Origin of the sequence: Cryobacterium sp. W22_MBD10_FK3 (genome assembly GCF_052113745.1) — a bacterium.
Classification (GTDB): domain Bacteria; phylum Actinomycetota; class Actinomycetes; order Actinomycetales; family Microbacteriaceae; genus Cryobacterium.
The window spans coordinates 1-57,346 of the sequence record NZ_JBGQOH010000016.1 but is presented as its reverse complement, the minus strand read 5'-3'; the positions used below and the strand labels follow the sequence as shown (position 1 = coordinate 57,346).

General features: G+C 68.4%; 49 protein-coding genes and 1 tRNA gene (1 of these 50 cut by a window edge). 31 read left to right on the top strand and 19 right to left on the bottom strand.

What is annotated here, in order from left to right:
* The 4 genes from ACEN2M_RS14140 to ACEN2M_RS14125 all read left to right on the top strand — a co-directional run.
* Positions 1-1,610 carry the 3' portion of an ExeM/NucH family extracellular endonuclease gene (locus ACEN2M_RS14140; RefSeq protein ID WP_441648777.1) on the top strand. It extends 1,435 nt beyond the left edge of the window, so only the last 1,610 of its 3,045 coding nucleotides appear in the window; its start codon lies off the left edge, out of view; its stop codon occupies positions 1,608-1,610.
* A gap of 270 nt (positions 1,611-1,880) precedes the next feature.
* Positions 1,881-4,364, top strand: a complete 2,484-nt coding sequence (locus ACEN2M_RS14135) for a bifunctional metallophosphatase/5'-nucleotidase (protein ID WP_441648776.1) — start codon at positions 1,881-1,883, stop codon at positions 4,362-4,364.
* Positions 4,365-4,417: 53 nt separating this feature from the next.
* Complete coding sequence (locus ACEN2M_RS14130; protein ID WP_441648775.1) at positions 4,418-5,059, top strand: hypothetical protein; 642 nt, start codon at positions 4,418-4,420, stop codon at positions 5,057-5,059.
* 72 nt (positions 5,060-5,131) lie between these two features.
* A complete protein-coding gene (locus ACEN2M_RS14125; RefSeq protein WP_441648774.1) occupies positions 5,132-5,551 on the top strand; it encodes an SseB family protein in 420 nt (139 codons plus the stop codon).
* A gap of 10 nt (positions 5,552-5,561) precedes the next feature.
* Here the strand turns inward: ACEN2M_RS14125 and radA are convergent, their stop codons facing one another.
* Together radA and ACEN2M_RS14115 are read right to left on the bottom strand one after the other, a co-directional pair.
* Positions 5,562-6,926, bottom strand: coding sequence for a DNA repair protein RadA (radA, locus tag ACEN2M_RS14120; protein ID WP_441648773.1), 1,365 nt, complete (start codon positions 6,924-6,926; stop codon positions 5,562-5,564).
* 32 nt (positions 6,927-6,958) lie between these two features.
* The gene (locus tag ACEN2M_RS14115; RefSeq protein WP_441648772.1) at positions 6,959-7,741 is read right to left on the bottom strand and encodes an SGNH/GDSL hydrolase family protein; all 783 of its coding nucleotides are present in this window, start codon (positions 7,739-7,741) and stop codon (positions 6,959-6,961) included.
* A gap of 76 nt (positions 7,742-7,817) precedes the next feature.
* Here ACEN2M_RS14115 and ACEN2M_RS14110 point away from each other — a divergent pair.
* Positions 7,818-7,907 (top strand) — tRNA-Ser (locus ACEN2M_RS14110).
* Between the two features lie 93 nt (positions 7,908-8,000).
* On the opposite strand, the gene ACEN2M_RS14105 is transcribed toward ACEN2M_RS14110, so the two are convergent.
* Positions 8,001-8,549, bottom strand: coding sequence for a TetR/AcrR family transcriptional regulator (locus tag ACEN2M_RS14105; protein ID WP_441648771.1), 549 nt, complete (start codon positions 8,547-8,549; stop codon positions 8,001-8,003).
* 83 nt (positions 8,550-8,632) lie between these two features.
* On the opposite strand from ACEN2M_RS14105, the gene ACEN2M_RS14100 reads away from it, so the two are divergent.
* Positions 8,633-9,556 carry a ketopantoate reductase family protein gene (locus tag ACEN2M_RS14100; protein ID WP_441648770.1) on the top strand — a complete coding sequence of 308 codons (924 nt, stop codon included), beginning with the start codon at positions 8,633-8,635 and terminating at the stop codon, positions 9,554-9,556.
* Positions 9,557-9,753: 197 nt separating this feature from the next.
* Positions 9,754-10,206, top strand: coding sequence for an SRPBCC domain-containing protein (locus tag ACEN2M_RS14095; RefSeq protein WP_441648769.1), 453 nt, complete (start codon positions 9,754-9,756; stop codon positions 10,204-10,206).
* A gap of 56 nt (positions 10,207-10,262) precedes the next feature.
* Here the strand turns inward: ACEN2M_RS14095 and ACEN2M_RS14090 are convergent, their stop codons facing one another.
* The gene (locus ACEN2M_RS14090; RefSeq protein WP_441648768.1) at positions 10,263-10,649 is read right to left on the bottom strand and encodes a VOC family protein; all 387 of its coding nucleotides are present in this window, start codon (positions 10,647-10,649) and stop codon (positions 10,263-10,265) included.
* A gap of 135 nt (positions 10,650-10,784) precedes the next feature.
* Between ACEN2M_RS14090 and ACEN2M_RS14085 the strand changes: the two genes are divergently transcribed.
* On the top strand, positions 10,785-12,428 hold the full coding sequence (locus ACEN2M_RS14085) for a DUF222 domain-containing protein (protein WP_441648767.1): 1,644 nt from the start codon (positions 10,785-10,787) through the stop codon (positions 12,426-12,428).
* A gap of 99 nt (positions 12,429-12,527) precedes the next feature.
* On the opposite strand, the gene ACEN2M_RS14080 is transcribed toward ACEN2M_RS14085, so the two are convergent.
* The 7 genes from ACEN2M_RS14080 to ACEN2M_RS14050 all read right to left on the bottom strand — a co-directional run bounded on the left by ACEN2M_RS14080 (position 12,528) and on the right by ACEN2M_RS14050 (position 18,716).
* Entirely contained in the window at positions 12,528-13,763 is a 1,236-nt protein-coding gene (locus ACEN2M_RS14080) for an NAD(P)/FAD-dependent oxidoreductase (RefSeq protein WP_441648766.1), read from the bottom strand.
* A gap of 325 nt (positions 13,764-14,088) precedes the next feature.
* On the bottom strand, positions 14,089-14,298 hold the full coding sequence (locus tag ACEN2M_RS14075; RefSeq protein ID WP_441648765.1) for an RNA polymerase sigma factor: 210 nt from the start codon (positions 14,296-14,298) through the stop codon (positions 14,089-14,091).
* Positions 14,299-14,553: 255 nt separating this feature from the next.
* Positions 14,554-14,865 (bottom strand): AzlD domain-containing protein, encoded by a 312-nt coding sequence (locus ACEN2M_RS14070; protein ID WP_441648764.1) that lies wholly within the window; start codon positions 14,863-14,865, stop codon positions 14,554-14,556.
* Positions 14,862-15,656: an AzlC family ABC transporter permease gene (locus ACEN2M_RS14065; RefSeq protein WP_441648799.1), complete on the bottom strand. Its 795-nt coding sequence runs from the start codon at positions 15,654-15,656 to the stop codon at positions 14,862-14,864. Before ACEN2M_RS14065 ends, ACEN2M_RS14070 begins: the two co-directional genes overlap by 4 nt.
* A gap of 42 nt (positions 15,657-15,698) precedes the next feature.
* Positions 15,699-16,484 carry a glucosamine-6-phosphate deaminase gene (locus tag ACEN2M_RS14060; RefSeq protein ID WP_441648763.1) on the bottom strand — a complete coding sequence of 262 codons (786 nt, stop codon included), beginning with the start codon at positions 16,482-16,484 and terminating at the stop codon, positions 15,699-15,701.
* A gap of 110 nt (positions 16,485-16,594) precedes the next feature.
* Entirely contained in the window at positions 16,595-17,836 is a 1,242-nt protein-coding gene (locus ACEN2M_RS14055) for a PTS transporter subunit EIIC (RefSeq protein WP_441648762.1), read from the bottom strand.
* A 133-nt stretch (positions 17,837-17,969) separates the two neighbouring features.
* A complete protein-coding gene (locus tag ACEN2M_RS14050) occupies positions 17,970-18,716 on the bottom strand; it encodes a GntR family transcriptional regulator (protein WP_441648761.1) in 747 nt (248 codons plus the stop codon).
* Positions 18,717-18,958: 242 nt separating this feature from the next.
* On the opposite strand from ACEN2M_RS14050, the gene ACEN2M_RS14045 reads away from it, so the two are divergent.
* The 6 genes from ACEN2M_RS14045 (at position 18,959) to ACEN2M_RS14020 (ending at position 24,977) form a co-directional block, all read left to right on the top strand.
* Positions 18,959-19,192, top strand: a complete 234-nt coding sequence (locus tag ACEN2M_RS14045; protein WP_441648760.1) for a glucose PTS transporter subunit EIIB — start codon at positions 18,959-18,961, stop codon at positions 19,190-19,192.
* The gene (locus ACEN2M_RS14040; RefSeq protein WP_441648759.1) at positions 19,189-19,662 is read left to right on the top strand and encodes a PTS sugar transporter subunit IIA; all 474 of its coding nucleotides are present in this window, start codon (positions 19,189-19,191) and stop codon (positions 19,660-19,662) included. The genes ACEN2M_RS14045 and ACEN2M_RS14040 overlap by 4 nt, the downstream gene beginning before the upstream one ends.
* A gap of 27 nt (positions 19,663-19,689) precedes the next feature.
* A complete protein-coding gene (nagA, locus tag ACEN2M_RS14035) occupies positions 19,690-20,895 on the top strand; it encodes an N-acetylglucosamine-6-phosphate deacetylase (RefSeq protein ID WP_441648758.1) in 1,206 nt (401 codons plus the stop codon).
* Positions 20,896-20,904: 9 nt separating this feature from the next.
* Positions 20,905-21,474, top strand: a complete 570-nt coding sequence (locus ACEN2M_RS14030; RefSeq protein ID WP_441648757.1) for a pyridoxine/pyridoxamine 5'-phosphate oxidase — start codon at positions 20,905-20,907, stop codon at positions 21,472-21,474.
* Between the two features lie 93 nt (positions 21,475-21,567).
* Positions 21,568-22,416, top strand: coding sequence for an ABC transporter ATP-binding protein (locus tag ACEN2M_RS14025; protein WP_441648756.1), 849 nt, complete (start codon positions 21,568-21,570; stop codon positions 22,414-22,416).
* Positions 22,413-24,977: an ABC transporter permease gene (locus ACEN2M_RS14020; protein WP_441648755.1), complete on the top strand. Its 2,565-nt coding sequence runs from the start codon at positions 22,413-22,415 to the stop codon at positions 24,975-24,977. Before ACEN2M_RS14025 ends, ACEN2M_RS14020 begins: the two co-directional genes overlap by 4 nt.
* A 61-nt stretch (positions 24,978-25,038) precedes the next feature.
* On the opposite strand, the gene ACEN2M_RS14015 is transcribed toward ACEN2M_RS14020, so the two are convergent.
* Complete coding sequence (locus ACEN2M_RS14015; protein WP_441648754.1) at positions 25,039-25,434, bottom strand: ChaB family protein; 396 nt, start codon at positions 25,432-25,434, stop codon at positions 25,039-25,041.
* 120 nt (positions 25,435-25,554) lie between these two features.
* On the opposite strand from ACEN2M_RS14015, the gene murJ reads away from it, so the two are divergent.
* Positions 25,555-27,141, top strand: a complete 1,587-nt coding sequence (gene murJ, locus ACEN2M_RS14010) for a murein biosynthesis integral membrane protein MurJ (RefSeq protein ID WP_441648753.1) — start codon at positions 25,555-25,557, stop codon at positions 27,139-27,141.
* 100 nt (positions 27,142-27,241) lie between these two features.
* Here the strand turns inward: murJ and ACEN2M_RS14005 are convergent, their stop codons facing one another.
* On the bottom strand, positions 27,242-27,865 hold the full coding sequence (locus ACEN2M_RS14005; protein ID WP_441648752.1) for a superoxide dismutase: 624 nt from the start codon (positions 27,863-27,865) through the stop codon (positions 27,242-27,244).
* A gap of 48 nt (positions 27,866-27,913) precedes the next feature.
* Here ACEN2M_RS14005 and soxR point away from each other — a divergent pair, with 48 nt between their 5' ends.
* Together soxR and ACEN2M_RS13995 are read left to right on the top strand one after the other, a co-directional pair.
* On the top strand, positions 27,914-28,390 hold the full coding sequence (gene soxR, locus ACEN2M_RS14000; RefSeq protein WP_441648751.1) for a redox-sensitive transcriptional activator SoxR: 477 nt from the start codon (positions 27,914-27,916) through the stop codon (positions 28,388-28,390).
* Between the two features lie 48 nt (positions 28,391-28,438).
* A complete protein-coding gene (locus tag ACEN2M_RS13995) occupies positions 28,439-28,561 on the top strand; it encodes a ribosomal protein bL36 (protein ID WP_088457279.1) in 123 nt (40 codons plus the stop codon).
* A 128-nt stretch (positions 28,562-28,689) separates the two neighbouring features.
* Here the strand turns inward: ACEN2M_RS13995 and ACEN2M_RS13990 are convergent, their stop codons facing one another.
* Positions 28,690-29,478, bottom strand: a complete 789-nt coding sequence (locus tag ACEN2M_RS13990; protein WP_441648750.1) for an IclR family transcriptional regulator — start codon at positions 29,476-29,478, stop codon at positions 28,690-28,692.
* A gap of 290 nt (positions 29,479-29,768) precedes the next feature.
* On the opposite strand from ACEN2M_RS13990, the gene ACEN2M_RS13985 reads away from it, so the two are divergent.
* From ACEN2M_RS13985 to ACEN2M_RS13955, 7 genes are all read left to right on the top strand, one after another.
* Positions 29,769-32,159, top strand: coding sequence for a tagaturonate reductase (locus ACEN2M_RS13985; protein ID WP_441648749.1), 2,391 nt, complete (start codon positions 29,769-29,771; stop codon positions 32,157-32,159).
* Between the two features lie 40 nt (positions 32,160-32,199).
* A complete protein-coding gene (gene uxaC, locus ACEN2M_RS13980; protein WP_441648748.1) occupies positions 32,200-33,585 on the top strand; it encodes a glucuronate isomerase in 1,386 nt (461 codons plus the stop codon).
* Positions 33,586-33,654: 69 nt separating this feature from the next.
* A complete protein-coding gene (locus tag ACEN2M_RS13975; protein ID WP_441648747.1) occupies positions 33,655-35,106 on the top strand; it encodes a glycoside-pentoside-hexuronide (GPH):cation symporter in 1,452 nt (483 codons plus the stop codon).
* 45 nt (positions 35,107-35,151) lie between these two features.
* The gene (locus ACEN2M_RS13970) at positions 35,152-36,696 is read left to right on the top strand and encodes a UxaA family hydrolase (protein WP_441648746.1); all 1,545 of its coding nucleotides are present in this window, start codon (positions 35,152-35,154) and stop codon (positions 36,694-36,696) included.
* Positions 36,672-37,682 (top strand): sugar kinase, encoded by a 1,011-nt coding sequence (locus ACEN2M_RS13965; RefSeq protein ID WP_441648745.1) that lies wholly within the window; start codon positions 36,672-36,674, stop codon positions 37,680-37,682. Before ACEN2M_RS13970 ends, ACEN2M_RS13965 begins: the two co-directional genes overlap by 25 nt.
* A gap of 13 nt (positions 37,683-37,695) precedes the next feature.
* Positions 37,696-38,337, top strand: coding sequence for a bifunctional 4-hydroxy-2-oxoglutarate aldolase/2-dehydro-3-deoxy-phosphogluconate aldolase (locus tag ACEN2M_RS13960; RefSeq protein ID WP_441648744.1), 642 nt, complete (start codon positions 37,696-37,698; stop codon positions 38,335-38,337).
* Positions 38,338-38,445: 108 nt separating this feature from the next.
* On the top strand, positions 38,446-40,737 hold the full coding sequence (locus tag ACEN2M_RS13955; protein WP_441648743.1) for a putative bifunctional diguanylate cyclase/phosphodiesterase: 2,292 nt from the start codon (positions 38,446-38,448) through the stop codon (positions 40,735-40,737).
* Positions 40,738-40,757: 20 nt separating this feature from the next.
* Here the strand turns inward: ACEN2M_RS13955 and ACEN2M_RS13950 are convergent, their stop codons facing one another.
* On the bottom strand, positions 40,758-41,171 hold the full coding sequence (locus tag ACEN2M_RS13950; RefSeq protein WP_441648742.1) for a PLD nuclease N-terminal domain-containing protein: 414 nt from the start codon (positions 41,169-41,171) through the stop codon (positions 40,758-40,760).
* Between the two features lie 311 nt (positions 41,172-41,482).
* Here ACEN2M_RS13950 and ACEN2M_RS13945 point away from each other — a divergent pair, with 311 nt between their 5' ends.
* Complete coding sequence (locus ACEN2M_RS13945; protein ID WP_441648741.1) at positions 41,483-43,036, top strand: tetratricopeptide repeat-containing diguanylate cyclase; 1,554 nt, start codon at positions 41,483-41,485, stop codon at positions 43,034-43,036.
* A 66-nt stretch (positions 43,037-43,102) separates the two neighbouring features.
* On the opposite strand, the gene araA is transcribed toward ACEN2M_RS13945, so the two are convergent.
* Genes araA through araB form a run of 3 tightly spaced genes read right to left on the bottom strand, consistent with a single transcriptional unit; the run spans position 43,103 to position 47,042 of the window.
* Positions 43,103-44,623, bottom strand: coding sequence for an L-arabinose isomerase (gene araA, locus ACEN2M_RS13940; RefSeq protein ID WP_441648740.1), 1,521 nt, complete (start codon positions 44,621-44,623; stop codon positions 43,103-43,105).
* A 2-nt stretch (positions 44,624-44,625) separates the two neighbouring features.
* Positions 44,626-45,333, bottom strand: coding sequence for an L-ribulose-5-phosphate 4-epimerase (locus ACEN2M_RS13935; protein ID WP_441648739.1), 708 nt, complete (start codon positions 45,331-45,333; stop codon positions 44,626-44,628).
* Between the two features lie 2 nt (positions 45,334-45,335).
* Positions 45,336-47,042: a ribulokinase gene (araB, locus tag ACEN2M_RS13930; protein WP_441648738.1), complete on the bottom strand. Its 1,707-nt coding sequence runs from the start codon at positions 47,040-47,042 to the stop codon at positions 45,336-45,338.
* A 311-nt stretch (positions 47,043-47,353) separates the two neighbouring features.
* Between araB and ACEN2M_RS13925 the strand changes: the two genes are divergently transcribed.
* A complete protein-coding gene (locus ACEN2M_RS13925; RefSeq protein ID WP_441648737.1) occupies positions 47,354-48,385 on the top strand; it encodes a LacI family DNA-binding transcriptional regulator in 1,032 nt (343 codons plus the stop codon).
* Between the two features lie 11 nt (positions 48,386-48,396).
* On the opposite strand, the gene ACEN2M_RS13920 is transcribed toward ACEN2M_RS13925, so the two are convergent.
* The gene (locus ACEN2M_RS13920; protein WP_441648736.1) at positions 48,397-50,319 is read right to left on the bottom strand and encodes a glycoside hydrolase family 127 protein; all 1,923 of its coding nucleotides are present in this window, start codon (positions 50,317-50,319) and stop codon (positions 48,397-48,399) included.
* Positions 50,320-50,410: 91 nt separating this feature from the next.
* Between ACEN2M_RS13920 and ACEN2M_RS13915 the strand changes: the two genes are divergently transcribed.
* From ACEN2M_RS13915 to ACEN2M_RS13895, 5 genes are all read left to right on the top strand, one after another.
* Entirely contained in the window at positions 50,411-51,385 is a 975-nt protein-coding gene (locus ACEN2M_RS13915) for an ABC transporter ATP-binding protein (protein ID WP_441648798.1), read from the top strand.
* Positions 51,382-52,227 carry an ABC transporter permease subunit gene (locus ACEN2M_RS13910; RefSeq protein WP_441648735.1) on the top strand — a complete coding sequence of 282 codons (846 nt, stop codon included), beginning with the start codon at positions 51,382-51,384 and terminating at the stop codon, positions 52,225-52,227. Before ACEN2M_RS13915 ends, ACEN2M_RS13910 begins: the two co-directional genes overlap by 4 nt.
* 82 nt (positions 52,228-52,309) lie before the next feature.
* On the top strand, positions 52,310-54,064 hold the full coding sequence (locus ACEN2M_RS13905; protein ID WP_441648734.1) for a pyruvate dehydrogenase: 1,755 nt from the start codon (positions 52,310-52,312) through the stop codon (positions 54,062-54,064).
* A 201-nt stretch (positions 54,065-54,265) separates the two neighbouring features.
* Positions 54,266-55,528 (top strand): AI-2E family transporter, encoded by a 1,263-nt coding sequence (locus ACEN2M_RS13900; RefSeq protein ID WP_441648733.1) that lies wholly within the window; start codon positions 54,266-54,268, stop codon positions 55,526-55,528.
* Between the two features lie 90 nt (positions 55,529-55,618).
* The gene (locus ACEN2M_RS13895; RefSeq protein WP_441648732.1) at positions 55,619-57,091 is read left to right on the top strand and encodes a dihydrolipoyl dehydrogenase family protein; all 1,473 of its coding nucleotides are present in this window, start codon (positions 55,619-55,621) and stop codon (positions 57,089-57,091) included.
* Positions 57,092-57,346: the final 255 nt, after the last annotated feature.

Genomic DNA, 57,346 nt, shown 5'->3' with positions numbered 1-57,346 from the left:
TGCAGCCGACAACCGCCCTGGTGCCCGCCAACGCCGCCACCGTGCAGCCGGCCACCTTCGCGAACACCCGCACGGCGGCACCCGAAGACGTGGGTGGTGACATCCGGCTGGGCACGTTCAACGTGTTGAACTACTTCTCCACCACCGGAGACACCCTCACCGGCTGCCAGTACTACACGGACCGTGCCGGCGCCAAAACCACCGTGAGCGGTGGCTGCGACGCCCGCGGCGCCGCCGACCAGGCGAACTTCAAGCGTCAGCAGGCCAAGATCGTTGCGGCCATCAACGCCCTCGACGCCCAGGTCATCTCCCTCGAAGAGATCGAGAACTCGGCAGTGTTCGGCGTCGACCGCGACACCGCGCTGGCCACCCTGGTTGCCGCCTTGAACGCCGACCTCGGCCAGGATGCCTGGGCTTTCGTGCCGTCCCCGACCGTGCTGCCGGCCAACGAAGACGTCATCCGCACCGCCTTCATCTACCAGAAGGCGGCCGTGGAAACCGTGGGCGGCTCGACGATCCTCACCGGCTCTGCCGCATTCAGCAACGCCCGTCAGCCGCTCGCCCAGGCGTTCCAGCTGGTCGGCGACTCCGGCAGCACGTTCCTCACCATCGTCAACCACTTCAAGTCGAAGGGGTCGGGCACCGGCGTGGACGCCGACATGGGCGACGGCCAGGGCGCATCGAACGCTTCCCGGGTCAACCAGGCCACCGCGCTGGTCGCCTTCGCCGACAGCATGTCGGAGCAGACGGGCATCGACCGGGTGTTCCTCACCGGTGACTTCAACGCCTACGACCAGGAAGACCCGATCAAGGTGATCACCGACGCCGGCTACCTGAACCAGGAAGCCAAGAGCGGCGAGTACACCTACGCGTTCGGCGGGTCGGTCGGTTCCCTCGACCACGTGTTCGCCTCTGCCGCGGCGGACGCCGTCGTGACCGATGTGGATGTCTGGAACATCAACTCGGTCGAGTCAGTGGCCCTGGAATACAGCCGGTACAACAACAACGTCACCGACTTCTACGTCGCAGACCCGTACCGCTCCTCCGACCACGACCCGGCGATCCTGGGCCTGAACCTGGCCACGCCCACGACGGAGCCGACCCCGGTGCCGACGACACCGCCGACCGCACCGACGACCCCGCCCACCGCACCGACGGGCCAGGCTCCGGCCGCCGCCCCGACGTCGGCCCCGGAGAGCGCCCTCACCGAGGCTCTCCGCGACCGGATCAGCACTGACGCGGCGCGCTACACGGCGGGGTCGGCGATCACCGTCACGGCCGGCGCCACGCACGCCGGCGAGTTCGTGTCGGTCTGGGTGCGCTCCACCCCGGTCAACCTCGGCGGTTGGCTGCAGGCCAACGCCGCGGGCGCTGTGACCACGACACTGCCGAAGGACCTGGCCGTTGGCACGCACCGGATCATCCTGCAGGACGCCGCAGGCGCCGTGATCGGCTGGACCGAGATCACCATCGTCGCCTCCGCCGGCGCGGCGGCGAACCTCGCCAACACCGGTGTCGAGACGACGTCGCTGCTGGCCGGGGCGGGCCTGTTGTTGCTGCTCGGCGGGCTTCTCGCCCGCCGCCGCCGGTCCAACGCGACGGCAGCCTGACCCGCAGCCGGGCGCCGAGACCTGCGGCGCCCGGCCCGCGGTGGCGGACACCCCTTCGGGGATGTCCGCTCCCGAACGCTCAGATGTTGGCCTCAGCGGCACATTTCTGCTCATCCGAGCATGTTTCCCCGCCGTAACCCGCTGGACATCCAGCGTCAATAGGCTGCCCCCACAGCACAGATTGTCAGGTGCCGTCGCGCTCGCGCGCGGCACCACGCACCCTTCATCCGCATCCCCGTCACCGCACCGTACGACTTTTCGAGGAGAACAATGTCGCTCAATCCGTCCCGCCCGCTCCGGCTGGCCTTCGCCGCAGTGATGGGGGTGTGCCTGGTGGGCGCTCCCGTCGTCGCCGTCCCGGCCCTCGCGGCCCCGGCTGCCGTGCAGCTCAACCTGCTGAACATCAACGATTTCCACGGGCGGATCGACGCGAACACCGTGAAGTTCGCTGGAACCGTGGAAACCCTGCGCGCCCAGCACCCGGACAGCACGCTGTTCCTCTCCGACGGGGACAACATCGGCGCCTCGCTGTACGCGTCGGCCTCGCAGCAGGACAAGCCCACCCTCGACGTGCTCAACGCCCTCGGGCTGTCCGCGTCAGCGGTCGGTAACCACGAGTTCGACCAGGGACTGTCCGACCTCACCGGGCGGGTCGCCGAGCAGGCCAAGTTCGACTACCTCGGTGCCAACGTCTACAAGGCCGGCACCGAGACTCCTGCCCTGAAGGAGTACAGCCTGCAGGTCGTGCAGGGCGTGACCGTGGCCGTCATCGGCACCGTGACCGAGGAGACCCCCACCCTGGTCTCGCCCAACGGAATCTCCACCCTGAGCTTCGGTGACCCCGTGGACGCCGTGAACCGGGTTGCCGGCCAGCTCACCGACGGGAACCCCGAAAACGGTGAGGCCGACGTCATCATCGCCGAATACCACGAGGGTGCCGGCGCCGGCACCGTGGAGAACGCCACCCTCGAGCAGGAGCTGGCCCTCACCGACAGCGCCTTCGCCAAGATCGTCACCAAGACCTCTGCTTCTGTGGACGCCATCTTCACCGGCCACACCCACAAGCTGTACGCCTGGAACGCCCAGGTGCCGGGCGCTGCGACGGGCGTGACCCGCCCGGTTCTGCAGACCGGCAACTACGGTGAGAACATCGGCCAGGTCGTGCTCAGCTACGACACCACCACCAAGGCCACCACGACGGTCACGAACCAGAACGTCAAGCGCAGCGCCACCGCAGACGCCGACCTGGTCGCTGCGTTCCCGCGGGTCGCCGAGGTGAAGACCATCACGGACGCCGCCCTCGCCCAGGCTGCCCTCACCGGCAACGTCAAGGTCGGTTCCATCACCGCACCCATCACCCGCGCCTCCATCGGTGGGGCAACTCCCGTGGTCGAGGACCGGGCCGCCCCGTCGACGATGGGCACGTTGGTCGCCAACGCGCTCCGCGAATCCCTTTCCGACCCGGCCAAGGGCGGCGCTGACATCGGCATCGTCAACCCCGGCGGCATGCGCGCCGAGCTCCTGACCAGCCCGGACTCCGACGTGAGCGTCGCAGAGGCCAACGCCGTGCTGCCGTTCGTGAACAACCTGTGGACGACCACCCTCACCGGAGCGCAGTTCAAGATCGCCCTGGAACAGCAGTGGCAGCGCGACAGCAAGGGCGCAGTGCCCAGCCGCCCGTACCTGCAGCTGGGAATCTCCGACAACGTGAACTACACGTTCGACGCGACCCGTGCTGAGAGTGACCGGATCACCGGCATCTGGATCGACGGCGAGCCCATCGACCCGGCCGCCAATTACACCATCGGCTCGTTCAACTTCCTCCTCACCGGCGGCGACAACTTCCGCATCTTCACCGAAGGCACCGGCACGCGCGACTCCGGTCTCGTCGACCGGGACGCCTGGATCTCCTACATCGAGGGCAACAGCCCGCTGTCGCCGTCGTTCGCGGCCCGTCAGGCGGCCGTGACCGGCGTTCCGACCGCCGCCGTCAAGCCCGGCGACACCGTGAGCTTCGCCGTGTCGCAGCTCAACCTCACCTCCACCGGGGCGCCGAAGAACACTCAGCTCGCCGTCACCTGGGGTGACAGCACAGCAGCCTTCGCTGCGGCATCCGTCGACGCCACCGGCGCCGCGGCAGTCACCGTCACGGTGCCCGCCGATGCCAAGGCCAGCAGCGAGATCACGCTGACCGCCAAGGAATCCGGCACCGTCGTGCGTGTTCCGCTGACGGTCACGGTCCCCGCGACGGTTCCGACCCCGGTTCCGACTCCGGAGCCGACCACGCCGCCGGTCGAATCCGGACCGTCCGTTCCGAGCGAGGCTCCCACGGCAGCGGCAGAGTCCGCGCTCACGGCCGACCTGAAGAACAAGATCACGGTCACCGACTCCACTGTCGCCCCCGGCGACAAGATCACCGTGCGGGTCGGCACCACGTTCGCCGGTGAGTACGTCTCCATCTGGGTGCGCTCCACCCCGGTGAACCTCGGCGGCTGGCAGCAGGTCAGCGCCGCGGGCACCGCCACCGCCGTGCTCCCGACCAACCTCACCGCCGGCACGCACCGCATCATCGTGCAGGACGCCGCCGGCGCTGTGATCGGCTGGACCGAGATCACCGTCAGCGCCGCCGCGACCACCGCGACCGGCCTAGCCGACACCGGCGTTGACACCACCCCGTGGCTGGTCGGCGGCACGCTGATGCTGCTGCTCGGTGCGGTCCTGATGCGTCGTCGCCGGGTTTCGATGGAATCGTAACCGACACGCTAGGCATTACCGGCGGCGCCGGTAGACCTCGCTAGCCTGGGACCATGTCGACGAACAAGCACCCCGTCGGCCCCCAGGCCAGCACCGTCTACCGGCGCCGCCGTTTGGTGGTCGGCCTCGGTGTGCTCGCCGTTCTCCTGATCATCATCCTGATCGTCGTGCGACCCGGCGGCGGCGACCCGGCATCGACGGCAACCCCGGCGCCCACGGCCTCAGCGGCCAACCCGGCAGCCCCGGCCGCACCCGCCGACCCGGCCGCCACGGAAGTCGCCGCGGGATCGGCCTGCGACCCGGCGAACGTGCAGGTCGAGGCCATCACCGACCGGGGCTCCTACGACCCGGGCGACGAACCCGAGCTGTCGCTGAGCGTGACCAACACCGGCACCACCGCTTGCGATCTCAACGCCGGAACGTCCACCCAGGTCTTCACGATCACCAGCGGCGCCGACGTCTACTGGACCTCCACCGACTGCCAGACCGAGCCGGCCGACGCCGCGGTCACCCTGCAGCCCGGTGAACCGGTGACCACCAAGACGCCGCTCACGTGGGACCGCAGTCGTTCCAGCCCGGAGACCTGCGAGATCACGGAACGAGAGCCCGTTCCCGCCGAGGGTGCGTCGTACTACCTCTCGGTGAGTGTCGACGGCGTCGAGTCGGCCGCCCCCGCGCAGTTCCTGCTCAACTAGCCCAACTGCCGTTCGCTCAAGGCTGAGGTCTCGAGTGGGTGCCCGCGGACGCCGGATGATTGAATGGAACACGTGACAGACGCGACTCAGGAACTCCGTTCAGATGCCCTCGCCACCGCCCTGGCCAAGCAGGACGTGGCCGCGGTGGCGTACGCGCTCCGCAACGACGTGGTGATAGTGCCCCAACTCGTGGTCGACGGCACCGCCGCGCAGGTGCGGGTCTTCGGCCGGGAGGGCTCCGACAAACGCACCCTGCTGCTGTTCTCGTCCGGCGAGAACTACGCCCGCATGATTCCCGACGAGGTCAACCCTCAGGTGATGATTTGCGACGGCCAGTGGCTCAGCGACTTTCTCACCGTGCACAAGAACACCCTCGAGATGGTCTTCTTCGATGTCGCCGGCCCGGCCGTGATGCAGGCGGCGCCGGCCGACCTGCTGCGCGCCCTGGGCCCGATCAGCGAGTCCGCGGCCGGCGACGAACCGACTCCGTAGGCCGCGTTCTTTACCTGAAGGCGTCGTCCAGTTCGGCGTCGCGCCGGGAGATCCCCGTTCCCAGGGCCCGGGTCACGGCCGTGTGCACGGTGCCGCTGGACGCGTCGATGGGCGTGGTGAACCCCATCCGGGCGGCCTCGGCGGCGCGCTGCTTCGCTGCGGACACCGGACGGATCTCCCCGGCCAGGCTGATCTCCCCGAACGCCACGACGTTGTGGGCGATCGGCTCGTCCATGAGCGCCGACGCGACAGCGATGGCGATGGCGAGGTCCGCCGCGGGCTCGACCAGCCGCACACCGCCCACCGTCGACACGTAGACATCCTTCTTCGACAGCTGGTACCCCACCCGCTTCTCCAGCACCGCGAGCAGCATCGCCACCCTGGAGCCGTCCACGCCGTTGGTCACCCGGCGGGGGTTGGGCATCGCGGTGTCGATCACCAGGGCCTGCACCTCCACCGGCAGGGCGCGGCGCCCCTCCATCGACACCGTCACGCAGGTGCCGGACACTGCAGTGGTGCCGCGGCTGAGGAAAAGCCCGCTGGGGTCCGCCACCTCGCTGATGCCGTCACCGGTCATTTCGAAACATCCCACTTCGTCGGTGGAGCCGAATCGGTTCTTCAGGGCACGAACGAACCGCAGGGCGGTGTGCCGGTCGCCCTCGAACTGGCAGACCACATCCACCAGGTGCTCGAGCAGCCGGGGGCCCGCGATGGTGCCGTCCTTGGTGACGTGCCCCACCAGCAGCACGGGCAGGTTGCGGTCTTTGGCGAGCCGGATGAGCGTGGATGCCACCTCGCGCACCTGGCCGGGCTGGCCGGCCTGGCCGTCGTTGAGCGAGCTGGACACGGTCTGCACCGAGTCGATGATCACCAGGTCGGGTTTGACCGCGTCGATCTGACCGAGGATGGTGGCCAGGTCGGTTTCGGCGGCGATATACAGCTCGGGCTGCAGCGCCCCCGTACGTTCGGCGCGCAGGCGCACCTGCGCCACCGACTCCTCGGCGCTCACGTAGAGCACCCGCGACTTGGCCACGGCCGCCTTGGACGCCACCTCGAGCAGCAGGGTGGACTTGCCCACCCCCGGCTCGCCGCTGAGCAGGATGACCGAGCCGGGCACGATGCCGCCGCCCAGGACCCGGTCGAACTCGTTGATGCCCGTCGGCCAGTGCGCCACCGCGGTGGTGTCCACGTGGGTGATCGGCCGGGCGATGCCGGGCCCGCTCACGAACGTGGGAGCGACCGACCGGCTGATACCCGTCTTCTCGGCGGTTTCGACGACGGTGCCCCACTGCTGACACTCACCGCAGCGGCCCGCCCATTTCAGCGTGGTCCAGCCACACTCGGTACAGCGAAAGTTGGAGACGGGTTTAGCCATGCTGCGAGCCTAGCTGCGACCGCCGACACCGCTCATTCGACCAGGGCGTCCTGGGGCAGCCGGTGCGCCACGACGGCGCTGAGCTCGGGCAGGAACGCCTCGGCCCAGATGCGGTAGCCACGGTCGTTGGGATGGAACATATCGTTGGCGACCTGGCTGAACACGCTGCGCCAACCTTCCCGCTTGGTGGTCGCGTGCAGCGGCACCACGGTGAGGCCGTGCTCGGCGGCCACGTCGCGCACGATCTGGTTGGCCACGGCCACCTTGCGTTCGTTGTGCGGCAGATGGAAGCAGGGCAGGTCAGCCACGAGGGCGTGCGGCGGCAGCGCCGCGAACACGGTGCGGATGCCGGATTCGAACCGGGCCGGATCCCACTGGGCGATGTCGTTGGCGCCGATGGCCACAGTGACGAAGTCGGGCTGCAGCTTGGCGAAGCGCGGCAGCTGGTCGCGCACGGCCAGGTCCACGGTGGCGCCGGAGACGCTGAGGTTGATCACCCGCAGGGTCTGGCCGGTCGCCAGCCGGATGTGGTCGGCCAGGATGCCGACGTAGCCACGGTTGGGCGCGCTGGCACCGATGCCCTGCGCGGCGCTGTCGCCGATGGCGACGTAGAGCAGGTCGCCCTTCTCCTTGGCATGCGTGCGCCACCACAGCGAATTGATCGGCAGAGTCTCGTTGAGCTCCGCGGCGTTGGCGGCCAACGTTCGACGGAAGCGCCGGTAGGCGACCGCGCCGGCGGCGCCGATCCCGGCGGTGGTGGCCACGAAGCCGGCGGTGAGGGCAAGAGTGCGGGCAGTGGAGCTGTCGTTTGTCACGTCGAGAGCGTACATCCGGCCTCTGACAGTTTCCCGGATTCGCGCCGGACCCCCTCTCTCAACTACAATCGCTCTCGGTACCGTGTCCGAGCGGCCGAAGGTGCAACTCTCGAAAAGTTGTGTGGGGGAGACTCCACCGTGGGTTCAAATCCCACCGGTACCGCCACAGATACACCCCCTGCTTCCCTCTTTTCCGAGGGAATCAGGGGGTTTTCTTGTCTGCGTTGAGACCTCCGCGCACGGGTGTCGGCCGGAGAAGTCAGAGTGTCCTGAGCCCCGCGAGCAGTAGCTCCATCGCTTCCCGCGATTCTGATGCCCAGAGTGGGCGGTCGTGGGCGGAACTGATGCCGTGCAGCACGACCATCACCGCTCCCACGACCACGTCGCTACGGATGGCCCCCTCGACGGCAGCACGGGTCAGAAGCTCGGCGACGGTCCGCTCGAGTTGAATTCCGCCCTCGGCAAGCACTGCCGGGTCCGGGACTGCTCTGAGCGTGCGCGCCAGGCCCGTGTGGGCCAGCACGTACTCGACGAACCCGCGCAGAAAGGTATCGAGGTTCTCGCCGGCGCTCCGCGTCGGGTCGTGGGCCTGGTCGCAGAGTGAGGCCACTTCGCCCTGATAGACGGCGGCAGCCAATGCCTCTCGTGTGGGGAAATGTCGGTAGAGCGTCCCCACCCCCACGCCGGCGCGCGCCGCGAAATCATCAAAGCGCAGCTGCTCGTCTCGAGCAAACACGTCCCGCGCGGCGGCCACGATCGCGTCCCGGTTGCGGCGGGCATCGGCTCGCAGTGCTCGTTCTCCAGCCACGTGGGACCCTTCCTTGACAAACGGAGGTTATCTCCATATTCTCATATGTGGAGACAGGCTCCATCTTATCGAACGGGCAGGTCATGCGCATTCTGATGTTTGGTCGCGGAGTGATCGCCACGATCTACGGAGGCGTGCTGCACGCCGCCGGTCACGAGGTGGAGTTCTACGTGCGCCCGGGTCGCGCTGCAGAGTACGGGGACGAGGTGCGGCTGGATTGGGTTGACGGGCGCCGCAAGCCGTTCGGCCGTCGGGTGCGTGAGTCGTTCCGGACTCCGTTGCGGGAATCCATTGAACCTGGCGACGGTTTCGACCTCATTGTGCTCAGCGTCGGGCACCACCGTCTTGCGGAGGCGGCCGCGTTTCTCGCTCCCCGACTGGGCGCTGCGACGGTGCTGGTATTCGGCAACGTCTGGGAAGAGCCGCTCGCCGCAATCTCGCCGCTTCCGGCCGATCGGGTGGTGTTCGGGTTCCCGCAGGCGGGCGGCGGTTTTCTTGAGGACGGCGTGCTGTGGGGCGCGCTGCTGCCTTCCGTCGTCATCGGCACTACTGATGTCTCGCCCAGCGTTCGCGAGCAGGAGGTGATGTCCGTCTTCCGGGAGGTAGGTCTCGCCGTGCGGCAGGAGACGGACATGCGAGGGTGGCTGTGGATCCACTTCATCGCAGACGCGGGCATGTTCACACAGGCGATGCGGAGCGGATCGCTCGCGAACATGATCGGAGACCGACGAGCGCTGCGCGAGGCATTCCTGACGGCTCGCGAGCTGCTTCCCGTTCTCGAGGCTCGAGGCGTCGATCTCCGCCGCCACGGCGGCGCACTCCTGCCGTTTCGGCGGCCCCTTCTCGTGGCCGTTGCGCTCGCATGGGCGTCGCGGCTGATCCCGATCGCTCGGCGAAGTCTCGCCGCGCACACCGATCCGTACACCCCGGAAGAACGCGCCGTGACCGACGACACGCTGCGCGAAGCGCGACGGCTCGGTATTCCTACCCCGCGTCTCGAGCGGTGAGCCCGATTCACGCCTGACGGTCGAAGCAGAACAACTCCGCCGATTGCGCCGCATCCGTTTGGCGGGTTCACACCTCTCGCCCGTGAACTGGTTCGCAATCATGGGTACGCTCATTGAGGCGCGTTTGCAGAACCAGTTCACGTGCCGCTCGGCGGTCAATCTCCCGTCGCGCTCAGCTCGAACGTGAAGGAAACACCGTGTCTGACCACGCAAGAATCAAGGGCCACACCGTGACCCGCACCGTGCACGTCGAGGCCTCGCGCGCGAGCGTTTGGGAGGCGCTGAGCGACCCCGAGGTCATGGTCAAGTGGTTCGGAGACGTTGTGCGGTTCACCGCGCTCGAGCCAGGTGCCACCGGTAGCATCGAGTGGGATGACTACGGCAGCTTCCCGATCGAAATCACCGAGGTCGTGCCCGGCGACTCGTTCGGCTTCCGTTGGTCGGGAATCCCCGCCGAAAAGCTCGACGAGTACTCGACGCACGTGCGCTTCTCCCTCGCCGATGCGGGAACCGGGACGGATGTCACGGTGATCGAGTCGGGTTTCGAGACCCTCCCCGGCGGCACCCTCTACCGTCGCGACCGTCTTGAGCAGAACCGAGAGGGCTGGGACGTCGAACTCGACGAGCTCGTGACCCTGCTCGAAGGCTGATCCTCGGGCAGGAGCGAGCAGCCCTGGCTCGAGGCAGGTCGCGGTGTGGTGCACGGTCAGTCGCCCTGGATCACGAGAACCATGATGCCTTGCGGGTCACGGAGGTAGGCGACGCGTTCACCCCAGGGTGTGTCAGTGGGGGCCACGACGACGGCGCCCCCGGCGCCCGGCGCGGCGGCCACGGCCTCCTCGAGGTCGGCCACATAGATGCAGAGGTCGACGCCGTGGCCGGATGCCGGCAGCGGGATTTCTCCGTACATCGCCGGACCGGTGCCCAGCCCCAGCGCGACTGAGGAATCACCGACCCGGAGCGTGACATAGACGGGATCCCCGGTGTTGGGAAACACGTATTCGGTGGTGGCCTGGAAGACAGCTTCGTAGAAGCGCTGAACAGGCCCGATCGCGTCGACATTGATGATGGGGAACAGCTCGCGACGAGTCATAGAGCCGAAGATAACCGGGGGCGCGCTCGAAGACGAGCCGAGCCGCTCGGTCAGGGGCGCGTGCGGGTTCAGAAAAGTTATCCACACAGTGACATTTGCTCACACAAAGCTTCGATATCGGGTTACTCTCACTGCATGTCAACCCTCGCAGATACTTCCGGGCCCGCCGTTTCGCCTACGGGCGACGGGCCTGCTGTGTCCCTGACCGCCGCGGTGCAGGCTGTGGAGGGGCTGGGGGCCTGTAGCACCGACTACGACGCCTTGACGGATGCCGAGCTGCTCGCCGGCCAACGCGATCTCGCCAGGCTCCGTGGCCTCGTGGAGACCCGGTCGGTATGGATGGCGAAGGCGCTCGCACACCGGTCCCGGCCGGAGTTGGGCCAGAAGGGCCTGGCCGCGCGGCAGGGATTCACGTCTCCGGACGAGCTGATCCAGAACATGACCGGGTCGACTCGCAGAGATGCTCTCAAGCTCGTCGACGTGGGCCAGATGCTCGCCGACGCCGAGGCCGCCGAGGCTTCGAAGGCCGACGCGGAAGCTGACGCCGCACTGCGGCTGCTCGAGGAGGGCGACGATCAGAACGACTCCGACACTTCACGGGGCCCGATCGACGAGCCCGGCCGCGTCGACGAGCCCGTGGAGCTGCCCTGGTATTGGCCGATCTCCCAAGCCGTGACTACCGGGACGCTGTCTGTGGATGCGGCCCATGCGATCCGCACCGGCCTGGGCGATGTCGACTCCGTCGTCACCGGCACGGTGCTCGCCGAGGCGGTGAACACCCTCCTCGATGAGGCCCGCACCATGAACGTGGACCGGCTCCTCAAGCGCTCCCGGCGGATGCGCGACGGCCTCGATGAGGCCGGCATCGCCACGCGAGAAAAGAAGGCCTGGGACGACCGCTACCTGCGGATCTGGACAACCGGCACCGGCCAGGTGCACCTGCACGGGTTGTTCCCGCCGGAGCAGGGCGAGTTCATCCTGTCAACCTACGACAGCCTCACCGGCCCTCGCCGCGGCGGAGTGCGCTTCGTCGACCCGGACCGGGCCGCGTGGGCCAAGGCCGTGCAGGACGACCCGCGCAGCACCGAGCAAATTGCCGCCGACACGTTCATCGACCTGCTCAAAGCCGGCACCGAGGTGAACCCGAGCCGGATGCTCGGTGGCCGCACCCCCGCCGTCCGAGTGTTGATTTCCGCGCCCGCGCCCGGTGCCGGCGCCGCTTCTGCCGCACCGGAACCCGCGCCGACCGACATTCTGGTGCCGATCCCGGACGGCACTGGACACGGTTTCATCGAGGGCAGCCCGGCCCCGGTGTGCCGCGAGACCGTCGACCGGTTGATCTGCACATCCGGCACCGTCGAGGTAACCTTCGACGATGGCGGCCAGCCGCTGAATCTGGGCCGGGAAGAACGGGTGTTCACCCAGGCGCAGCGTGTTGTCCTGGCCGCACGCGACGGAGGTTGCCGGTGGGGAGATTGCGATAAGCCACCATCCCGCACCGAGGCGCACCACCTGGAAGAGTGGGTGCGCGACCGCGGGGCGACCGATATCCGAATGGGTCTTCTGCTCTGCAACGCGCACCATCGGTTGCTGCACAACCAGGGCTGGCAAATCTTCGAGAACCGCGGCCGCTACTGGCTGCGGCCACCGGCGTCCGTCGACCCCGGCCAAACCCTCATCGAGCTGCGCGGCAAGAGTGCCGTGGCCGAAGAACGGCAGCCAGCACGTGGCGAGGGAGCCGAGCGTGCGGGAGTCGCTCGAGCTCGCCGCGCTGACTGAGTCCCGCAGCCGTGCCACCGCTGACGACGTTGCCACCCTCTCCACGGTAGGGGCCAATTCTCGGGGTGCGCCGGCGCACCGCTCCGCGCCGGCTCTGACCTAGGCCCTGCCCTTCAGGATCAGGTGCCAGTACACCCACGGCAGGATGTGCCGGTCGAAGACCCAAGCCAGCCGGCGTTCGCGGGCCAGGCCCGGCCAGAACGGAATCGTCGGCTTCGGCTGATAGTGCTCGTCGAACTCGGCGAAGACCACGGTGGACCGCGAGACGGTGAACGGACACACCGAGTAGCCGTCGTACCTCGTGGCTACAGGTTTGCCCGCCAACACCTGGCTCAGGTTCGTGGCCAGCACGAGGGTCTGCTTGCGCAGGGCGCCGCCCGACTTCGAGTTGCGGGTGGCCGCGGCGTCACCCAGCGCCCACACGTTCGGGAACCGGGGATGACGCAGAGTCTCTGGGTCGACCTCGACGAAGCCGCCCGGGTCGCCGGTGGCCGGCAGTAACGTCTGCTTCACCCAGTCTGGAGCCGATTGCGGCGGGACGGCATGCAGGACGTCATAGGTCAGGCTTTCCCGGTGGCCATCAGGCCTGCCGATGACCGCGGTGCGGGCGGCGGCATCCACCGCGACGAGTTCGGAGCCGCTCCTGAGCTCGACGCCGTATTCCGCGATCTTCCGGTCGAGTTCCTGATCGATCAGCGACATTCCGAAAATGGTCGGGTCGGGCACCACCAGGACCACCCTGATGTCGTCGAGGACCCCGATCGCCCGCCAGTAGTCGCAGGCGAGGTACATCGGCTTCTGTGCGGCGCCGGCACAGCTGGCCGGTCCGGCTGGTTGGGTGAAGATGACGGTTCCACGCTTCAGGTCACGCAGCAGCCGCGATGCCTTGGTCGCCAGCCCGAACTCATAGTTGGATGCTCCCGACGGCGATGCCATCGCTTCGGGCAGGCCGGGCACCCGGTCCCAGTCCTTCTGGATTCCCGGGCACACTACGAGGTGCTCGTAGCCGAGTTCCCGCCCGGACGCCAGCAGCACACTATCGGAATCCGGCCGAACGTCCACGACGCGGTCCCTGATCCAGGCGACGCCGCGGGGCATCACCGACGCCTGCGGCCGGATTGCCAGTCGGGAACGCGCCGTGCCGCCGGCCACGTGCGAAAACAGCGGCTGATACTGGTGCTGTTTGCGAGGTTCCACCACCGCAACGTCGTTGACGCCCTGTCGGCGGAGCCTGCCCGCCACCGACAGCCCAGCGTTGCCGCCTCCGATGACCAGCACCCGGTGCCAGGTCGTTGCTGCCTTATTGGGCGTCAGGTCATCCGTCTCCCGCTGCATACGGTGACCATAGACGCGCTGAGTCGTGACCGCCAGTCAGAGGCTCCAGGCAGAGCGTGGCGTCAGGGACGCCCGCGGGCCGCATCGCCCGGTCGAGCAGCGTAGCCATCACGGTGCGGTGCTCGTCCGCATCGACGACAACGGCCCGAGGACCGCCTCGCTCCTTGTGGATCGCTTCACCGGCCCGGCCGGCGGAGGCGTGCGTGGCGCAGCGGTTGCCCCGCCGCCCCGATGGGCGCCCCTGTCCGCTGGCCGAGTCCGTCGAGACTTGGTGAAGGCTGAGCGAGCAGTGCGAAAATGCCGCAGGAGGTCGACTCGGCCTGTCTCAGGCGGCGACGCGCAGGGCCTCGCGCAGGTGGGTGAGGCCCTCGCTGAGCCGGCTGTCCGCGATGGCGGGGGTGACGCCGAGCAGGTCGGCGACCTGCTTGTTGCTGAAGCCGGCGTAGTAGGCGAGGTGAATGGCCTGTTGGTGTTCGGGCGCCAGCGTGTCGATGGCTTCCGTGGCGTTGTCGAGGTTGAGTGTAGGAGTGAACATGCGAGGTGAACTTTTCGTTATGACGTGTGAAGGCGGCGCGCAGCATTGCGTGCGCCGTATTTCGAACAGCGTGGGTGGTCGACCGTAAATCCCGATCGAGGTGTGCAAACGGGTACTAGCCGTTCGAACGGTGTGCGGCTCCGGCCATGGATTGGGGCAGCGGAGGGGTCGGATCGTGATAAAGATCGACGCGCAACTGCCAACACTAGCACATCCGTTCGGGTGCGCGACCAGGGGAGTCGGTGCACCCGCAGCCTAGGGCAGGCCGAGCAGCCGCAACCCGGCGGCCGCCGCAGCGCCCACGATGACCACGACAAGGAACGGCGCCTTCAGCCACAGGGCCACGGCGGCTGCCACAAGCGCTCCCAGCCTGGAGTCGAGCACCAGCTGCTGGCCGGTCGCCACGGTGTTGGCCAGCGTGAGGGAGGCCAGTAGCCCGATGGTGAGGGTGCCGGCCACCCGGGCCACTCGCGGATTCTCCAGCCACTTCCTGGGCACGAGGTAACCCACGAGCTTCGTGAGGAATCCCACGACGCAGGCGACGATGATCCAGAACCACAGCGTCATGAGGCGGCCGTCCGGTCGGAACCGTCGGACCGCGGGTATGGATCGATGTCGGGTTCCAGGCCCTCGCCCTCGGAGCCGGACCGGTACCCGAACCAGCCGATGGCGGCGGCGACAACGGCCGCCACCAAGATGGGCACGCCAGGGGGCACGAACGGCACGGCGAGGATCGTGGCCAGGGCGGAGACCACGGCGATGGCGGCGGCCTCCCGTGAGCGCAGCCGCGGCCAGAGCAGGGCCAGGAACGCGGCGACAGCTGCACCGTCCAGGCCCCATTGCTTGGGGTCGCCCAGGGCGTCCCCGGCCAGCGCGCCCACCAGGGTGAACAGGTTCCAGAGCACGAAGATGCCCACGCCGGCCACCCAGAAGCCGCGCGTCTGCTCGACGGGGTCGGTCTGCCCGGTGCTGGTGGCCAGGGACTCGTCGATGGTGACGTGGGCCGCGGCCGGGCGTCGCCAGCCGGTGGGGTGAAGCAGCACATTCATCTGCATGCCATAGACCGCATTGCGGATGCCCAGCAGGGCCGCGGCGCTCGCGGCGGCAACCGGGGTGCCCCCGCCGGCGATCACACCGATGAACGCGAACTGCGACCCGCCGGAGAACAGCAACAGGCTCAGCGCCTGGGTCTGCCAGACATCCAGCCCGGAGGCGACGGAGAGGGCGCCGAAGGAGATGCCGTAGAGCCCGGTGGCCACGGCGATCGACAGGCCGACCCGGGCTCCGGGGGACTGGCGCAGCGGGGTGGACACGTAGGCGACTCTAGCGGAGGGCCGCCGGAGAGCCGTGGGGCGCATCCGCGCCGAAGCGGGAGCTCCCAACGGCAATCGTCACGCGGGTTAGATGACCTGCCAGGCCGGCTTGTTCGCGTAGGCGTAGCGGTAGTAATCCAGGTTGGTCAGACGCGAGGCCGCGGCCTCGTCGATGAGCACGGTGACGTTCGGGTGCAGCTGGATGACGGAGCCCGGGCTGCTCGAGGAAACCGGTCCCTCCACGGCGCCCGCGATGGCTTCGGCCTTCTCCTCGCCGAAGGCCAGCAGGATCAGGTGGCGGGCGCGGCGGATGGTGCCCAGGCCCTGGGTGAGGCAGTGGATGGGTACATCGTCGGGCGACAGGAAGAATCGGGCGTTGTCGGCGCGGGTCTTCTCGGTGAGCGTCTTCACCCGGGTGAGCGAGGCGAACGACGAGCCGGGTTCGTTGAAGCCGACGTGGCCGGTGCGGCCGATGCCGAGGATCTGCACGTCGACGCCGCCGGCGGCGCGGATGGCCGCCTCGTAGTCGGTGCCGGCGGTCTCGAGGGTGGCCAGGTCGCCGTTGGGCACCCTGATGTTGCCGGGGGTGAGGCCCAGCGGCTGCACGGCGTCGCGGGTGATCACGGCGCGGTAGCTCTCCGGGTGGCCGGCGGGCAGACCCACGTATTCGTCGAGCGCGAAGCCACGCACCCGGGAAACGTCGAGGGGGTCGGAGCGGAACGACTCGGCGAGGGCGTTGTACAACGACATCGGCGTTGAGCCGGTGGCCAGGCCGAGGACGGCATCCGGTTTCTGGCTGATCAGTCTTCTGATCGATGCGGCGGCGAGAACGCCGGCGTCGGTCTCGGACTCGAGGACGACTACTTCAGCCAAGGGATGCTCCAGGTGCGACTAGTGGGATGGTGCGGGTGTCGTGCGGTTGTGCCGGTCTGCCGGCGGTCGGAGGCTGCGCCCCCGACCGCCGGGTGATGAAACGGGTCGAGCTAGACGGTGGTCGAGGTGGAGTCGGCGTTGCCGCCCAGCTGGATATCGTCGTCGCCGCGGCCCGGGGTCTTCAGGTTCCAGCGGCGGATCACGAACCGGAACAGGAAGTAGTAGATCGCCGCGTAGGCCAGCCCGATGGGGATCAGCAGCAGCGGTTTCTCGGCAAGGCCGAAGTTGAGGATGTAGTCGAAAGCGCCGGCGCTGAAGCTGAAGCCGTCCCGAATGCCCAGGAAGTTGACCAGGGCGAGCGACGTGCCGGTGAGCACGGCGTGGATGGCGTAGAGCGGGAAGGCGACGAACATGAACGAGAATTCGAGCGGCTCGGTGACACCGGTGAGCATGGCGGTGAGGGCGCCGGAGAGCATGATGCCACCGACGATCTTCTTCTGCGACGGCTTGGCCTCGTGCCAGATGGCCAGGGCGCCGGCCGGAAGGGCGAACATCATGATCGGGAAGAAGCCGGTCATGAACGAGCCGGCGGTGGGGTCGCCGGCGAAGAAGCGGTGCAGGTCGCCGGTGGCGCCGTTGTAGTCGCCGAGCACGAACCACATCACCGAGTTGAGGATGTGGTGCAGGCCCACCGGGATGAGCAGCCGGTTCGAGGTGCCGTAGAGAAAGCCACCCCAGACGTCATTGGAGCTGACGAACGAGCCGAACGCGGTGAGTCCGCTGCTGAAGCCCTGGTAGGCGAAGCTGAGGAGCACGCCGAGGATGAGGGCAACGACGGCGGTGATGATCGGCACGAACCGGCGGCCGCCGAAGAAGGCCAGGTAGTTCGGCAGTTTGATGCGGTAGAACTTCTGCCACAGGATGGCGGCGACCACGCCCATGAGAATGCCGCCCAGGACGTTGTAGTCCACCACGACCTGTTCGGCGCCCTTGGCGGGCAGGCCCATCACGAAGGGGGACATGGCCTTGCCGACGTTGGTGAAGACGAGGTAGCCCACCACGGCGGCCAGGGCTGTGGAGCCGTCGGCCTTCTTGGCGTAGCCGATCGCCACACCGAGCGCGAAGAGCAGAGCGAGGTTGTCGAACAGGGCGCCGCCGGCTGCGGCGATCACGGCCCCGCCGGTCTCGAAGCCTGGAATGGCGCCCAGCAGGTCGGGCTGGCCGAGGCGCAGCAGCAGGCCGGCGGCGGGAAGGGCGGCGATCGGCAGCATGAGGCTGCGACCGACGCGCTGGAGTTGGGCGAGGCCCGGGATTTTTCGTCCCGTTCCGGCATCTACGGTGGTGCTGGACATGGATTCCTCCTGTGGTGCTCTGTTGTGTCTTGTGGACGATCGAATGGTGCGTGCGGCTGAAGGCCTGAAAGAGGGCATGCCGGCGCTGCCGATGAGCTCGGCGGGCCACCCGGGTCGGGCTGGGCAGGCTGACTTACAGTTCGTGGTTGAGGTCGAGGGTCATGTGGATCTGGTAGCGGTCACCCCGATACCAGGAGGTGACGTGCTCAACGGGAGTGGACCCCGCCGATGACGTGCGGCGGAAGACCAGGAGGGGTACGCCGGCGGCGATGCCGAGGGGCTCGGCGAGCGCGGCATCCGCGGGCTCGGCCCAGGCGGTCTGTTCGGCGTGGTCGATGCGCAGGCCGTATTCGGTCGCGAAGGTGGCGTAGAGCGAACGGGTGAGGTCCTGGCGGCCGAGATCAGGCAGCAGGCCGGCGGGGTAGTAGCCGCGTTCGAAGGCCATCGGGGTGCCGCCGGCGAGCCGCAGGCGTTCCACCTGCTGCACCTGGGCCCCGGCCTTCAGGCCCAGTGCGGCGCGCACCTCGAGCGGCGCCTCGATCAGCGTCGAGCCCATCACAATCGTGGCCGGCACCAGGCCGCGTCGGCGCATGTCTTCGGTGAAGGAGGCCAGGTGCAGGTCGCTCTGCACGCGTTCGCCGGTGACGAAGGTGCCCTTGCCCTGGATGCGGTAGAGCACCCCCTCGTCCACCAACTGGCGGATCGCTTCGCGCACCGTCGACCGGCTCACGCCGTACTTGGCCATGAGCTTGCGCTCCGGCGGGATGGCGGCGTGCGGCGCCAGGTCGGTCTCGACTCGTTCGAGCAGGATCTTGCGCAACTGAACGTGTTTGGGCACGGCACCGCTGGCGAGGACCGGGCTGTCGTCGAGCTCTGTCACGACTGCGCCACCTTTCTGGTTTGGGGGGATCCGGTGCGGACCGAATGAGGTTTCTGTGATCTAGCTGGCAACCAACCGGACCACTTCCGCTTTGTGGTCCGTACTGGTACGGTCCAATTACTCGATAATGAGGGTGCGGTGGTCCGTTTGTCAAGGGCTGGCCCGCATGGGCTTCTCGCCGACGAGAGCCTCCTTCCCGACCGCTCAACCCCACAACGTAATCAAGAACCGAGGAGTAACTAATGAGTAGCAAGGCAGAGCAGATCCTGGCCGGCCTCGGCGGCAGCGACAACGTCGTCGACATCGAGGCGTGCATCACCCGGCTGCGCACCGAGGTGACCGACCCCGCGCTGGTCAACGAGGCGGCGCTCAAGGCCGCCGGCGCGCACGGCGTTTTCAGGTCCGGCACCATCGTGCAGGTCATCGTCGGCCCCGAGGCCGAGAACCTCGCCGACGACATCGAGGACCTGCGGTGACCCTGCCCGACCTCGTTGTGCTCGCCCCGGTACCGGGCCGCGCCGCCGACCTCACTGAGGTGCCTGACCCCACCTTCGCCCAGGCGATCGTGGGACCGGGCGCTGCCATCGACCCGCCCCACGCCGTCGTCGACGCCATCGCGCCGATCAGCGGCAAATTGCTCAAAGTCTTCCCGCACGCTTACGTGATCGTCGCCCCGAGCGGGGTCGGCGTGCTGGTGCACCTCGGCATCGACACCGTGCAGCTGAAGGGCGAGGGGTTCACCCTGCGCGCCCAGCAGGGCGACACCGTCACCGCCGGCGATGTGATCGTCAGCTACGACGTTCCCGCCATCGTCGCGGCCGGCCGGGAGCCGATCGTGCCCGTCATCGTCCTGGAGCGGAAGGCAACCGACATCACCCTGGCCGACAAGGTGGCCGCCGGTGCCGCCGTTCTGGCCGGAGACGCCTTCCTCACCGTCAATCGCTGATCCGTTCCCTACCTTGGAGGCCCTCGCATGACTGCGTTGAATACCCGACCCGTCGTCGCGCCCAGCGCAGCCGCAGCGTCGTTCACCGGCGACGCCGGACCGGGTACCGACACGGCACTGCTGATCCATGCGGGAACCGTGATCCTGCCGGGCAGGGAACTCTCACCCGGCTGGGTTGAAGTACAGAACGGGTGCATCGTCGACGTCGGCGCCGGGGAACCGCCTCGCCCGGCGGATGTGGTGCTGCCGGAGGCCGTGCTGGCTCCCGGCTTCGTCGACGCCCACAACCACGGCGGCGGCGGCGTCAGCTTCAACGATCCGGACACCAGAGCGGTCGCCGCCCGGATCATCCAGACCCATCTTGGTCACGGCACCACCACCATGATGGCCAGCCTGGTGACGGCCCCCCTCGACGAGATGGAAGGTCTGGTGCGTGCGCTCGCCGTACTGGTGCACGAGGGTCTGCTTGCCGGCATCCACCTGGAAGGCCCGTGGCTGAGCCCCCGACACCGTGGCGCGCACGCCGAGGAGCTCCTGCGGATGCCGGATGCGGCCAGCATCGACACCCTGATGAGTGCCGGCGGCGGTGCCGTGCGCATGGTCACCATCGCGCCGGAACTCGACGGCGGCCTCGCCGCGGTGGCCCGCATCGTGGAATACGGCGCTGTCGCCGCGATCGGCCACACCGACGCCGATTACACGCTCACCCAGGCCGCGATCGCGGCCGGCGCGACCGCCGGCACCCACGTCTTCAACGCCATGCGTCCGCTGCACCACCGCGAACCTGGCGCGGCGCTGGCCCTGCTGCAGAACCCCGCGGTGTTCGCCGAGCTGGTCGCCGACGGCGTGCACCTGCACCCCGCCGTGGTGCGCCTCATCTCTGAGAGCCCCGCACGCCCGGTCTTCGTGACGGATGCGATGGCCGCGGCCGGCGCGGAGGACGGCGACTACAAGTTGGGCGCCCTGGATGTGCGCGTGGCCGACGGCCAGGCCAGGCTGAGTGATGGCACCATCGCCGGCAGTGTGCTCACCCTGAGCCACGCGGTGCGGTACGCCGTTCTCACCGCCGGGGTGCCGCTGCCACTGGCGATCCGCGCGGCCAGCCAGAACCCCGCCGACCTGCTCGGCCTGGACGATCGGGGCCGCATCCAGCCCGGCCTTCGGGCCGACCTGGTGCTGCTCGACCCGGCCCTGCACGTGCTGGCCACCCTGCACGAGGGTTCCTGGGTCTAGGCTCGCGGCGTGAGTGACATCTTGAGACGCCGCCTCCGCGCCCTGCCCGACTTCCCCTCCGATCTGCCCGGATTCGACCCGGCCACCGCGCCGGCCGACCCGACCGAACTCTTCCTCGGCTGGCTCGACGAGGCGCTCGCCGCCGGGGTGCGGCAGCCGCACGCCTTCAGCCTCGCCACCGTCGGCGCCGGCTCCGGGGGAGCGGCCGGAGTGCCCTCGTCGCGGATGCTGATCCTCAAGGACCTCGACGCCGACGGCTGGCAGTTCGCCTCAGCCCGCACCTCCCGTAAGGGCCGTGAACTGGCGGCCAACCCGCAGGCGGCGATGAACTTCTACTGGTCCCAGCTGGGTCGCCAGGTGCGGCTGGTCGGCCCGGTCGTCGAACTCTCCATCGAGGCCTCCGCCAGGGACTGGGCCGCCCGCCCCGCCGCCGACGAAAGCACCAACCCGGCCTGGCAGCTCTACGCGCTGCGCCCGACCGAGGTCGAGTTCTGGCAGGCCAGCGCCGACCGGCACCACATTCGCCACCGTTACGACCTCCCCGCTGAGGGGCCAGCGCTCAGGGTTCACTCAGGGTAAAGCCAGGGTTCGTCCCGATGCCGCGGCGCGGAAGCCGGAGCACACTGGGGATCGACCCCAGCGCGCCCGCGCTGCCGACCGTAAAGGACTGGCATGACAACCCCGACGCTCTTCTCGAACCACCCGGCGCGCTCGCTTCAGGCGCCGCCGGCATCCGTGATCGCGTACGCCAGGGGACTGGTGAAGACCTACGGCTCCGGCGACACCGAGGTGCGGGCTTTGGACGGCATCGACGTGGACTTCGCGCGGGGCGAGTTGACGGCCATCATGGGCCCGTCGGGCTCGGGCAAATCCTCCCTCATGCACTGCATGGCGGGCCTGGACACCGTCACGGCCGGCACCGTGGTGGTCGATGACCAGAACGTGGGCCGCATGTCCCAGCGCCAGCTCACGGCGCTGCGGCGCACCCGGCTCGGATTCATCTTCCAGGCCTTCAACCTCATTCCCACCCTCACCGCGGCCGAGAACATCACCCTGCCGCTGGACATCGCCCGGCGTCCGGTGGACCGCGCCCACTTCGACGCCGTCGTGGCAGCGGTCGGCCTGCAAGACCGGCTGCACCACCGGCCCAGCGAGCTCTCCGGCGGCCAGCAGCAGCGGGTGGCCTGCGCGCGCGCCCTCGTGGCCCAACCGGCCGTGGTGTTCGCCGACGAGCCCACCGGAAACCTCGATTCGAAATCCGCCGGCGACCTGCTGACGTTCTTGCGCGGCTCGGTCGACGACCTCGGCCAGACCGTGGTCATGGTCACCCACGACGCGAGGGCGGCCGCCTACGCGCACCGGGTGCTCTTCCTGGCCGACGGCCGGCTCGTGCACGAGCTCACCGACCCCAGCCAGGCCTCGGTGCTCGATGTGATGCGCTCGCTCGGCGACGAGTCCGATGCCGAGTCCGATGCCGGCTCGGGCACCGGTTCCGCTCCCACCGGATCGGCCCAGCGATGACCAGGGTCGCCCTTCGCGGTATCCGCGCCCATTTGGTGCGGTTTCTCCTGTCGCTGCTCGCCGTGACCCTCGGGGTCGCCTTCGTGGCTGGCACGTTCTCGCTGCGCACCATGATGGGCTCCACCTTCTCGGGCATCGTCGCCAGCTCCACCCAGGGTGACGCGTACGTGCGCGGCAGTGAACCCGCGGCCAGCGCCAGTGACAACGGCAGTTCCGCCGGCGACGTGCGCGAACCCGTGCCGGCGGCGCTGGCCCAGACCATCGAGCGGGTCGACGGCGTGCGGCTGGCGCTGCCGGCGATCTCGGGCCCGATCGTGCTCGTCGGTGCCGACGGTACCGCCGTCGTGAGCACCCAGGCGCCGAGCTTCGGTATGGCGCTCTACCCCGAGGAAACCTCCGACTTCGTCACCGGTCACGCGCCCATCGGCGCGGGCGAGGTCGCTCTGGAGTCCGCCACCCTGGAGTCGTCTGGCCTCGCCGTCGGCGACGACACCACGGTGGTTCTCTCCGGAATGCTGGAAACCGTCACGGTCGTCGGTGAGGTGTCGCTGGGCGCCCCGATGGCCGGCGCCACCATCGTCTACCTCGATGTGGCCACGGCTACGGCGGCCTATGCCGCAGACGGCATGGTGGCCAGCATCGACGTCTACGGTGACGACGGGGTGGACGAAGAGACGCTCGTGGCCGGCATCGACAAGGCGCTGGGCGCTGCCGGGGCCGCGGATGTCGAAACAGTCAGCGGCGCCGATATGCGCGCAGAGGCCACGGAAGACATCAATGCCATGCTCGGATTCGTCCAGACGTTCATGCTGGTCTTCGCCGGTATCTCACTGTTCGTGGGTGCCTTCATCATCTCCAACACCTTCGCCATGTCGGTGCAGCAGCGGATGCGCGAATTCGCCCTGTTGCGCGCACTCGGCGCCTCACCGGGGCAGGTGTTCGGCTCCATCCTGATCCAGGCAGCGCTGGTGGGTCTGGCCGGCTCCGCGCTGGGCATCGCCGCCGGCCTCGGCCTGGTGTCACTGGTGCGTCTTGCGGTGGCGCAGATCGGCATGAACCTCTCCGGAAGCATCCCGTTGGACGCCGCCACCGTGCTGACCTCTCTGCTCGTGGGCACGCTGGTGAGCATCGCGGCAGCCGCGCTGCCCGCCCGCCGGGCCGCCCTCGCCGCACCGGTCGAGGCCATGCGTGACGCCGGTGGTGCCCGGTCCAAGTCGCTCCGGCTGCGTGGCATCGTGGGGTACGTCCTCACCGTTGCCGGCGTCGCCGGGCTCGTCCTGGCCTGGTCCCGGCCCGACCCCGACGGCCCCGCGCTGCTCGGGCTCGGCGCCACGGCGCTCGTGCTCGGTGTGCTGGTGCTCTCCCCGGTCATCGCCCGGTATTCCCTGAGCGCCCTGGCCGCCGTCTTCGTGGTCGCGTTCAAACCGCTCGGCCGGTTGGCCAGGGGCAACGTCATCCGCAACCCGCGGCGCACCGCGAACACCGCAGGGGCGCTCATGATCGGCATGGCCCTGGTCGGGGCGGCGTCGGTGCTCGCGGCTTCGGCCACGGTCTCCACCCGCGCGATCGTCGACGACGGTTGGATCGCCGACTTCTCGGTGCAGTCGGCCGTCGAGGCGGTTCCGGTCGGTGCGGTGGCGGACCTGCGCGCCCTGGCCACTGTGGAGTCGGTGGACGTGCTCCGGTACGGCCCGGCGATGCTGACTCAGGATGCCGGCGGGTCCACCGAGGAACGCTCGCTCCTCGTGGTGGCCATCCCTCCAGAGTCGATCGGGCACACCCTCGACTTCGACGCCGTCGCCGGCACCCTCGACTCGTTCGACGATGGTGAGGTCGCCGTGCAGCAGGGGGTTGCCGACGACCACGACTGGCAGGTCGGCGACGACGTGACGTTCACGACGGCGACGGGGGAGGCATCCGCCCGGATCGGGGCCATCGTCGACACCGCCCTGATCGGTGCGCCGATCATCATGCCCGACGACGCCTTCGACACGATCGTGCCGCCCTCGCAAACCGTTGTCGACTCGCTGCTCGTCACCACGGCGGCCTCGTCGACGTCGGCCGAGGTGCGCGCCGACGTCACCGCTGCGGTGGCACCCTACGTGGTGCTCTCGGTGCTCGACAAGGAGGAGTTCGCCAGCCAGCTGGCCGGGCAGGTCGACCAGATCCTGGGCATCCTCTACGCGATGCTGGCGCTGTCGATCATCATCGCCATCCTGGGCATCGTGAACACCCTGGCGCTGTCGGTGATCGAACGCACCCGCGAGATCGGCCTGATGCGCGCCGTCGGCCTCGGTCGCCTGCAGCTGGCCGGCATCATCACCATCGAATCGGTGCTCACTGCGGTGTTCGGCACCGTCGTCGGCATGGTCGTCGGGGTCGGGATCGCCTCGGTGATGCCGGCGGTGTTCACCGAGGTCGGGCTCACCGAGCTCGCGGTTCCCTGGGCGCAACTCGGCTCGATGCTCGGGGTCGCCGCCCTGGTCGGCGTGCTGGCGGCCCTGTGGCCGGCGATCCATGCGGCCCGGCTCCCCGTGCTCGACGCCGTGGTGTCCGACTGAGCCGGAACCTCCCGCGGCGCTACTGGGCCGGGCCGCCTTGCGGCGCCCGGCCCAGGCTCGGTCAGCCCGCCGCGGCGCGGGTGCGGCGGGCGTTCTCCTTCTTGATCGCGTCGACCAGTTCGGCCTTGGTCATCGAGGAGCGGCCGGTGATCTTCAGCCGCTTGGCCAGGTCCTGCAGGTGCGCCTTGGGAGCATTCGCGTTCACTCCCTCTTCGGTGCCGGCTGGGCTGTCGACCCCACCCGCCGCCTTGGCATCGGACGGACCGGATTCGGCCTTCTTCTCCCAGTGATCGCCCACCTTTTCGTACTCGTGTTTGAGCGCGGCGAAAGCGGTGCGGTGGGCACGCTCGCCCTCACCGTAGCTCTCGACCGCGGAGTCGTGAGCCTTGGACCAGATCGCCTGGGCGTGCTGGGGGGAGCGCGCCAGGGTCGAGGGCAACTCTTCTGAGGCGGGCATGACGGATCCTTTCTGACCGGGAGACCTGGATGCTGGTCACGGTAGGCGAGGGCTCTCGCCGTTGCAAGAGGTTGGCACGGCGATCCGGGCGGTGCGTTGGGTGTGTGGGAGTGTTGGCGCATGGGGAACGTGCGCGGCTCAGTGGGGTCGATGATGGCGGCGACGCTGATATCCCGGGCGCTGGGCTTTCTCAAGACGATCCTCTTGGTGGCTGCCATCGGCGGCACCAGCGCCGCGATCGGCGGTCAGGCATTCGAGATCGCCAACACGGCCCCCACCTACCTCTTCGCCTTGATAGCCGGGGGTGTGCTCGGCGCTGTGCTCGTTCCGCAAATTGTGCGGAACCTGAGCGACGGCTCCGTCGGGCAGGACAACACCGACCGGCTCCTGACAATTGTTCTGGTCGGCGGAGCCATAGCTGCCGTCCTGATCACCCTGAGCGCTCCGGCCATCGTCTGGATTTATGCATCCACCTGGTCGCCGCAATGGCGAGACCTCGCAACGTCCATGGCGTACTGGTGCTTGCCTCAGATCTTCTTCCTCATCGCCTTCGCGGTACTGTCGCAGGTCCTCAATGCGCGGGGAGTCTTCGGTGCGCCAGCGTGGGCGCCGGCGATCTCCAACGTGGTGGGAATCGCCGGGATCCTGCTCTTTCTGCTCGTGATGCCGTCCGGGTTGGGGGACGTTGACTCGTGGAGCCCTGCGATGGTCGCGGTCCTCAGCGGCTCTGCCACTCTGGCGATCGCGATCCAGAGCGCCCTCCTTGTGATTCCCCTACGCAGAATCGGATTCAAGCTTCGCTTCCGCTGGGGATTCAGCGGTCTGGGAAAGATGTCGAGATTGGCGGGCTGGACATTCCTGGGAGTGATGGCCGGCCAGGCCGCGTACCTGGTCACCGCCAATGTCGCCAACAGCGCCGGCGAGACCCTGCATGAGCTGAGCATCGACGGACCGAGTCTGAACTCGCTGTCGATCGCTTACCTGCTGATGCTCCTGCCGCATGGGATCATTGCGGTGTCCTTGACCACTGCGCTGTATACCCGGATGAGTGGACATGCCGCGCGGCACAACATCGCCGAGACCGAATCACTTTCCAGCCTGGCCGCGAAGCCGGTGGCCTACATCTCGATTGCTGCGGCCGCGGGATTCGCCGCCTTTGGTCCGCTGATCACCACGGTGCTCTTCTTCGGCAATCCGGTCATCGGTCAGGTGCTCCAGGTCCTGGCGATCGGGCTTGTCGGGTTCAGCCAGGCCTACGTGCTCAACAGAACCTCGTTTGCCGTGCAGGACGCCCGCGGCCCGTTCCTCACCCAGCTCGTGATCGCTGTGCTTTCTGCGACCGGGGCCGCTGCGTCCGCGCTATTTCTGCCGCCGGAGCTCGCGGTGATGGGCATCGCGGCCGGAATCTCGATCGCAAACCTCGCGGGCTGGCTGACGGCTCATCTGGCGCTGCAGCGGAAGTTCCTGACGCTCGGACATGTCCCCGTTGGCCGACACCAGGCGAATCTCGGATACGTCAGGCTCGTCTTCGCGGGTCTCGCCAGCTTCGCCGTCGGCTGGATGGCGGTGACCTACACGGGCATACCCGCTGGCTTGGGCGGCCAGGTATTTCTCCTTGGTTCCGCGGGAGCCGCAGCGATGGGTGTTTTTGCAGCGATCAGTTGGCTGCTTGGCGACCGGACGTTGGTCAACCTACGCCGCAGATAAGCGGCGCGCCGCCCTTCCAGTCAAGCCCGCGATTCAACAGAAGGTGCCCCGGCCGAAGCCGGGGCACCTGTAAAGCCGCGCGGAGCGCGGCGCTACAAAGCTAGAGCGTGATCAGCCCGGAGGTCGTGTCGCGCGCAGCGGTGAAGCGTGCGGAGACGTTCTCCCAGTCGGTGACGGTCCAGAACGCCTTGACGTAGTCGGCCCGCACGTTCTGGTAATCGAGGTAGTAGGCGTGCTCCCAGACGTCGAGCATGAGCAGCGGAACGATGCCGGCGGGCAGGTTGCCCTGCTGGTCGTAGAGCTGCACGATGATGGGCTGCTGGCCCAGGGTGTCCCAGGCGAGGATCGACCAACCGGAGCCCTGCACGCCCATGGCGACAGCGGTGAAGTGCGCCTGGAACTTCTCGAACGAACCGAAGGTGTCGTCGATGGCGGCGGCGAGTTCGCCCGTGGGCTTGTCGCCACCGTTGGGCGACATGTTGGTCCAGAAGATGGAGTGGTTGACGTGGCCACCCAGGTTGAACGCGAGGTCCTTCGACAGCTTGTTGACGAAGGTCAGGTTGCCGGACTCGCGAGCCTCGGCGAGCTGGTCGAGAGCGGCGTTGGCGCCCGTCACGTAGGCCTGGTGGTGCTTGCTGTGGTGCAGTTCCATAATGCGGCCGCTGATAGCGGGCTCGAGGGCGGCATAGTCATAGGTCAGCGTGGGAAGCGTGTATGCGGTCATCCGCTTACGATATCGTCTCAAGTGCACTTGAGATCAAGGAGAAGCGTCGTGTCAGAGCACTTGTCCAGCAATGATCTCCTGCCGATCGGGCAGGTGGCGGCCCGCGCCGGGGTGCCGGTCTCCACGGTGCGGTACTACGAGTCCCTGGGCCTCATTCCCGCGGTGCGTTCCGCCGGCAACGCCCGGCTGTTCCCGCGGCACGTGCTGCGCCGCATCGCCCTGATCCAGGTGTCGGTGCGCTACGGGATCTCCCTGGCCGAGGTTGCCGGCATTCTCAAGGACCTGCCGGATAGTCGTCCGCCCAGCCGCGCCGAGTGGAACACCATCTCCGCCACCTGGGGTGAGCACCTCGCCCGCCAGCAGGCCGTTCTCGAGCGGATGCAGGCCGAGCTCACCGGCTGCATCGGCTGCGGCTGCCTGTCGCAGACCCGCTGTGCCGTCGTGAACTCAGGCGACCGGCTGCGCACCGACGGCGCCGGTCCGCGGCGGGTGCTCGACTCGCCGGAATCCGTGGGAGCGGAATAATCCAGGCCGCCCGGTGTTGATCTGGGTAACCGACGGAAGGGAGCCAGCATGAAGGTGCGTAATTCACTGGGTTCGATGAAGAAGATGCAGGGTTCGCAGACGGTGCGGCGCCACGGGCGCACATTCGTCATCAACAAGCTGAACCCACGATTCAAGGCTCGTCAGGGGTAGTTCCCGGCAACAGCGGCGGCACGTGTGATCCGGCCGATCCGCGTTCCAGCCGCACTCGAGTCGGCATTTCCAGCCCACTTGCGAATGGCCCCGGCATCAGCCGGGGCCATTCCCGCGTTTAACGCCCGCTAGAGCAGGCTGGTCACGTCGCGGGCCGCGGTCATCAGCACCGGGGCGTAGGACTCGAGCTTCTCCCGCGGCACGAGCGGCGCGATGGTGGTGATGCCGATGCCGCCGACGAGGTTCTGCTGGGCGTCGAAGACCGGAACGGCCATACAGCGGATGTGCTCCTCGTTCTCCTGGTCGTCGATCGAGAAGCCGCGGTTGCGCACGAGCCGACCGTCGGCGAGCAGCGCGGCCACATCGGTGATCGTGTATTCGGTCCGGGTGTGCAACCCGGTGCGGGCGGCATAGCTGCGCACCTCGCTCTCGGAAAGGTGGGCGAGAATCGCCTTGCCGATGGCCGTCGAGTGCAGCGGAATCTGACCGCCCACTCTGGACGCGATCTGGATGGGCTTGGTGTCTTCGATCTTCTCCACGTAGGTGGCGAAATCCCCCGTGCGCAGGGCGAAGTGGATGGTGTTGTGCACGTCGGCCTGCAGCCGTCTCAGCCGGTCGCCGATCATGTCGGCGTCGTCGGGGGAGGCGGTCAGCTTGAGCGCGAGCAGGCGCAGCGACCGCCCCGGGGCGTAGCTACCATCCGAGCGTCGCGAGACGTAGCCGCTGTCGATGAGCTCGCTGAGCAGGCGGAAGACGCTGGTCTTGGCGAGCCCGGTTTCCTTGACGAGGTCGCTGAGCCGGTGGGTGTCACCCGGGTTCGACACGGCCTCAAGCACCCGCAAGAGCTTCTGCGCGGCATTGTCTTTCGTGGTCTTGACCGACGTGTCGTCGATATCGCTCGCAAACGTTTGTGCCATGTGTCCCACCGTAGAAAATGACGTTCTGTCTTACGGACCATTTAACCACGGTTATGGAATCACCGCGGCGATTAGAGTTCCGCGTCCCGGCATTCAATGTCGTCGGACCCTTGACAATTCCGGATTCATCGGGGTGCCACCCCCAGTTGGGGCCTGAGGCAAATTGACGACCATGAGAAGTTGCCAATTCGATCCGACCGTGGCTATGGTGAGTTCATGTGACGGACTTAGGTTCTGTCAGGCGGAACAGCGGAGAACTAACCCGGCTGATTCTCAACGAGGAGGAAACGATGAAGGCACCTGCGGATGAACTGGTTTCACCGGTAACGAACGACCTCACCTTGCCTGCGGGCATCCGGATGGTGACGGGTCACGGCGACCTGCCGGCCGTCGAGGTCGCCCTGCCCGCTGCGACCGCCCTCGTCTACCTGCACGGCGCCCACGTCGCCCAGTGGACTCCGGCCGGGCAGAAGCCCGTGCTGTGGATGAGCGAGCACAGCGCCTTCTCGCCCACCGCGGCCCTCCGCGGCGGCATCCCCGTGTGCTTCCCGTGGTTCGGACCGAACCCCACCGACTCCACCGCCCCCAACCACGGCTGGGCCCGCATCTCGCCGTGGACCCTCACCGCGGCCGTCGTCGTCGGCGCCGATGCGGTCCTCACCTTCGAACTCGCCGGCGCGCACCGCGACGCGGCCGGCGTGGCCCAGCCCGTGTCTCTGCGCTACACGATCACCATCGGGGCCACGCTCGCGCTCGCCCTCACCGTGCAGAACGACGGCACCGCGCCAGTGTCGGTGGAGGCCGCCTTCCACACCTACTTCGCCGTCGGTGATGCCCGCCAGACCCAGCTGCTCGGCCTCGCCGACCTGCCCTACCTCGACCGCACCGTCACGCCGCCGATCACGGCCAGCTCGGCCCTGCCTGTGGCCGTCGTCGGTGCCGAGATCGACAGGGTCTACCCGATGCCCCGCGTCGTGACCATCGACGACGTCCAAAACGCACGCCGAATCCTGGTGGGCGACACCGACGCGGCCCAGACCGTGGTGTGGAACCCGGGCGTCGCCAAGGCCGCCGCGATGGGCGACTACGGCGACGCCGAGTGGAGCCAGACCGTCTGTGTCGAGGCCTGCAACGTGCGCGACCAGGCCATGGTCCTGGCTCCCGCCGGCAGCCACCGGATGGGCGTCACCATCACGCTCGCACCGCAGAACACCCCGAACGACCAGACAACAGAGGAACCGACCGTCATGGAACGACTGACCAGTGCCATCCACCCGACCACGGCATTGCCCACCAGGGCGATCCAGTTCGGCGAGGGCAACTTCCTCCGCGCCTTCGTGGACTGGCAGCTGCAGCAGATGAACAAGCAGGGCCTGTTCAACGGCGGCGTGAAGATCGTGCAGCCGCTGGCCGGCGGTCTGGTGGCCATGCTCGAGGAGCAGGACAACCTGTACACGGTTCTGCTCGAGGGCAAGCAGGACGGCGAAGAGGTGCAGACCCATGAGGTCATCACCCTGGTCAACGGCACCGTCAACCCGTACACCGACTACGACGCCTACCTCGACCTCGCCAACGACGATGACATCGAGTTCATCTTCTCCAACACCACGGAGTCGGGGATCGTCTTCAGCGCCGACGACCAGCTGACCGACCGGCCGCACGCCAGCTTCCCCGGCAAACTGACAGCCCTGTTGTTCCGCCGGTTCGAGCTCGGCAAGAAGGGCTTCACCCTCATTCCGTGCGAGCTGATCGAGCACAACGGCGACAAGCTCAAGGAAACCGTCCTGGCCACCGCCGCGCACTGGGAGCTCGGCGACGCGTTCGTGCAGTGGGTCAACACCAGCAACACCTTCTACTCCAGCCTCGTCGACCGGATCGTGCCCGGCTACCCCAAGGACCGCGCCGAGGAACTGTGTACCCAGTTCGGCTTCGAGGACCGCCTGATCGTCAAGGCCGAACCCTTCCTGCTCTGGGTCATCGAGGGCCCGGCCGAGCTCACCGAGACCCTGCCGCTGGCCAAGGCCGGGCTCAACGTCACCGTGACCGACGACATGACCCCGTACCGCGAGCGCAAGGTGTTCCTGCTCAACGCCCCGCACACCACCATGGCCACCCTCGCCCGCCTCGCCGGTGTCGAGACCGTGCGCGACGTGATGCTCGACGCCGACTTCGGCCCGCTGGTCGACAAGGTGATGTACGAGGAGATCATGCCGGTGCTGGACCTCCCGCACGACGAACTGGCCGCATACGCCGAGTCGGTCAAGGAACGCTTCGAGAACCCGTTCATGCACCACGAACTCGCCGCGATCGCCCTGAACACCGCCTCCAAGTTCAAGAGCCGCCTCCTGCCGGTGCTGCTGGGCTTCCACACCGCCAACGGCACTCTCCCGCCGCGGATCACCCTGGCGCTCTCGGCCCTGCTGCTCACCTACAGCGGCGACGCCGCTGTCACCATCACCCCGGTCGACAGCGCCGAGACCATCGCCACCTTCCACGCCGCCTACGCTGCTGCCGCCGAGAACACGGAGGCCTACGTGGCCGCGATCCTGGCCGACACCGCCCTTTGGGGCGCCGACCTCAGTGCCGTCGACGGCCTCGTCGACCGGGTCGCGGCGGGCTTTGACTCCCTGCGGGGCCGCGGCGTGCGCGCCACCATCGCCGACCTCGCCGTCCGCGCCTGAACACCACCAACCTCCACACACACACAAAGGACCGCAGATCATGCTCCTCAACGACGACTTCCTGCTCGGCACCGACATGGCGAAGAAGCTGTTTCACAACCACGCCAAGAACATGCCGATCATCGACTTCCACTGTCACCTCAGTCCTCAGGAGATCTACGAAGACCTGAACTTCGCCAGCATCACCGAGGTGTGGCTGAAGGGCGACCACTACAAGTGGCGCCTGATGCGCGCCAACGGCGTGCCGGAGAACCTCATCACCGGCGACGGCGAAGACTTCGACAAGTTCTACGCCTGGGCCGGCACCGTCGAGAAGGCCCTCGGTAACCCGCTCTATGTGTGGGCGCACCTCGAACTGAGACGCTTCTTCGACATCGACCTGACGCTGAGCCGCGAGACCGCCCGTGAGATCTATGACCGGGCCAACGCCCTGCTGGCCACCGCGTCGTTCTCGCGCCGCAGCCTGATCCGTTCCAGCAACGTCACCGCGATCTGCACCACCGATGACCCTGCCGACGACCTGCACTTCCACGAACTGCTGAAGAGCGAGAAGGCGTTCACCGTCGTCCCGGCGTTCCGCCCCGACAAGGCCATGAACATCCACGCGGCCGGCTTCGCCGACTACCTGGTGACGCTCGGCGCCTCCGCGGGCGTTCGGATCGGTACCTTCAGCGACATCGTCGCCGCGCTCACCGCCCGGGTGGACTTCTTCCACTCCATGGGTGGTCGGCTGTCCGACCACGCCCTCGATATCGTCGTGTACGCCGAAGCCACCGAGGCCGAGCTCGACACGATCGTCGCCACCGCCATCGCCGGCGGCACCCTGACCGCGACAGAAAACGCCCAGTACCGCACCAATGTGCTCAAGGCGCTGATGCGCATGTACCACGTGAAGAACTGGACCATGCAGCTGCACCTGCACGCCCTGCGCAACACCAACCAGGTGATGCTCGGCAAGCTCGGCCCGGACACCGGCTACGACGGCATGAACGACCGGGCCATCGCCGAACCGCTCGCCGCGCTGTTCGACTCGATGGAGTCGGAGGACTCCATCCCGCGCACCATGCTCTACTCGCTGAACCCGAACGACTACCTGGTCCTGGCCACCCTGATGGGCTCCTACCAGAAGGAGACCGTTCAGAAGATGCAGCTGGGCAGCGCCTGGTGGCACAACGACACCCGCAACGGCATGCGCCTGCAGCTGTCCACCTTCGCGGAAGAGAGCCTGCTGTCGAACTTCGTCGGCATGCTCACCGACTCCCGCAGCTTCCTCTCCTACCCGCGGCACGAGTACTTCCGCCGGGTCCTCTGCGAACTCGTCGGCGAGTGGGCAGAGATCGGCGAGGTCCCCGACGACGAGGCGGTCCTCGGCCAGATGGTCGAAGACATCTGCTTCAACAACGCGAACAACTACTTCGGCCTCTAAGCCAGGCCGGTTCCCGCACCACAGCTATCCAGCACCCCCCTAAGACAAGTGAAAGAGTGTATGTGAGTCATGGCTATTGATAATGGTATTGACGTCGGCGCAGCTGCCGGCCCTGCCGGCCAGGCCGGTTCGACCGCCACCGCCCCGGTCATCGAGCGCATTTCCACCAAGGAAAAGGTCTCATACGGGTTCGGTGACTTCGGCAACGGGTTCATGTTCGACCTGGGCCAGTCGTACCTGACCAAGTTCTGGATCGACACCGCCGGTATCGCCGCCGGCGTCGTGGCCCTGATCTTCTCGCTCGCCAAGATCTTCGACGCGTTCATGGACCCGATCGCCGCCGCCTACATCGACAGCCGCAAGTTCGGCAAGCGCGGAAAGTTCCGCCCGGTGATGATGGTCTCCTCCATCCTCCTCGGCGTGATGACCGTCGTCACCTTCACCATGCCCGACGTCAGCATGGGTTGGAAGATCGCCTACGCCGCCGCCACCTACGCCATCTGGGGCCTCATCTACTCCTTCACCAACGACCCGTACGGGTCGCTGGCGTCGGTGATGACCCGCAACATCAAGGACCGCGCCCAGCTCGCCACCACCCGGCAGGCGGGCTCGCTCGGCGCCCAGTGGATCTGCGGCTTCGCGTTCATCCCGATCATGATGGTGTTCGGCGGCATGACCGGCGCCAACTACATGTGGGCATCCGCCGTCTTCGCCCTGATCGGCATCGTCTCGTTCTACGTCTGCTACCGGGGCACCAAGGAACGCGTCTACGTCAACCGTGCCGTGGGCTTCGAACAGAACGGCATGAAGGACTACGCCAAGGCGATCTTCACCAACCGTCCCCTGCTCGGCCTGGTGCTGATGACCCTCTTCACGATCTCCGCAATGAACGTGAACAACATGATGATGATCTTCTTCGCCGAGTACAACCTCGGCAACATCGCCCTGCAGCCCATCCTCAACCTGGTGATGATCGGTGCCTCCATCGTGGGCATCATGTTCGTGCCCCGCCTGGTCGGCCGGTTCGGCAAGAAGCGCACCGCCATGGGCGGCTTCATCATCGGCGTCATCGCCAACGGCCTCAACTTCATCATCCCCACCAACCTGTGGACCTTCATGCTCCTGGTGACCATCGGCTACATGGCGTTGGCCATCCCGAACGCTGTCACCTGGGCCTTCGTCTCCGACACCATCGACTACGGCGAATGGCACACCGGGGTGCGCAAGGAGACCATGACCTACGCGGCCTTCAACTTCTCCCGCAAGATCGCCCAGTCCATTGCCGCCCTGGTGGGCGCCGGGATGCTCGCCGTCACCGGCTACATCGCCCAGGGAGCCACCCAGTCGGAGGAAACCCTCTTCGGTATCAAGGCCGTGATGACCCTCTACCCGGCCGTCGCCCTCGCCCTGGCCGCCGTGATCGTCTACTTCCTGTACAACCTGTCCGACGACAAGTACACCTCCATCGCCCACGACCTCGAAGCCGGTCGCTGGGAAAAGGGCATCATCGGTCAGCCGTAAACCCGACCGTCACGCACAACAGCAGCACCTAACGAATCGATTCCCATGTCACACATTGAAAGCATCCAGGCCGGTACCTCCGTGCTGGTCATGGCCGAAGGCGACGACGTAGCCGTCGCCCTCCGGGACCTCCAGCCCGCAGAAGCGCTCGCCGTGGGGGACACCGTCCTCACCGTCACCACGCTGGTGCCGAGCGGCCACAAGATCGCGCTCACCGACATGAGCGTCGGAGCCACCGTGCACAAGTACGGCCAGTCCATCGGGGTCGCCACCGCCCCGATCAGCCGCGGCGAGCAGGTGCACAGTCACAACATCGGCATGGACCTCGCTGCTCGCACCCACGAATTCGGCACCGTGCACACCGACCTGCCGGTCCCGGCGGAACGTCGTTTCTTCGACGGCTTCCGCCGGGCCGACGGCCGGGCCGGAACGCGTAACTACATCGCGATCCTCACTACCGTCAACTGCTCAGGCACCACGGCGAAGCTCATCGCCGACAGGTTCCGTGGCGACGCCCTCGACAAGTTCGAGAACGTCGACGGTGTCATCGCTCTCACCCACCAGAGCGGCTGCGGCCTCGTGCTCGAGAGCGAAGGCGCGCAGGTTCTGCTGCGCACGCTCAACGGCTACGCCCGTCACCCCAACATCGCCGGCGTGCTGATGCTCAGCCTCGGCTGTGAGATGACCCCCACCAGCCTGGTGCTGGCCGAGGGCACCCTGCCCGGTGACACCGTCGTGGAGAGCCTCTCGATTCAGGAGACCGGCGGCATGCGCAACACCGTCGCCGCCGGCGTCGAGAAGATCCTCGCCCTGGCCGAACAGATCAACACCCGCCGCCGCGAACCGATCGACATCTCCGAGCTCGTGCTCGGGCTCAACTGCGGTGGCTCGGACGGCTACTCCGGCATCACGGCCAACCCGGCCCTGGGCTGGGCGTCCGACGTTCTCGTGGCTCACGGCGGAACATCCGTTCTGGCCGAAACCCCGGAGATCTACGGTGCCGAACACCTGCTCACCGCCCGCGCCACCACCTCGGCGGTCGGCCACAAGCTGATCGACCGGATCGACTGGTGGGAAACCTACATCCACGCCAACGGCGGCACCATGGACAACAACCCCTCCCCGGGCAACAAGGCCGGCGGCATCAGCACCATCCTGGAGAAGTCGCTCGGCGCCGTGGCCAAGGCCGGCCACGCCGACCTTTCTGCGGTCTACGAGTACGCGGAGCCGATCGACACGCGGGGCCTGGGCTTCATGGACACCCCCGGCTACGACCCGGTCTCGGTCACCGGCCTGGTCGCCGGCGGCGCCACCGTGGTGGTCTTCACCACCGGGCGCGGTTCGGTCTTCGGCTGCAAGCCCACCCCGAGCATCAAGGTGGGCACCAACACCGAGCTGTTCCTGCGTCAGGGCGACGACATCGACATCGATGCCGGCCGCATCGCTGACGGCACGGCCACCGTCGACGAGGTCGGCGCCGAGATCCTCGACATGATCATCGCCGTCGCCAGCGGCAAGCAGACCGTGAGCGAAGAATTCAACGTCGGCCAAGAAGAGTTCGTGCCGTGGCACATCGGGGCCGTGACGTGATGGGCGGCCACCGAACCACGCTCGAGCAGCCCACTGTCGTGTGCTTCGGCGAGACGATGGGTATGTTCACGCCCACCAGCTCGATGCCGCTCAACACCGCAGACGGCTTCACCCTGGGCACCGGTGGCGCGGAGTCCAACGTCGCCATGCACCTGGCCGAGTTGGGCCACCGGGTCGCCTGGGCCAGCACTGTGGGCGCCGACCCCGTCGGCACCAAGATCATCGACGCCCTGGCCGCCGCCGGCGTCGACACTCGGTGGGTCGGCCGCACGGCCGACGCACCGACCGGGCTCTACCTCAAGGAGCCCGACACCGGCAGTGGAGCACACGTGTTCTACTACCGCCAAGGCTCGGCGGCATCCACGCTGAAGATCGCGGATGCCGCCGTCTGGCCGCTGGCCGGGGCCCGGTGGATTCACACCACCGGGATCACCCCCGCCTTGTCGGCGAGCTGTTCCGCACTGGTGGAACACGTGCTCGACCACGCCGCGGAATGGAACGCGACGGTCTCGTTCGACATCAACTTCCGCCCGGGTATCTGGTCGGTGCAGGAGGCCGCACCCCGCTTGCTCGCCCTGGCGCGGAAGGCCACGGTCGTGCTGGTGGGTCTCGACGAAGCCGCCGTGCTCTGGGGATGCGTCACCGCCGCCGACGTGCGCGCCCTGCTGCCCGACCTGCCCTACCTGGTGGTGAAGGACTCGTCGATCGACGCCACCGAGTTCGCCCGGCAGGCCGACGGCACCGAGATCATCACCACGGTCCCGGCCCGCAAGGTCGAGGTCGTCGAACCTGTCGGCGCCGGCGATGCCTTCGCGGCGGGCTACCTGTCCAGCCTGATCCTCGGCGTTCCGTCCGCCGAATGCCTCGAACGCGGCCACTCCCGCGCCGCGTGGGCGCTGGGCAGCCGCGAGGACTTCCGTCCTGGCCTCGGCCAGCGCATGTCGGCCGACGACACCACCACCCTTGAATCCGTGCCTTCGAACTGAGGAGTTCAGCATCATGACCGCAGTCACCTCCACCCTCCAGCCGCTCGAGACCACCCAGTGGTTCCCCGGCGCCTTTTTCAGGGTCCCCGTCATCGCCGTCTTCCGTGGCCTGTCAGCCGCCGAAGCCGTGCGCCTGTCGGTGCGCGCCTGGGACGCCGGCGTTGAACACGTCGAAATCCCGATCCAGACCATCGACGCCGTCCCTGTGCTGCAGGCCGTCGCCGACGCCGCCGCCGAGCGCGGCCTGGTCATCGGTGCCGGCACCGTGACCACCATGGAGCAGCTCGACGCCGCCACGGACGTGGGCGTCGCGTTCACGGTTTCGCCCGGGCTGGACCCCGCGATCATCGCCGAGAGCGTGCGCCGTGGAATCCCGCACCTGCCCGGCATCGCCACTGCCACCGAGATCCTGCAGGCCCGCGCCCTGGGCCTCACCTGGGTCAAGGCCTTCCCGGCATCCCTGCTCGGCGCGGCCTGGGTCAAGGCGCAGAAGGGGCCGTACCCCGAGACGAACTTCATCGCCACCGGCGGTGTCACGGCGCTGAACGCCCCCGATTTCCTGGCCGCAGGCACCAGCGTCGTCGGCCTCTCCGGAGCCTTCGCCGACGACGCCCAGCTCGAGCTGGTGCGCGCGCTGATCGCCGGCGTCCGCTAACAGACCCGCTGCTCCACCGGGGGCCCCATGACCAGCCGGTTGTGGGGCCCCTTTGTGCGGTTGCGGGACCTTCGTCACCTGTCGCCAGTTGGTAGGCTGGGCTTAGACATGAGGGGGCGTCAGGTGCGGGTAGCTCGGCGTGACACCGATCTTCGGCTGGTCGGTGACCGCTGGCTGATCTGGGCCGTCTTCGTGCTCGTGGCCGCATACACGACCGGGCTTCTGCTGCACGGCGCCGGCCCCAACCCCCTGGTCGACACCTGGCTGGGCGAGCTCACCCAGTGGGTTCCCGTCGTGGTGTTCTGGATCGCCACTCTGCGCACAGGGTTCACCCGGGGCGACGTGATCTTCGCCACTCTCGCCGTGACGTTCAACGCGGCGGCAGATACCTACTACGTCGTGGCGATGGGCGCCGGCGGGGAACTCCCGTTCCCGTCCCCGGCCGACCTGGGCTACCTCTTGTTCTACCCGCTGATGCTCGCCGCCCTGATCGTGCTCGTGCGCAGCCAGATGCGCGGACTGGCCTGGTCGGTGCTCCTGGACAGCGCGGTCGGCGCGATCGGGTCTGCCGCCGTCCTGACCGCCCTGCTCGGCCCGGTACTCGCGTCGGCGATCGATGAGTCCGCTGTCTTCGCCACCGCTGTGGCGGTGGCCTACCCGGTCTTCGACCTGCTCCTGGTCGCCGCGGTCGCCGGCATCGCCGCGGCACCTGGGCTCACCGTGGGCCCGCGCTGGGTCTTCCTGGTCGGCGGACTCGTGGTCTTCGCCGCCGCCGACGTCGTCTATGCGCTCCTGGAAGTGAGCGGGACCTACACTGTCGGGCTGCCCCTCGACGCCGCCTGGGCCCTCGGCCTGGCCCTCATGGCAGTGTGGGTCGACGCGGCGGGGCGGCCGCACACAGGCCCGGCGCTCGCTGACAAGAAGACCCCGGCCCTCTTCGTGCCGGCCGTCGCCGTCGCGGCCGGGCTGGGTGTCCTCATTCTCGGCACGCAGATCGTCCAGCCCGTTCTCGCCATCGTCCTGGCCAGCCTCACGGTGTCCCTCGCCGCGATCCCGCTCGTGTTCCGGCAGCGGTTGCTCCGCCGGCAGGCCCGCACCGACGACCTCACCGGCCTGCCCAACCGGCGAGCCCTCTACGCGGATGCGCCGGCGCTGCTCACCCTGCACAGGGTCGCAACCCGGCAACGACACAGCGCCCTGATGCTGCTCGACCTCGATCGGTTCAAAGAGGTCAACGACAGCCTCGGGCACGACGTGGGCGACGGCCTGCTGGTGCAGGTGAGCAGGCGCCTGGCGGCGGCGCTCCCGGACGACGCCAGGCTGAGCCGCCTCGGCGGCGACGAGTTCGCCATCCTGCTCCCGAACGCTGGCGAGGCGGAGGCCACGGCCGTGGCGCTCAGACTGCGTGACGCGCTCGCTGCGACCTTCACTCTCGACGGTCTCTCGGTCCAGACCAGCGTCAGCATCGGTATCGCCCTGTTCCCCGAGCAGGGCCACGACCTCGGCGACCTGCTGCGCCGCGCCGACATGGCCATGTACAAGGCCAAGTCCGGCCGGCTGGGCCACCACCTGTACCGATCCGAAGACGACAGCCACGGAGACACCAGGCTCCGCACCCTCCAGGAGCTGCGCACGGCACTCAGCGACGACCAGCTGGTGGTGTATTACCAGCCGAAAATCGATCTGCAGACCGGCGAGGTCAGCGGGGTCGAGGCGCTCGTTCGCTGGGAGCATCCGACCCGCGGGCTGCTGCTGCCCGAAGCCTTCCTCGACCTCGTCGAGGAGGCCGGGCTGATGCACGCGCTCACCCGGATCGTGCTGACCAAGGCGCTCAACCAGGCCGTGCTCTGGCGGGCGGCGGGCCAGAACCTCACCATCGCGGTCAACATGTCGGCAAGTTCCCTCGTGAACGTCGACCTCCCCGAGGAGATCGTGCGCATGGTCGTCGTGCGGCAGCTGCCGCCGTCGGCCCTGATGCTCGAGGTCACCGAGGACTTCCTGATGAGCGACAGGGCCAGGGCCAGAACCATCCTCACCCGGCTGCGCGAAGCGGGAATCCAGATCGCGGTCGACGACTTCGGCACCGGCTACAGCTCGCTGTCTTACCTGCGCGATCTGCCGATCGACGAGCTCAAGCTGGACAGGTCATTCGTGCTGCCGATGGCCGACGACGCGCGCGCCGCCTCGCTGGTGGCCTCCACTATCGACCTGGCCCACAGCCTGGGCCTGCGCATGGTCGCCGAGGGCGTTGAGAGCGGGGTGGCCTACGACGAACTGGCCAGGTATGGGTGCGACCACGCGCAGGGCTTCTTCATGTCGCACCCCGTGCCCGCCCTGGAACTCGACACCTGGTTGGCGACCCGCCGCGACCTGGAACCCGAGACCACCAACCAGCTCTGACGCTGGGTACGGCCTCCGAGTCAGACCACGTCTGATCGGGCCTGCGTGTTACCCAGCGCCCTGTCCTTGAGCAGCGCGTACTCACCCTGGGTGATCGCACCGGAGTCGAGCAGGTGCTTGGCCTGGGCGATGTCCTGCGCGGGATTGCTGCCGGCGACCGACCGGATGTACTCGTCGGTGTTCGCCCGCTCCTGCATGCCGGCGCTGACCTGACGTTCGGCCATGCCCTTGCCACGGGCGATGACATACACGAGCACCGTCAAGATCGGCACGAAGACCATGAACAACAGCCACGCCGCCTTGGCCCAACCGTTCAGGGTGCGATCCCGGAACACGTCGATGATCACAGCGAAGAGTGCGAACAGGTAGGACACGAACACGAATGTCCAAAAGAAGAATCCGATGAAATCCCAGAAATTAGACCAGAAACTCATGGTCGGCACCTTTCTCTGTAACGTCTGGTCGAGGTCCTCCCGCTGCGTGCGCAGCGCGTCACAGTCCCCGGCTGGTATTCACGGTAATCACACAGGCCCGTTCTGGATCACCCGGAACGGGTGAGAACGGGCGGGGCGATTTTCGAAGCCGGGGTGAGGCCGGGCCGGCGATGGACCACTCGAATGCCCCAGTCCGTGGGGCATCCGGCCCGGAACCGGCGATCCCGCTGGGCAACGTTTGGTGGACGGCTAGGCTGGGCGCAACCGGCATGGGTGCGGCGCCGGAACGACTGTGGGGGAGTGCGGGCGCGGTGACGATAGTCGAGCAGCAAACGATCGATGAGCGTCTGGCCTGGGTCGAGCGTCAGTATTGGATCGACAAGGATGTCGCGCTCGAGGCCGCCCAGTCCTGGCTGGCCGAGCTGGGGACAGAGGACCGTGGTGCGGTGAACCGCCGCCTCAGGGTGCAGGTGGCGTCGATCATGACCCGCAGGGGAGATCCGCGCCAAGGCGCCGCCGAGGTGCAGCACATCTTGCGCTGGGCCGAACGGAACGGCGAGCTGACCCTGCAGTCCCGGTGCCACGATGTGCTCGGCTCCATCTTCGAGCTGGTGGGCGACCGGGCGCTCTCGCTCGAACACGCTGTCGCGACGAACGACCTGCTCGACGAGTCCGAGGTGCCGCTGATGCGGGCCGCCGCCCGGCTGACCCTGGCAGACGCGCTGGGCTCGGGCGGGTCGTTCGAGGAGGCGCGCCGGCGGTACAACGAGGCCCTCCGTCTGGTGATCGACGACCCGGAAACCAGCATCCGCTACCAGATCCTGAACAACCTGGCCTATACCGAGTACCTGGCCGGGAATCACGACGAGGCCATGGCCGCCGTCGAAAGCCTGATCTCCCTGTCCACGCTCCATGGCCGTCCCATCGGGATGTACGCCAGGGAGACCATCGCCAGGGTCTACCTCACCGCGGGCCGGCTCGAGGACGCCGCGGCCACACTGATTGCGGCGTTGGAGGCCAAACCCGTCGACTACCACCCGGACAGCATCGCCGCCGCGCAGGTGACGCTCGCCGAGACCTACCGGCGGCTGGGCCGCCTCGACCTCGCCCAGGCCGTCATCGACCAGTGCAGCCAGCTGACCACCGAGCACAGCCTGGTGCGCTGGGCGACCGAGGCGATGCGGGAGCAAGCCGAAATCCACGCCGAGAGGGAGGACTTCCGCGCCGCGTTCGAGGCGTATCGCGGCTATCACGCGCAGTCCATCGCGCTCGGGGCCAGCGAAAACGAAGCCCGCGGCCGAATCCTCGAGGCCATGTTCCAGACCGCCGAGTCCCGCCGGGAAAGTGAGCACTACCGCGAGATGGCCGAACGCGACCCGCTGACCGAGTTGCACAACCGCCGGTTCGTCGACGAACACCTCGGCATGCTGCTGTCGCTGCTGCGCGAGGGCGGTGCGCCTGTCGGCATCGCGATGCTCGACGTCGACCACTTCAAGCGCATCAACGACACCCTCTCCCACGAGGTCGGCGACAAGGTGCTCAGGGCGCTTGGCCGCATTCTGACGGATGCCGTCGAGCCGGTTCCCGGGGCCATCGCGGCCCGCTTGGGCGGGGAGGAGTTCCTGCTGATCCTGCCCGGTCTCGACGCGACCGCCGTGAACGCCCTCAGCGAAGAGGTGCGGCAGGCCGTCGCCGGACACGACTGGTCGCCCATCGCCCCCGGGTTGCGGGTGACCGCGAGCCTGGGCGTCGCCCACGCCCCCGACGACTCCGACACTAGCTCGTCGCTGTTGCGGGCCGCTGACGTGCGAATGTACGTGGCCAAGCGGGACGGCCGCAACCGGGTCGTGCACGCCGGGGACTGACCCCCACCACGCCGAAACGCCCCCGCGCAGACAAGTCCGCACGGGGGCGTTCGGTGTGGTCGGGCGCTACAGGCCCTGCGCCAGGCGGTAGTACGCCTGGTTCCAGCGCACCTCGCGCGAGAAGTCCCGCAGGGTGGTGTTGTCGTCGATGACGAGTAGCTCGGTGCCGGCGATCTCGGCGAAGTCCTGGAACACCTCGATGCCCACGGCCGTGGACATCACGGTGTGGTGGGCGGCGCCGGCGGTGAGCCAGGCTGCAGCCGAGGTGGCGAAGTCGGGTGCGGGCTTCCAGACGGCGCGGCCGACGGGCAGCTTGGGCAGGGCCTCGGTGGGTTCGACGACCTCGACCACGTTCGCGGTGAGGCGGAACCTGTCGCGCATGTCGCTCATCGCGACCACGACGGCGGGGCCGGGGGCGGCGTTGAAGACCAGGCGCACCGGGTCCTCCTTGCCGCCGATGCCGAGCGGGTGGATCTCCAGGGTGGGCTTCTCGGTGGCCAGCGACGGGCTGACCTCGAGCATGTGCGCGCCGAGGATCAGCTCGGAGCCGGGGGTGAGGTCGTAGGTGTAGTCCTCCATCAGGCTCGCCCCGCCGGGCAGGCCGGATCCCATCACGTTCGCGACGCGCACGAGGATCGCGGTCTTCCAGTCGCCCTCGGCGCCGAAGCCGTAACCCTGGGCCATCAGCCGCTGCACGGCCAGGCCGGGCAGCTGCTTGAGCGCGCCGAGGTCTTCGAAGTTCGTGGTGAAGGCGCTGAAGCCGCCGGCTTCGAGGAAGGACTTCAGGCCCAGCTCGATCGCGGCGCCGTAGCGGAGGGACTCGTGCCTGTCGCCGCCGGCCTTCAGCTCGGGCGCGACGTCGTAGAGCTCCTCGTATTCGGCGACGAGGGCGTCGATGTCGGCAGCCGTGGCCGCGTGCACGGACTCGGCGAGTTCATTCACCGACCAGGTGTTCACCTGCACGCCGAAGCGCAGTTCGGCTTCGGTCTTGTCGCCCTCGGTGACGGCGACGTAACGCATGTTGTCGCCGAAGCGGGCCAGCTTCATGCTGGTGGATGCTGCCCAGCCGGCGGCAGCGCGGGTCCAGGTTCCGATGGACGCGCTGACGACAGGGTTGGAGACGTGGCCGACGACGGTCTTGCGGGACACGCCCAGGCGGGTCTGGATGTAGCCGAACTCGCGGTCGCCGTGGGCGGCCTGGTTGAGGTTCATGAAGTCGAAGTCGATCTCGGCCCAGGGCAGCTCGACGTTGGCCTGGGTGTGCAGGTGCAGCAACGGCTTGGTCAGCGCGTTGAGACCGCCGATCCACATCTTCGCCGGCGAGAACGTGTGCATCCACGCGATCAGGCCGATCACCCTGTCGTCGGCGTTCGCGTCCAGGGCCGCCCGGCGGATCGACTCGGCGTCTTTCAAGACCGGCTTCCAGACGACGCGGACCGGCACGTCAGGAGACGCGCCGAGGGCCTCGGCGATGGCCTGGGACTGTTCGGCCACCTGGCGCAGGGTTTCCTCGCCGTAGAGGTTCTGGCTGCCGGTGAGAAACCAGACTTCGTACTGGTCGAGGTTGGTGTTGAGTGCGGTTGACATATTTAGAGTGCTCCTTGCGGTGCTTGTCCGTAGACGTTCTGGTAGCGGTTGAAGAGGGAGTCGATCGCGGCCTGCGGGATCGGGATGAGCTCGCCGCCCTGCCGGGCGAGGTGCACGGTGCGGGCGACGTCTTCGACCATGACGGCGGCCTTGACCGCGTCGCGGGCGTCTTTGCCGATGGTGAACGGGCCGTGGTTCTGCATCAGCACGGCGCGGGAACGGTGCCCGGTGAGGGCCTCGACGATGCCCTGGCCGATGGTGTCGTCGCCGATGATCGCGAACCGGCCCACTGGGACCGGTCCGCCGAACTCGTCCGCCATCGCGGTGATCACGCAGGGGATCTCTTCGCCGCGGGCGGCCCAGGCTGTGGCGTAGGTGGAGTGCGTGTGCACGACCCCGCCGACCTCGCTCATGTGCCGGTAGACGTAGGCGTGCGCGGCCGTGTCGCTGGACGGCGACCGGTCGGCGCCGGGGGTCTCCGGGATGACGTTGCCGTCGAGGTCGCAGAGGATCATGTTCTCCGGTGCCAGGTCGGCGTAGTCAACGCCGGAGGGCTTGATCACGAACAGGTCCGCGCCGGGCACTCGGCCGGAGACGTTCCCGCCGGTCCAGACGACCAGGCCGTTGGCGGTGAGCTCACCGTGCAGCCGGGCGACCTCCGCACGCACGCGGTCGATCGCGGCGTCGAGTTCGGGTCCAAAGGATTTCATTTTCAGGAATCCGCCTTCGTTGTGTTGCGCTTCAGGGCTTTCAGACGGTGCATGACCTCGTTGGTGCCGCGCCCGAAGTAGTCGTGCAGCAACGTGTACTCGGCGAACAACGCGTCGTACGCCGTGGCGGCGGCTTCGTTGGGCGTGTACACGCTCTTGTTCAGCTTGCCCATCACCTGGCCGGCAGACCGCACGTCGGGGTAGGCGCCGGCGGCGACGGCCGCGTGGATCGCCGAACCGAGCGCAGGGCCCTGCTCAGAGGCGATGGTGGAGATCGGCAGGCGCAGGATGTCGCAGTAGGTCTGCATGAGGAAGGCGTTCTTCAACAGCCCGCCGGCGACGATGAACTCCGTGACGGGTACCCCGCTGGCGTTGAAGGTCTCCACGATGGTGCGGGTGCCGAACGCCGTCGCCTCGAACAACGCCCGGTACACCTCTTCGGTGCGGGTCGTGAGGGTCGTGCCGACAACCAGGCCGGAGAGCTCGTGGTCCACCAGCACCGACCGGTTGCCCGAGTGCCAGTCCAGGGCCACGAGGCCGTGACCGCCGACGGGCTGATCCTTGATCAGCTCGGTCAGGTGCTGGTGGATGCTCAGGCCGGCTTCCGCCGCGGCGTCGTAGTAGCGGGCCGGAACCTGGTTCTTCACGTACCAGGCGAAAATGTCCCCGACCCCGGACTGGCCGGCCTCGTAGCCGTATAGGCCCGAAACGATGCCGCCGTCGACGACGCCGCACATGCCGGGGACCTCGGCGAGGTGGTCAGAGTTCATCACGTGACAGGTGGAGGTGCCCATGATCGCCACCATCTGGCCCGGCAGTACAGCCTGCGCGGCCGGGGCGGTGACATGGGCGTCGACGTTGCCGACCGCCACAGCGATGCCCTCGGGCAGACCGGTCCACGCCGCGGCCTGGGCGGACAGGCCGCCGGCGGATGCGCCCAGCTGACCGATCTCGTGCGCGACCTTGTCGTTTGCGAACTGGGCGAAGGCGGGGTTCAGCGCACCGAGGAAGTCCTCGCTCGGGTAGACGCCGTCCTGCAGAATGCCCTTGTACCCGGCGGTGCAGGCGTTGCGCACATACCGGCCGGTGAGCTGCCAGACGATCCAGTCCGCCGCCTCCACCCAGTGGTCCATCCGCTCGTAGAGCTCGGGATCTTCCTCGAGCAGCTGCAGGCCCTTGGCGAATTCCCATTCGCTGGAGATCAGCCCGCCGTACCGCGGCAGCCAGGACTCGTTCCGCGCCGCGGCGAGCGCGTTGATCCGGTCGGCGTGCGCCTGCGCCGCGTGGTGCTTCCACAACTTGACGTACGCGTGCGGCCGGCCGGCGTATTCCGGCACCTCGTTCAGCGGGGTGCCGTCGGCCAGGGTCGGCACCATGGTGCAGGCCGTGAAGTCGGTGCCGACGCCGATCACCCGGGCGGGATCGATGCCCGCGTTCGCGACAGCGGCCGGAACGGCGCTCTTGAGCACGTCCACGTAGTCCTGCGGAACCTGCAGCGCCCACTCCGGCGGCAGTGCTGCGCCGGTGGACGCGAGCACGGTGTCCATCACGGCGTGCGGGTAGTCGAGCGTGGCGCTGCCCAGCTCCACCCCGTCGGAGACGCGAACCACCACGGCCCGGCCGGACAGGGTGCCGTAGTCGATCCCGATCACATAGGACTCCTCAGTGGGAGACGGGTCTGTTTCACGCGGGGGTGCGATGTTCGTCACTGATCGACTTCCTTGTCAGGGTCTGGCTGGTTGGATCTGGCTGGAGGGGTGGGGCTGCGGACGTGACGCCGCTCTTGGATGTTAGCGCACTATCACCGGTCAGTGTTAGCGCACTATCAGAATTAGACGGGTGGAATCTGCGCGGGCGATTCCTGATTGCGGCCTGTCAAATCAACGGTTTGCATGCCGCATCCGTACCGACAGCGGGCGTCGACAGGAATCGCGATAGTGCGCTCTCATGGCTACGGGGTGGCGTATTCTTGGCCCATGCTGACTTCTCGGATTATGCAGGTGCGCGTCGGGTCTACCCGGTGAGCGAGAGCCCCAGGCCGGCGGCTCGCAGCGTGCGGATGATCGACGTGGCCAGGCTCGCCGGTGTCTCCCAGCAGACCGTGTCGCGGGTCGTCAACGGCCACAGCAATGTGGGCCCCGAGGTGCGGGAGCGGGTCGAGCGGGCCATCACCCAGTTGCGGTACAACCGCAATTCGGCGGCGCGCGCCCTGGCCACGAACCGGTCGATGAACCTCGGGGTGCTCAGCTACTCCCTGCCCGTGCACGGCTCGACCATGGTGCTGTTCGGTGTCGCCGAGGAGGCGCGCCGCAACGGCTACGCCACCAGCCTGGTCAGCATCTCCGATGTCGATCCGGGCAGCATCAGGGCGGCCCTGGACACCCTGCTGGGTGACTCGGTGGACGGCATCGTCGTCCTGGCGCCGATGTCGGCGGCGGCCCCTGTGCTCACCGGACTGGACCTGGGCGTTCCCATCGTTCGCTTCGACCAGGGTGCGCCGGCCAGTTCCCACGCGGTATCGATGGACGACGCCCTCGGGGCACGCCTGGCCACCCGGCACCTGCTCGACCTCGGGCACGACACGGTGTGCCACGTGGCCGGACCGCGCGGCTGGATGGCCTCTGACGCACGCCGAACCGGATGGCTGACGGAGTTGGCCGCCGCCCGCAGCGCCGTCAGCGCCGAGTTCGCCACGGACGACTGGACCGCCGACTCGGGCTACCGGGCCGGCCTGCTCATCGCCGAGGACCCGTCCATCACCGCGGTCCTCGCGGCCAACGATTCCATGGCGCTGGGCCTCATGAAGGCCCTGTCCGAACGCGGCCTGTCGGTGCCCGGCGACGTGAGCGTCGTGGGTTTCGACGACATGAGCGAGGCCAGGTATTTCCAGCCGGGGCTCACCACGATCCGGCTGGACTTCAATGAGGTCGGCCGCCTCGCGGTTGACCGGCTGCTGCAGCTGATGGGCGGTGGTCCCGCCGAGATGCTCCCGGCCATCGCACCCGAGCTGATCGTGCGGGAGAGCACGGCCGCCCCGCGGCGCCGCGGCTGACGCCGACCCGGTCAGGCCGTCGGTATCCAGACCCGCATCGAGCCATGCTCGCGGTTGGCCCAGAGCGCGTAGGGAATGGCGCGGAGCGTGACCGCGGCACCGTCGAGCTGCCCGGGTACCGTGACCATGACGGTGCCGCCCAGGATCTCGGCCCTCTCGCTGTGCGCGTCCGGGGCGGCACCGACGTCCACCCGGAGGTCGACGAATTCGGCGCCGGCCGGCTGATCGGCCTCTTCCAGGCAGTACACGAGCGGGCCGCGTTCGATCGCGACGGTGCCGCGCACGCTGACGATCCGCGGGTCGGGCGCGGTGAGCCGGACCGTCAACGGCAGCTCGAGAAGGATGCTGTCGCCCACCGCCCAGGCGCGGTCGATCTCGAGGTAGCTGCCCGGCAGCACAAGCAGAGCCTCCCCGTTGACACTCGCCGTGGCCCTGACCGCCCACGCCGGCACGCGCAGCGACACCGTGGCCCGGCCGGTGGGAACGGCCGTGAGGGTGAGGCGCACCTCGCCGTGATGCGGATAATCGGTGGTCACCTCGAGGGCGAGAAAACCGGTGGCCAACTCGGCCGCGACCGATCCCGGTGCGTACTGGTGCACCTGCAGCCCGCTGGCCGACTGGGTGGCCAGGTAATGCTGCAGCTGTGCCAAGGTGCGCATGACATTCGGCGGGCAGCAGGCTGTGCTGAACCAGCGCTGCCGGCCGCGCACGGGGTCGATGCTCGAGGTGGGCTCGGTGCCGCCCCTGGAGGCCAGCACGTTGGCGTAGAAGAAGCTCTCGCCGTCGAGGGAGACGCCGGCGAGCATCCCGTTGAACAGCGTGCGCTCGATCAGATCGGCGTAGCGCGCCCGGCCGGTGGCCAGCAGCAGTCGCCAGCTCCACTGCACGCTGGCGATGGCCGCGCAGGTCTCCGCGTACGCGGTGTCCGGCGACAGCTCGAACGGGTCACCGAACGACTCGCCCTCCCACCGCGCTCCGAGCCCGCCGGTGAGGTACATCTTCGCTTCGACCACGTTCTCCCACTGCGTCTCGAGTGCGGCGAGCAGGTCAGGGTCGCCGGTCTCGATCGCCACGTCGGTGGCCCCGGCGGCCAGGTAGAGGGCGCGCACGGCGTGGCCCTCGAGGGTGGTCGCCTCCCGCACGGGCACCCGGTCGGAGAAGTACACAAAATCCTCCGGCCGGCCGTGCTGCTCGGAGCGTCCGCGCTGCTCGACCGCGAACCGGGCCAGGTCGAGGTAGCGCGTGGTGCCGGTCTCCCGGTACAGCTCCACCAGGGCCATCTCGATGATGGGGTGCCCGTCGACCTCGGGGGAGCGCCCGGGCCCGAAGGTGTCGACGAGCAGGTCGGCGAACCGGCCGGACACCCGGAGCAGCTCGGCGTCTGCGCTGGAACGGTGCGCGGCGACGGCAGCCTGAATGAGGTGGCCGGCGCAGTACAGCTCGTGGCTCACCCGCAGATCCGCCCACGGGGCGCCGGTGACGATCTGCACGAAGGAGTTGAGGTAGCCGTCGGTCTGCTGGGCGGCGCTGATCTGCCCGGTCAGGCGCTCCTGGTCGGCGGCCAGCTCGTCACTGACCTCACGCTGGCGTTCCCAGGCCGCGGCCTCGAGCCACTTGTAGACGTCGGAGTCCATGAAGACCGGGCCCCGGTAGCCGGTGGAGTCGGCGTCGAGTCCGCTCGCGCCGGGATCGATGCGTTCCCCGGCGCGTAGCGGTGGCAGCCCCAGGGCCGCCGTGTCGAGGTTCTCCTCGTTGCCGGCGACGTGGAGTTGACGCCGGCCGTCCGGCAGGCCGGCCCGCCGGTTGGCCTGCTGCCTGTCGAACCAGAATCCGCCGGTGATCGTGGCCGCCCGGGCCGGCCGGAGGGCCACCGACGCGGACACGGTCGGCTCGACGGGTCCGCGAGACGAGGGACTGGACGGCTTCGTTGCCATGGCTGCTCCTGAGCTGGGTGAGATCAAATTCTAACGTTGTAAACAGTATCGCTTGTGGGCGGCCGGGTGGATGCCTAGGCTCGGCATCGTGATGACCTCGCGTTCGTCCTCCGATTCCGCCGTCCACACGTCCGTCGACCCGGGCGTCGACATCGCCGTCGACGCGGTGGACCTGGTGAAGAGGTTCGGCAGAACCGTCGCCCTCGACGGCGTCAGCTTCACAATTCCGCGTGGCAGCGTCTTCGGCGTGATCGGGCCGAACGGCGCGGGCAAGACCACCATCATGCGGGCGCTGCTCGACCTGATCCGGCTCACCTCGGGCCGGGCGACCCTGCTGGGCACCGACTCCCGCAACGCCGGCCCGGAACTCCGGCGCCGGATCGGGTTCCTGCCCGGCGAACTGATCCTGGAGGGCCGCGTCACCGGCCGCCGGCTGCTGCGGCACTACGCCAACATCTCCGGGCCGGTGCCGCTGGGCCGGGTCGACGAACTGGCCGAGCGGTTCGGCCTTGACCTGGATCGCACGGTGCGCACCCTCTCGAAGGGCAACAAGCAGAAACTGGGCATCGTGCAGGCGTTCATGCACCGGCCCGACCTGCTGGTGCTCGACGAGCCGACCAGCGGGCTCGACCCGCTCATGCAACAGGAGTTCCTCGGCCTGGTGCGGGAGGCCAGGGCCGCCGGTCAGACAGTGTTCCTCTCGTCGCACGTCATCAGCGAGATCCAACAGGCCGCCGACGAGGTCGCGATCCTGCGCGACGGCCGCATCATCACGGTGTCGGGGGTCGACGCGCTCCGGGACACAGCGATCCGCCACCTGCGGATGAGCGCCACCGGCATCCGCACCGCGGAGTTGCACTCCAGGTTGGCCGCCCTCGACGGTGTGGCCGAGCTCGACTGCCGAGCGACGGCGACCGGTGCCGAGGCCACGGCAGTGCTCGGCGGGGCGCTCTCGCCGTTCGTGCGGGCCATCGCCACCCTGGACCTCACCGACCTGGTGGTCGAGGAGCCCGACCTCGAAGAATCGGTGCTGAGGCTGTATTCGGCGCCCGAGGACCGGTCATGACCGTGCGCACGGCGCCCCCGGCCGCGCAGGGCGAGGTGGAGCGGCGCACGCCGCTGCCGATCTTCACCAGGGCCCTCGTCGACGGCTGGCGCTCGCTGCTCGGCTGGTCCGTCGGTTTCACGGCCGCGCTCTGCCTCTACCTGCCGATCTTCCCCAGCCTGTCCGGCAACACCCAGATGCAGCAGCTCATCGACAGCCTGCCGCCCGAGCTCACCCGCACCATCAACTATCAACAGATCGAGACCGGCGCCGGGTACACCCAGTCCACCTTCTTCGGGCTCATCGGATTCCTGCTGATCAGCATCGCCGCCATCAGCTGGGGAGCCGCTGCGATCGGCGGCGACGAGGAGTCCGGCCAGCTCGAACTGACCCTCGCCCACGGAGTCACCCGGGTGCAGGTGGCCGTTCAGCGATTCGCCGCGCTGGCGGTCAAAATCCTCGTCCTGGCCCTGGTCGCATTCCTGGTGGTGCTGTTCTGGAACGCACCGGCCGGCCTGGAATTGGAGGTGGGGAACCTGGCCGTGACCTGCCTGCTCTTCGGCGGTCTCGCGCTGGTCTGCGGCAGCGCCGCCTTGCTCTGCGGCGCCCTGTCCGGCCGCAAGGTGTGGGGCATCGGCGGTGGCGCGGCCGTGGCCGTGCTCGGCTACGTGTTCAACGCCATCGGCAACCAGAGCGCCGACCTGGAGTGGCTGCGCGCCTTCTCGCCCTATCACGCGGCCTTCGGCGACAGCCCGCTGGCCAACGGCACGGATGCCTGGACCCTGGCCTGGTTCTACCTGGCGGCCGTGCTGCTGGGCGCTGTGGCGGCCCTCACCCTGCGGCAGCGGGACGTGGGGGTCTGAGCCGGTTCCCAGCCGCTGTGAGTTCACTGAATGTGCCTCGGAGGGATATCCCCGGCCCGGCCACGCACGGTTGACTGGACCGATGGCTCAGACTGTCGCAGACCAGATCATCGCCCAACTCGTGGACGCCGGGGTGCGCCGCATCTACGGCATCGTCGGGGACAGCCTCAATCCCGTCGTCGACGCCGTCCGCCGCACCGGCGGAGCCGCCAAAGGCGGCATCGACTGGGTGCACGTGCGCAACGAAGAGGCGGCGGCGTTCGCGGCCGGCGCCGAGGCCCAGCTCACCGGTCAACTGGCCGTGTGCGCGGGCAGCTGCGGACCGGGCAACCTGCACCTGATCAACGGGCTCTACGACGCTCACCGCAGCGGGGCGCCGGTGCTTGCCATCGCCAGCCACATCCCGACCGGCCAGATCGGCAGCAGCTTCTTCCAGGAGACCCACCCGGACCGGCTTTTTGTGGAGTGCTCGCACTACCGGGAGCTGATCTCCTCCGCCGAGCAGTCGCCCAAGGTGGTCAACGCGGCCATGCGGCACGCACTCGCGCTCGGCGGTGTCTCGGTTCTCACCCTGCCCGGTGACATCGCCGAATTGGCCGCCGAGGGTTCCGCGCCCAGTTTTGTGCTGCCCGGCCGGCCCACCGTGGTGCCCGCGGCGGTCGATGTGAACGCCCTGGCCGACGCCATCAACAGGGCGAAGACCGTGGCGATCTTCGCCGGTGCCGGGGTCGCCGGCGCCCACGACGAGGTGGTGGCCTTCGCCGATCTCGTGGCCGCGCCCGTTGGGCACAGCCTCCGCGGCAAGGAGTGGATCCAGTACGACAACCCCTTCGATGTGGGCATGACCGGGTTGCTCGGCTACGGGGCGGCGCATGCCGGCATCCACGACGCCGACCTGGTGCTGCTGCTGGGCACCGACTTCCCCTACGAGCAGTTCCTGCCCGACGGCGACAAAGTGATCATCGCCCAGGTCGACACCGACCCGTCCCACCTGGGCCGGCGGGCCAGCGTCACGCATCCGGTGCACGGCGATGTGGCGGCCACCCTCGCGGCCCTCACCGAGCTGGTGACGAGAAAGCCCGACCGGACCTTCCTCGAGCGCACCCTCAAGGAGCACGACAAACTGCTCACCTCGGTGGTGGGCACCTACACGGATGTCGACCACGGCCGGCCGATCCACCCGGAGTTCGCGGCCGCGATGCTCGACGAACTGGTCGCAGACGACGCCATCGTCACCGCCGACACCGGCATGGGCAACGTCTGGCAGGCCCGCTATCTCACCCCCAACGGGCGTCGCCGGCTGATCGGCTCGTACCTGCACGGCTCGATGGCCAATGCGGTGCCGCAGGCCATCGGCGCCCAGAGCGCCTATCCCACCCGGCAGGTGGTCACCATCAGCGGCGACGGGGGACTGGCCATGCTGCTCGGCGAGCTCATCACCATCGCCGCGCAGAAGCTGCCGGTGAAGGTCGTGGTGTTCAACAACTCCACCCTGGGGCTGGTGAAGCTGGAGATGTTCGTCGACGGGTATCCCGACTTCGGGGTGGACGTACCCGCGGTCGACTACGCCGCCGTCGCTGCCGCGCTCGGGTTCCATGCGGTGCGCGTGGAAGATCCGGGCTTGCTGAGGAGCGCGCTGACGGCGGCCTTCGCCCACGACGGTCCCGCCCTGGTCGACATCGTGACCGACCCGCTGGCGCTGTCGCTGCCGCCCAACGTCACCGCCAAGCAGGTGAAGGGCTTCGCGCTGGCCCTGTCGAAGACCGTGCTCAACGGCGGGGTCGGCGAGGCCGTGCAGATGGCGAGGTCCAACATCCGGCACCTGCCCGGTCTGTGACGCCGGGCGCCCGGCTCCGTTCGGCTCACCCGAAACGGGTGACGCCGCGCTGGGCGGCGGGGGAGGACACTGTGCCTGACGCTGACTGACGCAGAGCAGGGAGCCCGCATGTGGCGACGCCGATCCAGGACCCGATCAGGGGCGGAGGCCGACCATGAGGCTCCAGGGGCCCGCCCGGGCGGCGCCGCCGGGGCCGGGGGAATGATCCCCGCCCCGCGGGTGCTGTCCTACCGCAACACCGCGATCCTCGTCGGCCTGGGCGGGGCCACGGTCACGGTCTTCGGTCTGGCCGCCATCGCCGGCATCGCGGCGCCCATCCTGCTGGCGTTGGTGCTCACCATCTGCGCCCACCCGGTGCGCCGAGGCCTCGAGCGGCACGGCGTGCCGCGGGGCCTGGCCACCGGGTCGGTCGTGGCGACGGTCTTCATCGTGCTCGCGGCTTTCGTGGCGGCGCTGGGCCTGGCCCTCGGCCAGTTCGCCGCCCTGCTGCCCCAGTTCGCCAGCCAGCTCGACGACATCGGCGCCAGTGTGGCCGACTGGCTCGCGAGCATCGGCTTCGGAACCGCGCAGGTGCAGGCCGTGGAGGCGAGCTTCGACCCGGGCAACCTAGTGCCGTTCGTCTCCGGAATCTTCGGCAGCATCACCAACATCACGGTCGCGCTCGTGATCGTGCTCACCATGCTGATCCTGATGGCCGCGGATGCGGGTTACCTGCCCACCCTGCTCCGCCAGCTGCAGCCCTCCCGGCCCACCCTGGTTGCGGCCCTCACCAACTTCGCCTCCAGTGTGCGCCGCTACATGGTGGCCACCACCCTCCTCGGCATCGCCCAGGGGGTGTTGAACGCCCTCGCACTGGTGCTGCTCGGGGTGCCGGGCGCCTTCCTCTGGGGGCTCTTGTCCTTCCTCTGCAGCTTCATCCCCAATGTGGGCTATTTCATCGCCATCATCCCGCCCACAGTGTTCGCGTTCCTGGTCGGGGGGTGGGAGCTCGCGCTGCCCGTGATCGTGATCTACGCGATCGTGAACGGCGTGGTGCAGTCGATCGTGCAGCCCCGGGTGGTGGGCAACGCGGTGGCCCTCAGCCAGTCGCTCACCTTCGCATCCGTGCTGTTCTGGGCCATCGTGCTCGGCGCCATCGGGGCCATCCTGGCGATACCGCTGACCCTGCTGATCCGCACCATCCTGGTGGACGCCGACCCCGCGGCCGCGTGGTGGCGACCGCTGATCGGCGACCTCGACGAAACGCGCACGCAGATGAAGACCGAGGATGCCCGGCAACGCGCCCTGCGGAGGGCCGGCCGTGCGGCCAAATCCGGTGCGGCCAAATCCGGTGCGGCCAAGTCCGGTGCGGCCAAGTCCGGTGCGGCCAAGGCCGGTGCGGCCAAGTCCGGTGCGGCCAAGTCCGGTGCGGCCAAACCTGGTGCAGGCAAGGCCGGCAGGAATACGCCGCGACCCCGCCGCTAAGGCCGGCGCCCGAGCGGATCACGCGGCCGGGGCCTTTTCACAGGACCCGCTGGCAGGATCGGTGCTCCGTTCTGCTGCCAGGAGGTTTTCATGCCCGCCGATCCCGCCGATCCCGCCGTGACCGAGTCCAGTACAGAACCGATGCCGCACTACGACGTTCTCGTGATCGGAGCCGGGCCCGCCGGCACCGCCGCGGCGCTTCGGGCTGCCGAGCTTGGCGCCAGGGTCGTCGTCGTCGAGTCGGATCGCACCGGCGGCACCTGCGTGAACACGGGCTGTGTGCCCACCCGGGCGCTCGCCAAAGCGGCCAGGCTCATGCGCGAGGTGCGCACGGCCGAGGCCTACGGCATCGAGGCCGTCGTGCAGCGGTTCGACTGGCGCACCACGGCCGCCAGGGTCACCGCATCCGTCGACAGGGTGCGTTCGATCAAGCGGGAGGCCGAGCGGTTCAGCAACGCCGGCATCGATCTCGTGCTCGAGGGACGGGCCCGGTTCGTCGACCCGCACACCGTCGTCCTCGACAGCGGGCGCCGCCTCAGCGCCGACAACATCCTGATCTGTGTCGGCGGCCACTCCCGCCGGCTGCCTATCCCAGGCGCCGACCTGGCGACGGTACCTGAGCACGTGCTCGGCCTGCCAGCCTTGCCCGAACGCCTCGCGGTGATCGGCGGCGGCAACACCGGTGCCCAGCTGGTCACGATCTTCAGCTCGTTCGGCTCACGGGTGACGCTGCTCGACGTGGCGCCGCGCATCCTGATGGCCTCGGACGCCGCCGTCTCCGCGGGGGTCACCCAGGCGTTCCGCGAGCAGGGCACCCAGGTGGTGACCGGCATCGACACCGTCGAGTCGTTGGTGAAGCAGCCGGACGGTTCGATCGTGCTCACCTGGCGGGCGGCCGGCGACCCTGTGGCCGGGAGCTTCGACGCCGTGATCATGGCGACAGGCTGGCCGGCGGATGTCGACGACCTGGGCCTGGCGAACGCCGGCGTCGCCACGGTGCGCTCGGCGGTGCCCGTCGATCAGTACTTCCGCAGTGAGGTGTCGCACATCTTCGCCGTCGGAGACGCGAACGGCCGCGACATGCTCGTGCAGGCCGCGCAGTTCGAGGGCGAGGCCGCGGCCGAGAACGCGGTGCTCGGCACCAACCGGCGCACCCCGCACCACCTGCTGCCCGCCGGCGGATTCACCGACCCCGACTACGCCGGGGTCGGGCTCACCGAGGTCGAGGCCCGCGCCAGGGACCCGCTCTGCGTCGTCGCGACGGTGCCGTACGCGAACCTGGACCGGGCCGTGATCGACGACAGGGAACGCGGGTTCCTGATGCTCATCGCCGACCGGCGCCGGGAGCTGATCCTCGGCGCCCATGCGGTGGGCGAGAACGCGATCGAGGTGGTGCAGTCGGTGACCACCGCCATCGCCGCCGGCGTGGATGTGGCAACCCTCGCCCACGTGCGGTTCGCCTACCCCACCTACAGCGCCATCATCGGCCTGGCCGCCCGTTCCCTGCTGGCCGAGGCCGCCCCCGCTGCCCCCGCTGCCCCCGCTGCCCCCGCTGCCCCCTGAGTAATCCCGCGAGAGCGGGGATGTGGTCACCTCAGCGCGCGGAGGCAGCCACACGGCCGCTTTCGCGAGTTGGCGCACGCTTATTCTCGCGAGTAGCCGCATGGCACCCTGGTGAGCTGCCCCGGTCGCCCCAGCGAGCGGCATCCCGCGAGAGCGGGGATGTGGTCACCTCAGCGCGCGGAGGCAGCCACACGGCCGCTCTTGCGAGTTGGCGCACGCTCATTCTCGCGAGTAGCCACAGGGCACCCTGGTGAG

What these genes read in the sequence shown, in the direction of transcription:
- uxaC (WP_441648748.1), top strand. Translation starts at nt 32,200, where the DNA reads ATGCTCCTCAACGACGACTTCCTGCTCGGCACCGACATGGCGAAGAAG.
- radA (WP_441648773.1), bottom strand. Translation starts at nt 6,926, where the DNA reads ATGGCTAAACCCGTCTCCAACTTTCGCTGTACCGAGTGTGGCTGGACC.
- ACEN2M_RS13960 (WP_441648744.1), top strand. Translation starts at nt 37,696, where the DNA reads ATGACCGCAGTCACCTCCACCCTCCAGCCGCTCGAGACCACCCAGTGG.
- ACEN2M_RS14075 (WP_441648765.1), bottom strand. Translation starts at nt 14,298, where the DNA reads ATGTTCACTCCTACACTCAACCTCGACAACGCCACGGAAGCCATCGAC.
- ACEN2M_RS14100 (WP_441648770.1), top strand. Translation starts at nt 8,633, where the DNA reads ATGCGCATTCTGATGTTTGGTCGCGGAGTGATCGCCACGATCTACGGA.
- ACEN2M_RS13990 (WP_441648750.1), bottom strand. Translation starts at nt 29,478, where the DNA reads ATGGCACAAACGTTTGCGAGCGATATCGACGACACGTCGGTCAAGACC.
- ACEN2M_RS13920 (WP_441648736.1), bottom strand. Translation starts at nt 50,319, where the DNA reads ATGGCAACGAAGCCGTCCAGTCCCTCGTCTCGCGGACCCGTCGAGCCG.
- ACEN2M_RS13955 (WP_441648743.1), top strand. Translation starts at nt 38,446, where the DNA reads ATGAGGGGGCGTCAGGTGCGGGTAGCTCGGCGTGACACCGATCTTCGG.
- ACEN2M_RS14045 (WP_441648760.1), top strand. Translation starts at nt 18,959, where the DNA reads ATGAGTAGCAAGGCAGAGCAGATCCTGGCCGGCCTCGGCGGCAGCGAC.
- ACEN2M_RS14015 (WP_441648754.1), bottom strand. Translation starts at nt 25,434, where the DNA reads ATGCCCGCCTCAGAAGAGTTGCCCTCGACCCTGGCGCGCTCCCCCCAG.
- araA (WP_441648740.1), bottom strand. Translation starts at nt 44,623, where the DNA reads ATGTCAACCGCACTCAACACCAACCTCGACCAGTACGAAGTCTGGTTT.
- ACEN2M_RS13975 (WP_441648747.1), top strand. Translation starts at nt 33,655, where the DNA reads ATGGCTATTGATAATGGTATTGACGTCGGCGCAGCTGCCGGCCCTGCC.
- ACEN2M_RS13895 (WP_441648732.1), top strand. Translation starts at nt 55,619, where the DNA reads ATGCCCGCCGATCCCGCCGATCCCGCCGTGACCGAGTCCAGTACAGAA.
- ACEN2M_RS13900 (WP_441648733.1), top strand. Translation starts at nt 54,266, where the DNA reads ATGATCCCCGCCCCGCGGGTGCTGTCCTACCGCAACACCGCGATCCTC.
- ACEN2M_RS13935 (WP_441648739.1), bottom strand. Translation starts at nt 45,333, where the DNA reads ATGAAATCCTTTGGACCCGAACTCGACGCCGCGATCGACCGCGTGCGT.
- ACEN2M_RS13970 (WP_441648746.1), top strand. Translation starts at nt 35,152, where the DNA reads ATGTCACACATTGAAAGCATCCAGGCCGGTACCTCCGTGCTGGTCATG.
- ACEN2M_RS13950 (WP_441648742.1), bottom strand. Translation starts at nt 41,171, where the DNA reads ATGAGTTTCTGGTCTAATTTCTGGGATTTCATCGGATTCTTCTTTTGG.
- ACEN2M_RS14020 (WP_441648755.1), top strand. Translation starts at nt 22,413, where the DNA reads ATGACCAGGGTCGCCCTTCGCGGTATCCGCGCCCATTTGGTGCGGTTT.
- ACEN2M_RS14055 (WP_441648762.1), bottom strand. Translation starts at nt 17,836, where the DNA reads ATGTCCAGCACCACCGTAGATGCCGGAACGGGACGAAAAATCCCGGGC.
- ACEN2M_RS13985 (WP_441648749.1), top strand. Translation starts at nt 29,769, where the DNA reads ATGAAGGCACCTGCGGATGAACTGGTTTCACCGGTAACGAACGACCTC.
- ACEN2M_RS13905 (WP_441648734.1), top strand. Translation starts at nt 52,310, where the DNA reads ATGGCTCAGACTGTCGCAGACCAGATCATCGCCCAACTCGTGGACGCC.
- ACEN2M_RS14080 (WP_441648766.1), bottom strand. Translation starts at nt 13,763, where the DNA reads ATGCAGCGGGAGACGGATGACCTGACGCCCAATAAGGCAGCAACGACC.
- ACEN2M_RS14085 (WP_441648767.1), top strand. Translation starts at nt 10,785, where the DNA reads ATGTCAACCCTCGCAGATACTTCCGGGCCCGCCGTTTCGCCTACGGGC.
- ACEN2M_RS14065 (WP_441648799.1), bottom strand. Translation starts at nt 15,656, where the DNA reads ATGCGCCCCACGGCTCTCCGGCGGCCCTCCGCTAGAGTCGCCTACGTG.
- ACEN2M_RS14070 (WP_441648764.1), bottom strand. Translation starts at nt 14,865, where the DNA reads ATGACGCTGTGGTTCTGGATCATCGTCGCCTGCGTCGTGGGATTCCTC.
- ACEN2M_RS14135 (WP_441648776.1), top strand. Translation starts at nt 1,881, where the DNA reads ATGTCGCTCAATCCGTCCCGCCCGCTCCGGCTGGCCTTCGCCGCAGTG.
- ACEN2M_RS13910 (WP_441648735.1), top strand. Translation starts at nt 51,382, where the DNA reads ATGACCGTGCGCACGGCGCCCCCGGCCGCGCAGGGCGAGGTGGAGCGG.
- murJ (WP_441648753.1), top strand. Translation starts at nt 25,555, where the DNA reads ATGGGGAACGTGCGCGGCTCAGTGGGGTCGATGATGGCGGCGACGCTG.
- nagA (WP_441648758.1), top strand. Translation starts at nt 19,690, where the DNA reads ATGACTGCGTTGAATACCCGACCCGTCGTCGCGCCCAGCGCAGCCGCA.
- ACEN2M_RS14025 (WP_441648756.1), top strand. Translation starts at nt 21,568, where the DNA reads ATGACAACCCCGACGCTCTTCTCGAACCACCCGGCGCGCTCGCTTCAG.
- ACEN2M_RS13915 (WP_441648798.1), top strand. Translation starts at nt 50,411, where the DNA reads ATGACCTCGCGTTCGTCCTCCGATTCCGCCGTCCACACGTCCGTCGAC.
- ACEN2M_RS13995 (WP_088457279.1), top strand. Translation starts at nt 28,439, where the DNA reads ATGAAGGTGCGTAATTCACTGGGTTCGATGAAGAAGATGCAGGGTTCG.
- ACEN2M_RS14090 (WP_441648768.1), bottom strand. Translation starts at nt 10,649, where the DNA reads ATGACTCGTCGCGAGCTGTTCCCCATCATCAATGTCGACGCGATCGGG.
- ACEN2M_RS14130 (WP_441648775.1), top strand. Translation starts at nt 4,418, where the DNA reads ATGTCGACGAACAAGCACCCCGTCGGCCCCCAGGCCAGCACCGTCTAC.
- ACEN2M_RS14005 (WP_441648752.1), bottom strand. Translation starts at nt 27,865, where the DNA reads ATGACCGCATACACGCTTCCCACGCTGACCTATGACTATGCCGCCCTC.